Below are 57671 nucleotides of genomic sequence, written 5' to 3'. Positions count from 1 at the left end.
GGCCGTTGACGGCGATGACGAGGCCGTCGACGCTGTGGTCGATCATCGACAGCGCTTCCTGCCAGCCGGCCGGGTTCTTCGCGAGCAGCATGTGCACGGAGTGCGCGCCCACCTGGACGGTGCTGTACCGGCCGGCGACCTCGTCGACGATCGATGCGGCGGCGACCGCGTCCTCGGCTCTCGCCCCCATCGCGACCGCTGCCGCGACGGCCTGTGCCGCGTTGCCGCGGTTCGCCTTGCCGGGCAGTGTCAGCTTCATCGGGATCACGAGCCCGTCCGGGCCGTACAGATTGTCGTCGTCGAGCCACCAGTCCGGCGTGGGGCGCGCGAAGTCGGACCCGGTACTGCGCCAGTGCGGCCCGTCCCACACGATCGGTTCGCCGGTGCGTGGGCAGCTCACCGAGTCGTTGGCCCACCCCCCGCCGGCGGCGACCCACACGACGTTCTTGCAGTCGTACGCGACGGAGGTGACGAGAACGTCGTCGCAGTTCGCGACCACGACGGCGTCGGGGTGCCTCTGGAGTCCGGCGCGCAGCGCGCGCTCGATCATGTTTATCTCACCGACCCTGTCGAGCTGGTCGCGGCTGAGGTTCAGCAGGACCACGACCTCGGGGTTCACGGCGTCGGACACGTGCGGTACGTGCAGCTCGTCGACCTCGAGCGCCGCCAGCGGCGCGTCCGGGCGGGCGGTGAGCGCAGCGACGATGCCCGCGTCCATGTTGGCGCCGTCCGCCTGGGTGGCGACCTCGTCGAGCGTCGCCAGCGCGGCGGCCGTCATCCGGGTCGTGGTGGACTTGCCGTTGGTGCCGGTGATGACCACGCTGCGCCGTCCGCGACCGAGCTGCTGCATGAGCGTCGGATCGATCTTCAGCGCGATGAGGCCACCGATCATCGACCCCTTGCCGCGTCCGGCCTTCTGTGACGCCCAGGCCGCAGCGGCGGCGGCGCGCATGGCGAGGCGTCCACGCAGGTTGATTCGAGTGCTGGTTCCCACGTGACGAGTTTTCCACAGGCCCGAGCGGGCCGTCGCCCGGCGCTGCGGTGCCGCTCTGTGAATGACGACGCCGCGCCCCCGATCGGGAGCGCGGCGTCGTGAAGAGCGGAGCGTGTGACCGGGTCAGCCCGCCAGCGCTTTGGCCTTGAGCGACTCGAACTCCTGTTGCGTGATGGTGCCCGCGTCGAGGAGCGCCTTCGCGTCGGCGATCTGTTCGGGGCCCGACTTGCCCGCGACCTGGCGGATGTAGGCGTCCTGCGCGCTCTGCATGTCGTGGGCGGCACGAATCGAGCGCTTCGTCATGTTGTCGCCGTTGACGATGAGATAGATCAGCGCGGTGATGAACGGCAGGATGATCAGGAAGACCACCCAGATCGCCTTGACCCAGCCGGACGTCTTGTGGTCTCGGAACAGGTCCGTGATGATCGAGAACAGCAGCATCAGGTACGCGACGAACGCGAAGCTGACGAGAATCACCCAGAGAAAATCCCAGAAAGAGTCCATCGGTAGAGCTCCATTCACGTGTCCTGACGAAAGTGCACCTGACTTTGACACATCGGACGCCACAATTGGCTCATTCGCCGCGGATGAAATTCACGTCACTCTCTCCCGCGTTTTGCGCACTTATCGCGCGTTCCCGCCTCCGCGCACCGCGTTTTGCGCACTTATCGCGCTCCGGGAGGGCTCAGGCCCGCGTTTTGCGCACTTGGCGCGGGGTGCGGGGCGGGCGTGTGGCGCCGACGTCCCATCCTCTTCCGGGCGTTTCGGTACGAGGAGCCCCGCCGACGTCGCGGCTGCGATAGACGATGTAGGGCCGGAAGAGGTATTTCACCGGCGCGCTGAAGGCATGGACGAGTCGGGTGAAAGGCCACAGGATGAACAGCACGATGCCGATCAAAGCGTGCACCTGGTACGTGAGTGGCGCCGATGCGATCAGGTGAATCTCCGGCTGCAGGATGAACAGGCTGCGGAACCAGGGCCCGATGGTCTCGCGGTAGTTGTAGCCCTGGTGCAACGAATTGGCGGCGACCGTGGTCCACAGCCCCGCGCAGATTGTGGCGACGAGGACGAGATACATCATCTTGTCGTTGCGGGTGGTGGCCATGAACACCGGGCCCTTGGTGCGTCTGCGGTACAGCAGGATCGCGATCCCCACGAGGGTGCAGAAGCCGGCGAGGCCGCCGAGGACGTAGGCCACGTAGTGGTACCGCGTCTCGGTCACCCCGAGCGCGGCGGTCCACTCGTCGGGGATGATCAGGCCGAGGACGTGGCCGGCGACGACGAACACCAGACCGAAGTGGAACAGCGGGCTGCCGATCCGCAGCAGCCGGGACTCGTACAGTTCCGACGACCTCGTGGTCCAACCGAACTGGTCGTACCGATACCGCCACGCGACTCCGGTCACGAAGATCCCGACCATCACGTAGGGGAGCACCGCCCACAGCAGGATGTCGGTGAGGCTGCTGTCGGTCATCGGGCACCTCCGGTCGGGAACGGTTCCAGTCCCACGTCTTCCTGCGGGGGACCGCTGCGCGCCAGCGCGAGTACCGCGTCCCGGTCCTCGGCGGTGGGCCCCGGCAGTGTCGACAGCAGCGCATCGAGCACCGCGAGATACGGGCTGTCCACCTCGATGAGACCGAGCCTGATCAACTGCAGTCCCAGCACGTGCCTGACGAGCAGCGAACGGTCACCGGTGGCAGCCGCGAACTCGAGGACGACGGGCAGGAAGTCGGGCAGGTCGGCGGCGGCGAACTCCACACCGGCCCGCCGGTAGTACTGCTTGAGCCGGACCAGGGTCACCCCGCGTCTGCGCGTGTCGCCGTCGGCGTAGTAGGTCAGGTACAGGCAACTCTTGCGCCGCAGGTCGAAGGTTTCGACGTAGTGCCGGGTGAGATCCGGGAGCGGCTGTGTCCGCAGGTGGCCGACGAATCCGGTGAGCGATCGCGTTGCGGCGGTGCGCGGCAACTCCGACAGTGCCTGCTCGACGGCGGGCAGCCGTCCCGACAGGGCAGGGGTGGGGTAGTCGAGGAGCAGGGACGACGCCTGGTCGAGGACGCGCAGGTCCGCGGCCCTCATCGCCGGCCGCCTTTCCGGTCGTCTCCGTCGCGCTTCGGGAACATGCCGTCCACGACACCCTTCCCGTCCCAGTTGAGGAGGTTGACGCGCGCCGACCGGTCCTGCGCGTCCGCGACGTCGTCGGCGGTCTGCCGGTGTTTGAGGGCGTGGAACGTCTCGACCGCGACGGGGACGGGGCGGCCCGACGCCTCCCCGAACGGTCCGCTGTCCAGCATGCCGGGGCCGCCTTCGAAGTCGAGACTGCAGCCGAGTTCCTCGAGTTGATGGGCCTGTTCGGCGTGGGCGGTGGGGATGACGTACCGCTCCTCGTGCTTCGCGATCGCGAGTAGGCGGTACATCTCGTAGACCTGTTCGCCGGTCATCCCGACCGCGGTCGCTGTCGACTCGTCCGGTTCGTCGGCCAGGTTGAGGTCGCGCATGTACGAGCGCATCGCCGCCAGCCGGTGCAGCACCGCGGTGACGGGCTCGGGGTCGCCCGCACTGAACAACCTCGCGAGATAGTCGACCGGGATACGCAGGGTATCGATCGCCCCGAAGAGATTGTCGAGATCCTCTCCGTCGTGGCCCGTTTCGCTCAGGACGTCGACGACGGGGGACAGCGGCGGGACATACCAGACCATCGGCAGCGTGCGGAATTCCGGATGCAGCGGCAGCGCCACCCGGTACTTCTCGATGAGTGCGTATACCGGCGATCGGCGGGCGGCGTCCATCCAGTCCTCGGGGATTCCCGCGGCGCGGGCGCCCTCGATCACTGCCGGGTCCTCCGGATCGAGCAGCAGGCCGCGTTGGGCGTCGTAGAGATCGCGTTCGTCGGGTGTGGACGCCACCTCGCCCACGCGGTCGAGGTCGTACAGCACGATCCCGATGTACCGCAGACGCCCGACGCACGTCTCCGAGCAGACCGTGGGCAGCCCCACCTCGACGCGCGGATAGCAGAACGTGCACTTCTCCGCCTTGCCGGTGCGGTGATTGAAATACACCTTCTTGTAGGGACATCCGGTGACGCACATGCGCCAACCGCGACACTGGTCCTGGTCGACCAGCACGATGCCGTCCTCGGCGCGCTTGTACATCGCGCCGGACGGGCACGATGCCACACACGACGGGTTGAGGCAGTGCTCGCAGATCCGGGGGAGGAAGAACATGAAGGTCTTCTCGTACTCGAGCCGGACCTTCTCGGTGGCCTCCTCCCGCATCTGTTCGAGGATCGGATCGTGTGCCTCGGTGGCGGCGGTGCCGCCCAGGTCGTCGTCCCAGTTGGCGCTCCACTCGATCGGCATGGGTTTGCCGGACAGGAGCGAGATGGGTTGCGCCACCGGGAAGTCGGCGCCGAGCGGGGCTTTGGTGAGGGTGTCGTAGTCGTAGGTCCACGGCTCGTAGTAGTCGCGGATGTTGGGTAGCAACGGGTTCGCGAAGATCGACAGCAGCTTCTTGACCCGTCCGCCGGCGCGCAGCGTCAAGCGTCCGCGCCGGTTCAGTGTCCAGCCGCCCTTCCACAGGTCCTGGTTCTCGTACTTGCGTGGGTATCCCTGCCCCGGGCGGGTTTCCACGTTGTTGAACCACACATACTCGGTGCCCCCGCGGTTGGTCCACGTCTGTTTGCACGTCACCGAACACGTGTGGCAACCGATGCACTTGTCGAGGTTCATCACCATCGCCATCTGCGCTGCGACCTGCATCAGTACTGCACCTCCTGGCTGCGGCGGCGGATCACCGTGACCTCGTCGCGTTGGTTGCCGGTGGGGCCGAGATAGTTCCACGCGAACGACAGCTGCGCGTACCCGCCGATCAGGTGGGTCGGCTTCACCAGCACGCGGGTGAGCGAGTTGTGGATGCCGCCGCGCCGGCCGTCGGTCTCCGACTTGGGCACGTTGATCAGCCGTTCCTGGGCGTGGTGGACGAACACCGTGCCCGGTGGCATCCGGTGCGTGACGACCGCCCGGGCCACCAGGATCCCGTTGCGGTTGACGGCCTCCACCCAGTCGTTGTCCGCCACCCCGATCGCGGCGGCGTCGTCGACGTTCATCCACACGTTCGGCCCGCCCCGCGACAGTGACAGCATCAGCAGGTTGTCCTGGTACTCGGAGTGGATGGACCACTTGGAGTGCGGGGTCAGATAGCGCACCGACAGGGCCTTGCCGTCGGACTCGCCGAGACGCGTCTCCCCGAACAACCGTGTGATGTCGAGCGGGGGCCGGTAGATCGGCAGCACCTCGCCGAACTCGCGCATCCATTCGTGGTCGAGCACGAAATGCATTCGGCCCGTGAGGGTGTGCCAGGGCTTGAGTTCCTCGACGTTGATGCTGAACGGCGCGTACCGCCGGCCCCCCGCTTCGCTGCCGGACCACTCGGGACTGGCCAGTGTGGGCACCGGCCGAGCCTGTGTGTCGGCGAACCGGATCCTGCTTTCCTCGTTTCCTGCCGCCAGATGGGTCAGCGGCCGGCCGACCCGCCGGGACAGTTCCTCGAAGCCGGCGAGCGCCAGCCGGCCGTTCGTGGTCCCGGACAGCGCCAGGATGGCCTCGGCCATCTTCGCGTCGGTGTCCAGCGCGGGGCGTCCGGCGCCCGCACCGGACGACATCACGCCGCACGTTCGTGCCAGTTCCGCGACCTCCTCGTCCGGGTGGAACGTGACGCCCTTGGTGTTCAGCCCCGCCTTCTCCGCCAGTGGACCGAGGGTGGACATCTTCTCGGCGATCGCGGTGTAGTCCCGTTCGACCACCTGCAGTCCCGGCATCGTCCTGCCCGGGAGCGGATCGACCTCGCCGGCTCGCCAGTCGCGTACCTCGCCGAACGGCTGCGCGGTCTCGCCGGGTGTGTCGTGCCCGAGAGCGGTCGCCACCAGATCGTGGCGGGTGCCGAGATGAGTCTTCGCGAGTTCGCTGAAGCGGCGCGCGATCTCGGTGAACGCATCGAAGTCGCTGCGGGCCTCCCAGGGCGGATCGACGGCCGGCGTGAACGCATGCACGAAGGGGTGCATGTCGGTGCTCGACAGGTCGTACTTCTCGTACCACGTCGCGGCCGGCAACACGATGTCCGACAACAGCGTCGAGCTGGTCATCCGGAAGTCCAGCGACACCATCAGATCCAGCTTGCCGCGGGGTGCCTCGTCCCGCCACCGCACCGACGTCGGGCGGGTCTCGGCCGGCGTCTCGTCGGCGCGCAGACTCGAGCCCGCACCGAGGAGATGTTCGAGGAAGTACTCGTTGCCTTTCGCCGACGCGCCGAGCAGGTTCGCCCGCCACAGCGTCAGTACGCGCGGCCAGTTCTCCTCGGCGTCGACATCTTCGACCGCGAAGTGCAGTTTCCCACTGCGGAGTTGGTCCACCACGTAGTCGCCCACGTCGACGCCCGACGCCGCCGCGTCGTCGGCGAGGTCGAGGGGGTTGCGGTCGAATTGCGGATACGACGGCATCCAGCCCATCCGTGCGGACTGCGCGATGGTGTCCGCCGTGTGCTGCCCGGCGAGACGTCCCTCCGCGAGCGGGGAGGCGAGCGCGTCGGCTCGGTAGCCGTCGTAGCGCCACTGGTCGGCGTGCATGTACCAGAAGGCGGTGCCGATGGCCTGTCGCGGCGGCCGGGACCAATCGGTGGCCATCGCCATCGTCGCCCACCCGGTGATCGGCCGCACCTTCTCCTGTCCCACGTAGTGCGCCCAGCCGCCGCCGTTCCTGCCCATGCTGCCGGTCAGCATCAGCAGGGCCAGCACCGCGCGGTAGGTGGCGTCGCCGTGGAACCACTGGCAGATGCCGGCACCCATGATGATCATCGAACGTCCACCGGATCTCTCGGCGGAGCGGGCGAATTCGCGCGCGATCCGCAACACCGATCCGGCCGGCACCGACGTCACCGATTCCTGCCACGCCGGGGTGTAGGGCTCGTCTGGATCGTCGAACCCGGCGGGCCACGTTCCCGGTAGGCCGTCGCGCCGCACCCCGTACTGCGCGAGCATCAGGTCCAACGCGGTCGTTACCAGGTGGCCGCCCACTTCGCGGACCGGTACGCCTCGGCGCATCGTCGTGCCCTCGCCGACATCGAAGCGCGGCAGCAGGACCTCGGCACTCTCGGCGTCGCCCGGTGCATCCCGCACACTCAGCGCCGGGACGGTGTCGCCGAGGTCCAGGTTCCACTGCCCCACACCGGACTCGGTGTGCCGAAATCCCATGCTGCCCCGAGGGACGACGGCCGACCCGTCCCCGGAGTCCAGGAGCACGGTCTTCCACTCGGCGCCCTCACCGTCGTCACCGAGATCCGACGCGCGCAGGAACCGTCCCGGTACATACGCGCCGTCGCGTTCGGTGAGTGTGACGAGGAACGGCAGATCCGTGTAGCGCGAAGCGAAGTCGGCGAACATCGGGACTCGTCGGTCGGCGTAGTTCTCCTGCAGGATCACGTGGCCCATCGCCATCGCGAGGGCGCCGTCGGTGCCGGGCTGTGCGGGCAGCCACGCGTCGGCGAACTTGGTGGCGTCCGCATAGTCGGGGGAGACCACCACCACCTTCTGGCCGCGATAACGTGCCTCCGCCATCCAGTGGGCGTCCGGGGTGCGGGTGACCGGGACGTTGGAGCCCCACATGATCAGATAGGCGGCATCCCACCAGTCGCCCGACTCGGGCACGTCGGTCTGGTCGCCGAACACCTGCGGTGACGCCACCGGAAGGTCTGCGTACCAGTCGTAGAACGACGTCATCACCCCGCCGAGCAACTCGATGAAGCGGGACCCCGCCGAGAACGACACCATCGAGAACGCAGGGATCGGCGAGAATCCCGCCACCCGGTCGGGGCCGTACTTCGCGATCGTGTGTACGTGTGCGGCGGCGATCATCTCCACCGCGTCCTCCCACGACGCCCGGACCAGCCCGCCCTTGCCGCGGGCGCGCTGGTAGCGGGCCCGCCGGCCGGGATCGCCGACGACGTCGGACCACGCCAGCACGGGGTCGCCCAACCGCTCACGGGCCTCCTGGAACATCTCCAGCAGCAGTCCGCGCACGTACGGGTAGCGAACCCTGGTGGGGGAGTAGGTGTACCAGGAGAAGGCGGCACCACGGGGGCAGCCACGAGGTTCGTATTCGGGACGGTCCGGACCCACCGAGGGATAGTCTGTCGCCTGCGTCTCCCAGGTGATGACGCCGTCCTTGACGTACACCTTCCACGAGCAGGATCCGGTGCAGTTCACGCCGTGCGTCGACCGGACCACTTTGTCGTGACTCCACCGGTCCCGGTAGAAGGCGTCCCCGTCCCGCCCGCCCGTCCGGTACACCGCGCGCAGGTCTGCGGACACGGTGGAGCGGGTGAAGAAACGCCCCGTCTCGAGCAGGGCCGCGCCGAACGGACTTTCGATCGGTGCGGGTGGTGGCGGGGCGGAGCGATCGGGTTCGTCGGTTGCACGCGACATGGCTGCCTCCCTCTGTCGAGGATGGCGCATACGGCCGAGGCGCGCAGCGAAACCCGAGCGGAACCGTCGAATCGGGACCGGCCGCCGCCCGACACGCGCATCATGGGGAGGTGTCCGACGGCCCGGGTGTGAGGACGAGAACCGGCCGCGCGCTGACCGCCATCCCGGCCGGGGCAGGCGCTGCGGCGATGTCGACGGGCATCGTGTCGGTGGCCCTGCATCTCGTTGGATTCGAGTGGTTTTCCCGGTTCTGGTTGATTGTCGGAGCGCTGATCTGGGCACTGCTCGTGGTGGTCTTCGTCGGTCGGTTGTTCGACGACCGCGCGCGCTGGGTGAACGAAGCCGACACCCCGCCGGCGCTCACCGGAGTAGCGGCGACGTGCGTGCTCGGCGCCCGATGCGTGCTGCTCGGCTGGAACCATATGGGCGCCGTGGCGCTCGGCATCGCGTTCGTCGCGTGGCTGGTGCTGATCCCGGCCGTGGTGCGGCACTGGACCTCGCCCACCGTCGGTGTGCACTTCCTGCTCTGTGTCTCGACCCAGGGGCTGGCGGTGCTGGGCGCCTCGCTGGCGGTATCGGCGCCGGCGCACTGGATCGTCGGACCCGCGTTCGTCGCGTTCCTGCTGGGGCTGTTCTTCTACCTGATGGTCCTCATCCGGTTCTCGTTCGACCAGTTCCGGGTCGGCGCCGGCGACCAGTGGGTGTTCGCGGGTGGCCTCGCGATCAGTGCTCTGGCCGCGGGGAAGCTGGCGCCCGCGGCAGTCGCGGCAGGGTGGCCCGAGGGTCTCCACGACGCGATCCGCGTGGCCGGGGTGGTGATCGTGTGCATCGTACTGATCGACTACGTGGTGCTGGTGGTCTCCGAGATCAGATGGCCGCGACTGCAATACGACGTGCGCCGCTGGTCCACCGCCTTCCCGATGGGCATGACGTCGGCGGCGTCGCTCACGGTCGCGGTGTCGTCCGACGCCGACTGGTTGCGTCCGATCGGTGAAATCCTGGTGTGGCCGGCCGTCGTGGTGTGTCTGATCCTGCTCGTCGGGTCCGGGCGGCACCTGACGGCCGAGGCGCGTCCGGCGTCGACCTGAGCGAGCGCCGCGTCCGAAACCCGCCAGCGTCACGCCCGGGCACCGAGAAGTGTGGAGCACGGCCCGGCCGGCTCCTTCCTGCACCTCTCGAAAAGGACTCACGCATGTCTGCACGTCTGGAAAACAAGGCCTTCATCGTCACCGGCGGATCGTCCGGCATCGGGTTCGCGGTGGCTCGCCGTCTCACCGCCGAGGGCGCCGCGGTGGTCATCGGCAGCCGCCGCAAGGATGTGGGCGGTGCGGCGGCCGAGAGCCTCCGCACCGCCGGTGGCACAGCGATCTTCGTACCGGCCGACGTCACGATCGAGGACGACGCCGCCCGACTGGTCACCGCTGCAGTCGCAGAGTTCGGGCGTCTGGACGGTGCGTTCAACAATGCGGGCGGAGTCAACGCGTCCGGCCCGATCTCGACCGTCGACGCGGACACGTGGAATGCGGAGCTGACGCAGAACGTCACCAGCGTCTTCCACTGCCTCAAGTACCAGATCCCGGCCGTCCTGGAGACAGGCGGCGCGATCGTGAACAACGCGTCGAACATGGGTGTCGTCGCTCTGCCCGAGGCGGCCCCGTACGTCGCGGCCAAGCACGCGGTCGTGGGCCTGACGCGGTCGGTGGCGCTCGAGGTGGCCGACCGCGGCGTGCGGGTGAACGCGATCACCACCGGCGGCGTCGACACGCCCTTGGCGCGGGGGTCGATGGCCACCACACCGGAGGCGCTGGCCTACATCGAGTCGTTGCACCCGGTGAAGCGCATCGCACAGCCCGACGAGATCGCCCCGTTCGTGGCGTTCCTGCTGAGCGACGAAGCTTCGTTCATCACCGGCGCCGCCCTCGCGATCGACGGTGGGTTCACCACGCGCTGAGCAGTATTCGACAAAGACGACGGCCGGCCCCGAGTGAACTGCGGGGCCGGCCGTCGACTGCGAGATCAGATCTCGGTGGCAACCTTCCACGCCGAGTGCATCGCGCCCTCGATGTAGTCGACCTCGCCGGCGTCACCGACGACGCGGACGTCGACACCGGCGCGGGCCAGCTCGTCGGCGAGCGGCGCCGCCGCCGAGACGCCCGAGGCGACCACGACCATGCTCGCCGGCGCGGACAGCGACTTGCCGCCGGAGGCGAACTCGACGGTCTTCTTGGTGATGCGCTCGACGGTCGCGTTGCGGTGGATGTCGATGCCCAGCTCCTTGGCGTGCTTGACGGCGGTCCAGCGACGCGGCATCGCCATCGGGACACCGAGCTGCTGGCCCTCCTCGATCAGCGTGACCCGGCTGCCGCGTTCGGCGAGGAATTCCGCGAGCTCGAGACCGACCAGCGACCCGCCGATCACGACCACGTTCTTGCTCATCGGCAGGAACTTGAGGAACTTGCGGCTGAGCGTGCGGATCTTCTCGGGACTCTTGGTGATGCCGACGAGGCCGCCCAGCTTGCCGGCGATCCGCAGGAACAGCGCCTGATCGGAGACGTCACCGGTGCCGGTCATCAGGCCACGCAGGCTGTCACCGGTGTGCACGTGCGGCAGGTTGCCGCCCGGCACGCTCGGTCGCGCCCGCACCGCGCCCGTGGCGACGACGACGGTGTCGGGCGCGAGGGCCTTGATCGTCGCAGCGGTGGCGTCGGTCTTCAGCCGGACGTCGACCCCGGCGCGCCGGATCTCGTTGCTCAGCCAGTTCAGCAGCCGCTCGTTGTCCGGGGTGGTGAGCGTGGAGAACCACAGCGTGCCGCCGAGCCGGTCGGTCTTGTCCAGCAGCGTGACGCGGTGACCGCGTTCGGTGGCGACGCGCGCCGCCTCCATGCCGCCGGGGCCGGCGCCGACCACGACGACGTGCTTGCGCTTGGTGGCGGTTGGGAACGGCAGCAGCTTCTCGTTGCCCAGTGCCGGGTTGACCGCGCACAGCGGGGTGTCGTCCCAGAAGTTCTCCTGCACGCACACGTAGCAGTTGATGCAGGGGCGGACCTGCTCGCTGTGGCCGGCCTTCAGCTTGTCGACCAGCGCGGGATCGGCGAGAAGCTGGCGGCCCATCGCGACGAAGTCGGTGTGGCCCTCGGTGATCATCTGCTCACCGACCTCGGGCAGCATGCGGCCGACGGTGATGACCGGAATCGACACAGCCCGCTTCACGACGGCGGCGTTCTCGGTGTAGTAGCCGACCTTGTTGGGCAGCGGGCCGTCGGTGAAGTTCGCGAACGCGTTGAGCGCGGTGCCGGTGACGTGGATGGCGTCGGCACCGGCCTCCTCGAACATCGCGGCGGCGCGGGCGGCCTCGTCGGGGGTCAGGCCTTCGGACTCGCCGTACTCCTGGCCGGCCAAACGCACGATGACGGCGAGGCTGTCACCGACCTCGGCCTTGACCGCGCGGATCACCTCGCACGACAGCCGCGCCCGGTTCTCGAGCGATCCGCCGTACTCGTCGGTGCGCTGGTTCGAGTAGCGGCTCAGGAAGCCGCCGAGCACGTAGTTGTGGGCGGCATGGATCTCGACGGCGTCGCCACCGGCGGCCTTGACCCGGCCCGCCGCCTCGGCGAACATCCGCACGAGCCACTCGAGGTCCTCGTGGGTGGCCTCGTGGTAGGTGGCCTTCTTACCCTCCTGGATGGCGGCCATCTTCCCGAGCTCCTCGGGAGTGCAGTCGATCATCGCGCTCATGTCGCCGGGGGGCTTCGGGATGGACGGCACCAGCTGCGGGCGGCCGTCGAGGGTGTCGATCCGGGCGACCTTGCCGTGGTGCGTCATCTGCACGCACAGCTTGCTGCCGGCGGCGTGGACGGCGTCGGCGAGTGCCTTCAGGCCGGGGATGAAGCGGTCCTCGGACAGGCCGGGTTCCTTGCGGCTGGTGCAGCCGGCCGGGTACGCGACCGCGCAGCAACCGGTGATGATCATGCCGGTCCCGCCCTCGGCGCGGCTGGCGAAGTGGTCGATGTCGCCCTGGTGGATCTCGCCGTCCTCGCAGAGGTTCATGTCCATCGCCGGGAGCACGACCCGGTTGTCCAGCGTGATCGGCCCGATCTTTCCGGGCGAAAGGAGTCGGGGGAACGTCGTCTGCTGTCGGATCGTCACGAGCCGAAGCTATTTCGCAACGCTCGTCGCTTGGGACGCCTTCCCGCTGAGCGGGACTTCCGGCCGGGGTCGGACACGCGCGACCGTGCGCCGCGCGGAAGGCGGCGCACGCGGGAAACGTCCAGGTCAGCGCGTGGAGCGGCCGCGGTTGATCCACCAGATGCTGCCCGACAACACGGTCGCGAAGGCGCACCACACCGCGTACGGGGCGAGCGCAGCGCCGGCGGCCGGGCTGGTGCGTGCGGTGCGCCGGACGAGGTCGGTGCTGCTCGCGGTCAGCACCCCCGCGACCACGGGCGCGGCCCACAGTCGGTGTGCCCGGAAGAACACCCAACTCCAGCTCGCATTGATGGCGAGATTCGCCGCGAGCGCACGCTGGTAGGCCGCCGCGGACCGGGGGTCCTCCTCCCGCAGCCGGGCCAGGGCGGTTGCCGACGTGACGGCGATGTCGGCGTACAGCGCGGTCCACACCAGTGGGAACGCGACCGGTGGAGGCTGGAACGACGGCTTGCGCAGGTCCGTGAACCAGTCGTCCTCCGCAGGGCGACGGGTGGCGGCCGAGCCCACCAGCGCGGTCCCCGCCGTGAACGCGCCGGTGCGGCCCAGCGATCTGCGCAGGCGTCCGCGGATCGGGTGTGAGGTGTGGCTGCCTGTCATCGTCGCTCCCGTCCGTCGGTGGTGGCAGTCAGGCTGCGCCGGCCCTCAGCCCGGCCAGACGGGCGGCGCTCTCGACCCACTGATCGGTGCGGTCGAGTTCGGTGATGACCGCGTCGAACGCGTCGATCAGCCAGAACCGCTGGGCGCGGGCGAGGACGCACTCGGGGTCGTGTCGATGGTCACGAAACTGGACCTGCCAGGAATCCTCGCCGGCGGCGTCGAAGCTGTGCGTGGCAAGTACGTGTCGCCGGAAGGCGAAGTCCACGCGCACTGCCGATTCCGACTGGAAGCAAACGATTTTCGTCGGGCGGTGCGTGAGGATGGACAGGGCGTGGACCGCGTCGTCGAATCGGCGGTCGTGGACAGGGTCGGTGCTCTTCGATGCGCTCATCGCGCTCTCTTTCTGCTCCGGGAACGAAAACTTCCGCTGTTCCCGGTGTCGTCGCGCTCGAACCCACAGGACGAAAAACCTGCTGGAACCCGAGGGAACGGGGCCCGGCGCCGTGCAGACGGATCTCTGATCCGCGTCGTTCATCGCGGCTTCGTCGGCCGCTTCGATCCAGCCTAACCGACCGGGTGCCCGGCGCAACGTGAGTCGGGTGCGACATGCACCGAGCAGAAGGGCCCGCATCCGTACGGATGCGGGCCCTGGGGCGTCGGAACTCGGTGCGCCCGAACCAGGGGCGCCCGAAACTCAGTGCGCCCGATTCACCGCCGAGACGACGGCGCGCAGCGACGCGGTGGTGATGGAGGTGGCGATGCCCACACCCCACACGACCTTGCTGGTGCCGTCCGGCAGCGTGACAGCACACTCGACGTACGCGGCGGCCTGCGCGTCGTCACCGGCGGACATCGCGTGCTCGGAGTAGTCCAGGACCCGGACGTCGAAGCCGACGGTGCCCAGCGCGTCGACGAACGCCGCCAGCGGACCGTTGCCGGCACCCGAGATCTCCTGCTCGACGCCGTTGACCTTGACGACCGCGGTGATCGCGTCGGTGCCGCCGTCCTCCTCCGCCGCCGTGACCTTCTGACGCATGCGCTCGAGCGGGCTGACCGGGGACAGGTACTCCTCGGCGAAGACGTCCCAGATCTCCTTGGGGGAGACCTCGCCGCCCTCACCGTCGGTGATCTTCTGGACGGCCTGCGAGAACTCGATCTGCAGGCGGCGCGGCAGCACCAGCCCGTGGTCGGCCTTCATGATGTAGGCGACGCCGCCCTTGCCGGACTGCGAGTTGACCCGGATGACGGCCTCGTACGTGCGGCCCACGTCCTTGGGGTCGATCGGCAGGTAGGGGACTTCCCACACGATGTCGTCGACGTCGGCGTCCTGCTGGTCCGCCGCGACCTTCATCGCGTCCAGGCCCTTGTTGATCGCGTCCTGGTGGCTGCCCGAGAACGCCGTGTAGACCAGGTCGCCGCCGTACGGGTGGCGCTCGTGTACCGGCAGCTGGTTGCAGTACTCGACGGTGCGACGGATCTCGTCGATGTTCGAGAAGTCGATCTGCGGGTCGACGCCGCGAGTGAACATGTTCAGACCCAGCGTCACCAGGCACACGTTGCCGGTGCGCTCACCGTTGCCGAACAGGCAGCCCTCGATGCGGTCGGCACCGGCCTGGTAGCCCAGCTCGGCGGCCGCGACGCCGGTGCCGCGGTCGTTGTGCGGGTGCAGCGACAGGATGATGCTCTCGCGTTGGGCCAGGTTGCGGTGCATCCACTCGATCGAGTCGGCGTACACGTTGGGCGTGGCCATCTCGACGGTGGCGGGCAGGTTGATGATGACCCGGTTGTCGGGGGTGGCGCCCAGGGTCTCGACGACCGCGTCGCACACCTCCTTGGCGTACGACAGCTCGGTGCCGGTGTACGACTCGGGCGAGTACTCCCAGCGCCAGTTGGTGTCGGGGTGGTTCTTCGCCTCCTCGAGCACCAGCGCGGCGGCGTCGGTGGCGATCTTCTTGATGGCGTCCTTGTCGGCGCGGAAGACGACACGACGCTGCAGGATGGACGTCGAGTTGTAGAAGTGCACGATCACGTTCTTCGCGCCGTCGCAGGCCTCGAACGTGCGCTTGATCAGCTCGGGGCGGGACTGCGTCAGCACCTGGATCGTGACGTCGTCCGGGATCGCGTTGTCCTCGATGATCTCGCGGACGAAGTCGAAGTCCGTCTGGCTCGCCGACGGGAAGCCGACCTCGATCTCCTTGTAACCCATCCGCACCAGCAGCTCGAACATGCGGCGCTTGCGCGCGGGGCTCATCGGGTCGATCAGGGCCTGGTTGCCGTCGCGCAGATCCACGGCACACCACTGGGGGGCGCGGTCGATGACCTTGTCGGGCCACGTGCGGTCCGGCAGCGACACCGTCTCGACCTCTTCACCGAACGGGCGGTAGCGGAAGGTCGGCATGGAGGAGTTCTTCTGGGTGTTCCAGGACGGCTGGTCGGCAGGCGCCGGCTTGGACGGCGGCGTGATGGTGCGCGAACCGGAAGTGAAGGCGTCAGCGGGGGACATGGGAATCGATCTCCAGGTTGGTTGTGGACTGTAGAGAGCCCGACAGCTGAGGCGACCGGCGCACGGAGAGGACCCGCGACGGGTGGCCAGTCTGGATCAGACCCCGCCGCGGCACCCAAGAAGGAGCGCGCGCTGCATAGAAAGCACTGTACCCCTGCCCCCTCTCGGCCGGTGAGAAGTGGGGAGCAAATTCACACTCGGGGTGGGCGTGGCGTGGTCGACTGTGCGCATGACAGCACAGCTCGACGCGGCCCGTACCTACGTGGCCGCCCTGCTCAGCCACGACGGCGACTCCGTGCCCTACGCCCCCGGCGCAGTGCGCTACGAGGTGGGCCTGAAGACCGGGTTCTCGGGAAATCACTTGCGCCGCAGCCTTTCGCGGGGACCCCAGTTCCGGATGATCCGGGCGATCCGCGACGAGAGTTACCGGGTCGAGGGCGACCGGGTGATTGCCGACTACCTCATCGACGCCGGCCTGTTCGGCCGGACGCTGGTCACTGCGCGTGTTCACGAGACGTTCCTCATTCCTGCCGACGACCCCCGCATCCACCGGATCGAGGCGAAGATCGGACTGGTCGGAAGGTAGCGGCGCCGCACCGGAGGCGAGTCAGTCCGGGAGCCGCCGCATCTCGACCAGGGTGAGGCCGAGGGCGTCGAAGCGCGCGAGCATGCCGCGCAGTTCGGTGGGGCTGCGGACCGGACCGTACAGAGTTGTGTGGGCGTGCGCCGTCTCCGAGACCTGAAGCTCGGGGAAGGCTGCGAGGACCCGATCGGACAGTTCGCCGCCGACGAGGAACGCGTATCGCACGGTGGCGGGCCAGGCCGGGTCGGATGTGGCCATGACGTCTCCCCTCAGTCGATCGCGTGCCCACGTGATCTGTCGAGGATGCCGCCCGTGGGTGGAACGTGCCTCACCCGTCGATGGTGAATCAGGATTTCACAGCAACCCGTGGGTGTGCGCGGCCGTGACGGCGTCCCGCCGGGTGGTGACCCCCAGCTTGCGGTAGATGCCGCGCAGATGGGTCTTGACGGTGTTCACCGACACGCACAGGTCCGCCGCGATCTCCTCGGCAGTACGCCACGTGGGCAGCTCCGCGAGTAGTTGCAGCTCGCGCCTGGTGAGCTTCTCTGCGGTAGCCACCACGGTCCGCGGCAGCGACGCCCAGACTTCGTCCGCGAACCGGTCCCGGGATCCGAAGCGTCCGCGACTGGCGGTGAGTAGCTCCAGACTCGCTGGAGCCATGTCGTGGAACGGCCGCAGCACACGCTCGGGCTCGGCGAGGCGCAGCGCCTCGCCCAGCGCGTCGTGCGCCCGGGCCTCGTGCGCGCGACGGCGAGCGATTTCGGCCTCGACGAGCCACGCCGTGACAGTGTTCGTCGCTGCGACGCAGGTTGTTTCGCCGTCGAGTACCGGTTGCAGGATGGTCCGCGCCCGCTCCAGTTGATTACTGCACAGGTGCAGGACGGCCTCGAGAATGCACACGTCGCCGACCGGCCCCAGTGCCGACGACGCATTGGTGACCAGTTCGCGAGCCCAGGTCGTCTCCCCGATGTGCAGGTACGCGAACTGGATCGACGGCAGGCACACCGCGACCAGCCCCGGAGGATGCGGAGCGGGACGTCCCGCCGTCGTAGCGGCGTGCAGCGTCGCCACCGCGGCGCGGTGGTCCGGCGCAGTGTCGATGCCGAACAGGGCTGCGGCAACGGCGCTGGCCGTGGGCAACGGAGAGTCGGCGTCGACAGTCGTCGTCGCCAGTTCGACGGCCCGAGAGGTGTCGTTGCGGAGATAGTGGCACAGCGCCTCGAGCATGGTCGCGGATCGGTTGCCCGCGGAGGGGGAGGCGTCGGCAGCGGTCGACGCCGCACGGCTCTCGACGGCCAGGCTGTGCGCGTCGCCGAGTAGACCCCTCGCGACCGCGACCACGCCCAGACCCGCGGACGCCTGGGCTGCAAGTCTCGCGGTGTCGAGTTCGCGGGCGTGCGCCCGAGCACGGCCCAGATTCTCGACGGCGCGGTCGAGGTATCCGAGATGCAGGTCGCGGAACCCACTGTGCAGGGCAGCGAATGCATCGAGGAGAAGATCACCCGAAGGCGTCGCGGGCTCGGTCCGATATGTGAGCAGTGTGTCGGAATCGCCGGTGCGTACCGCGAGTTGGAGGCGCAATGCCCGCTCGAGAAGTGCAGTGCGCGTGTTGTTTCCGTCGTCGCGCAAGTGTAGTTCGGTCCCTCCCAGGAGTCCGTCGGCGAGTGTCGGATGGCCGGCGTGCAGGTACGCCGCCGCGCGCACCAGGCCGGCGATGGGGCTGCTCCGGATCGGAGGAGGACTTGCCGCGAGCAGGCGCTCGATGGTCTCCCCGTGGCCGTCCAGGACCAGCGCGAGGCCGGATTCGGACAGTACGTCCTCGACGTCGGACGGATCGCCCGCGGTCACGCTGTGTTCGAGGGAGAGCAGCGCGTCGCCGAACCGGGCGTACCAGCGCGCGGTCACGTGCTCGAGTTCGGCCACGGCGCGGCGGCCGAGCAGGCTGATCTCCGCACGAAGATAGCTGCGCAGCAGCGGGTGGTAGCGGAAGTGGGTGGGGACGCCCTCGATCCGGCTGATCAGGAAGTTCCGGTGCTCGAGCAGGTCTATTACGGCATGGGCGTCGGCGCATCCGGTGAGTTCCTCGGCCAGGGCGGCGGAGAACGTCTCGGGAACCGACGTCTTGACGAGGAATTGTCGGATCTCGTCGCTCTGTCCTGCCAGGACCTGCTCGATCAGGTAGTCGGCCACCGCCCGGCGGCACCCACTGAAGTTCTCGATGAGGGTGCTCGGGGCGGGGTGGCCCGCCAGCGACATGCCGGCCAGTCGGATTCCGGCCGCCCAACCCTCGGTGCGCTCCATCAGGGCTGCGAGGTCGTGGTCGTCGAGTTCCACGTCGTGCTCGGCGAGTATGGCCGTGGCCTCGTCGGGAGTGAAGGCGAGGTCGCCGAACGTCACGTCGAGAACCCGGCCGTCGAGCCGCAGCTTCTGGAAGGCGAGCGGTGGTTCGAACCTGCAGCACACCACGACCCGCAGCCGTTCGGGTGGCGCCCGAAGCAGCATTTCCAGCTGGGTCAGCGCGTTCCGCTCGTGGAGCAGGTGTGCGTCGTCGACGACGAGCCAGACCGGCTCGTCCACGCCGTCGAGTGCGGATTCGAGCGTGAAGTCCTGTGCACGAGCATGATCCACCGCGTTCTCACAGTTTTCACGCAGGCGGGGGTGACCCGCGCCGGCCAAAGCGCGAGCCAGTTCCGTGCGGAGGGCATGCGGTGCGTTGTGTTCCTCGTCGACCGAGGCCCACGCGACGACAGGGGCGCCGGCTTCTTCGCGGGTCCGATGCGCCCAGTCCGCGAGAAACGTCGTCTTTCCCGAACCCGCTGGCGCACAGACCAGTACGACGGACATGGTGTCGTTCGGATCGGCGAAGGCCGAACGGAGCGCCTCGAACAGGCGGGGACGGGACACGACACGGTCACTGCGTAACACCGGAATCTCGGTGCTCGCAGCGAAACTCCCGCCCTGCGCGATAGACACCCGACATGCCTCCCACATAAACGAGTAATCATCCGGGACAAATGGACGAACCGCCTGCAGCGGGGAAAGTCTAACCCGCGCAGGCGGTTCGTGTCGGCTGTATCGCGTCAGTCGCGCGCCATGGCCGCTTGCATGTGCTTCTCGACATCGATGTACGCGTCGTCGGCGATATCGAATACCACCTTTGCTATTTCGCCTCCCCGGAACTCGAAACGCGGCTCCGGGTAAGCGCTCGAGACCGGGTCCGCACTGTCGTATCCGATGCACAGGCCCTCACCGCACAGCGAGAAGTGTCCCAGCACCGTGCGGATCTTCTGCTCGCCCACCTGCTTGTCGTCGATGTACAACCGCAGCGGGCCGATGCCCTCACGGTTGGGGCCCATGCCCTCCTTCGTGAACTCCACCCCGATGACGTGCTTGCCCGACGTGGGGACGGGCGCCGAGATGCGGTCCTCCGGCGGGATGCCGAGGAAGTTGTACGCGTACGTGACGGTCCCGTCCTTGACGAACAGGCAGTGCCCACCGAATCGTGAGCCGTGCGCGAAGATCACGCCCTGGGTGTCGGGAGTGAGGTCGACCTCGGCCAGAATCTTGTACGACACGCCGTGTACGTTGGCCGCGGACCGTTCCGGCACTTCACTGGTTCCCGGGTAGTAGACGTACTGACCGCTCGGTGGCACCGGCTGATGGAACTCCATCCCGATGAACGTTTCGAAGTCCTTCGGATTGCCGATGACCTGCAGGTCGTTGAGCGGCAGGACCTTGTTGGCCTTCGCCTCCTCCATCCACAGCGCCTTCAACTCCTCGAGCTTCTCGGGATGCTGTGCCGCCAGGTCGTGCGCTTCGGCGCGGTCGACGTCCGCGTGGTACAGCTCCCAGACGTCGTCGTCGAAGTTGCCGATTCCCGAAACCGGGCCGTGCACCGAGACGGCCTTCCAGCCCCGATGCCACAGACCTCGCTGGCCGAACATCTCGTAGTACTGCGTCTGCTTCGCCGTCGGCCCGTCCGCGGGCGCGTCGAACGAGTACCTCATCGACACGCCGGACAGCGGGGTCTGTTCCACGCCGTTGTACGTCTCCGGCACAGTGACGCCACAGGCCTCGAGGATCGTCGGCACGATGTCCGTCGAGTGGTGGTACTGGTGCCGTATCTCACCCCGAGCCTTCATCCCCGCCGGCCAGTGGATGACCAGGGGGTCGCAGACACCACCCTGGTAGGTGTACCGCTTGAACATCTTGTACGGCGTCGAGAAGGCCGCCGCCCACCCGGTGGGGTAGTGGTTGTAGGTGTCCGGGCTCCCGAGCTTGTCGACCATCGTGAGGTTCTGGGCCTCGTCGTCGGGGTAGCCGCCGAAGATCTTGCCCTCGTTCACCGAACCGTTGGGGCTGCCCTCACCGGACGCCCCGTTGTCGGCGCAGTAGATGATGAGGGTGTTGTCGAGCTGACCGGACTCCTCGAGGTAGTCGACGATGCGGCCGACCTGCGCGTCGGTGTACTCGGAGAAGCCGGCGAAAACCTCCGCCATGCGGCTGAACATGTGCTTCTCGTCGTCGTTCAGGTCGTCCCACGGGCGTACCTCGTCCGTGGGGGAGAACGTGCCGTCCGGCATCGGGTTCAGTGCCGTCAGGTCGGTGTCCGCGGGGAGGACGCCGCGCTCGATCATGGGGGCGAGGACCCACTCGCGGTAGGCCTCGTAGCCGTCGTCGAACATGCCCTCGCACCTGGCGATGTACTCCTGCGGAGCGTGGTGCGGGGCGTGATTCGCGCCGGGGCAGAACCACAGGTACCAGGGCTTCTCCGGCTCGGTCTGCTTGACGTCGCGAATCATCTTCAGTGCCTGGTCTGCCAGGTCCTTCGACAGGTGGTAGCCCTCCTCGGGGGTGTAGGGCTGCTCGATGTAGCGGTTGTCCTCGGCGAGGGACGGGTACCAGTTGTTGGTCTCACCGCCTATGAATCCGTAGAAGCGGTCGTAGCCCTGCGCGAGCGGCCAGTTCTTCTTGGACGCGCCCGCGGTCCACTCGTCGATCGGGACGTTGTGGTTCTTGCCGACCCAGAACGTCGCCCATCCGGCGTCGCGCAACAGATTCGCCATCGTGACGTTCGACGGTGGGATGTGCGAGTTGTATCCGGGGAAGCCGGTGGACGATTCGGAAATCGACGCGAAACCGTTGAGATGGTGATTTCGTCCGGTCAGGAACGTCGAGCGCGTCGGCGAACACAACGCGGTGGTGTGCCACTGGGTGTACGTCAGGCCGTTCTCGGCGAGGCGGTCCATCGTCGGCATCGAGATGCGTCCCCCGTACGGGGTTCACGCTGCCATCCCGGTGTCGTCGTACAGCACGACGCGAACGTTGGGGGCGCCCTGCGGCGCCTTGTCCGGGAGAAAGGCGTCCCAGTCCGAGACCGAATCCCGTACGTCCAGGTTGATGGTGCCGTCGAATTCCTTGGCCATTCCCCATCCTCCGTTCCCTGCGCGAAGCGTGACGACCTCATCGTCGGAATCTGCGACCGTCCGCGCTTCACCCACCGCGTGTGAAGAACGGCGGGCCGGAACCGGACACGATGGCGACGTGACGCCCCCGACCCGGAACTGGCCTGTGTTCACCTCGCTGCAGCACTATCGGCGAGGCTGGATCAGGCCGGACGTGGTGGCGGGACTGACGGTGTGGGCCGTGCTCGTCCCCGAGGCGCTCGCCTACGCGTCGATCGCCGGTGTACCACCCTTCGTCGGTCTCTACGCTGCCGTTCCTTCCTTGATTCTCTATGCGGCCGTGGGTAGTTCACGATATCTCGTCGTGGGGCCGATGTCGGCGACCGCGGCGCTGTCGGCGGCGATCGTTACGCCGCTGGCCGGCGCGGACGGCGGCAGGTACATCGCGCTGTCGGCCGTCCTGGCGATTGCGACCGGCCTGGTCGGCCTGCTCGCCGGCTTGATCCGGCTGGGCTTCGTCGCCTCCTTCATCTCCGAACCGGTGCTCAAGGGATTCATCGTCGGCCTGGCGCTCACGATCGTGATCGGCCAGGTGCCCAAGCTCTTCGGGGTCGAGAAGTCCGGCGGCAACTTCTTCGAACAGGCGGGGGGCGTCATCACCCGACTCGGGGACACCCAGTGGCGCACCCTCCTCATCGGTGTCCTCAGCCTGGCGGTGGTGCTCGGTTTCAAGCGCTGGCTACCTCTCGTGCCCGGCTCCCTGCTCGCCGTACTGGTGGGAATCGGGGCCGTGTCCCTGCTCGGCCTCGACGACCAGGACGTCGACATCGTCGGTCACATCGACGCCGGCCTGCCGGCCGTGGGCCTGCCGGACGGTATCGGGTTCGACGACTACGTCGACCTGCTCGGTCCGGCGGTGGGCGTGCTGCTGATCGGGTTCGCGGAAGGCCTCGGGGCCGCCAAGACGTACGCGGCGAAGGCCGGCTACGAGGTGGACGCCAACCGTGAACTCCTCGGTCTGGGCGCATCCAACGTGGGCGCCGGGCTGGCGTCGGGCATGGTGGTCAACGGCAGCCTCTCCAAGACTGCCGTCAACGGTGGTGCCGGAGCGAAGTCGCAGGTGAGCGGCCTCGTGGTGTCGGTGCTGACGATCCTGACCTTGCTGTTCCTCACCGGACTGTTCGAGAAGCTACCCGAGGCGACTCTCGCGGCCGTCGTGATCGCGGCCGTGATCGAACTCGTCGACATTGCCGCACTGCGCCGGCTGTACGGGGTGTGGACGGCGCGCCTGGGCCGGATCTACGGCCACGCGGCCAGGGCGGACTTCGCGGCGGCGATCGCGGCGATGGCCGGAGTGCTGTTCTTCGACACCCTGCCCGGACTGGTGATCGGCATCGGGGTGTCGATGCTGCTCCTGCTGTACCGCGCCTCCCGGCCGCACGTCGCGCGCCTCGCCAAGCTGGGCACCCTGTGGGTCGACACGGAGAGGCACCCGGAGTTGCCGACCCGCCCCGACGTGCTCGTCGTGCGTGTGGAGGCCGGACTGTTCTTCGCGAACTGCGATCACGTCAAGGACCGGATCGAGGACCTGTGCACCGAGCGGACGCGTTTGGTGGTGCTGGACGCCGAGACATCGCCCTACGTGGACGTCACCGCCGCCGAGATGCTGGTGCAGCTGCGTAACACCCTGTCGCAGAGGGGGATCGACCTCCGGGTCGCCAGGGACATCGGCCAGTTCCGTGACACGCTCCGGCGAAGTGGCTCGGTCGGCGTCTACGCGACCGTCGCCGACGCGCTGGCCGACAGCGCAGTGGGCGAGAGCCCGTGACGGCAACTCGGGAGACGGTGCTCGCGCCCACGCTCGTCGGTTATCGGAGGACGTGGCTCCGCGCGGACCTCGTCGCGGGCCTCAGCGCCGGCGCGGTGGTGATCCCGCAGGCCATGGCGTACGCGACGATCGCCGACATGCCGGTGCAGATCGGCCTCTACACCTGCTTGGTGCCGCCCTGATGACGCTGACGCTGATGGTCGGTCTGATCCTCAGTCGCAGCTCGCGTGCTGCGACTGGGCGCGATCATCGAGAACATCAGCGAGGCAACGATGTCCGGAATCAAGGCCGGAGTCGGGTCGACCGTCGCGGCGAGTCAGCTGCCGAAACTGCTCGGGGTACCCGGTGATCCGGATGCCACCGGCTTCTTCCACGTGCTGAACGGGGTGCTGCGGCAGGTCGGCGACGCCAACGGTGCGACGGTGGTGCTGTCGATCGTGTCCGTCGCGGCGCTGCTCGCGATGGGGCGGCTGGTGCCGCGCGTTCCGGGTCCGCTCATCGTGGTGGCGGCCGGTATCGCGCTGATCGCTTTCACTGGCCTCCGTGATCGAGGTGTCGCGCTCATTGCCGAAGTTCCACAAGGGATCCCGCTTCCTGGGGTACCCTCACTGCACGATGTCGTGGATCTCCTGCCGGGGGCGCTGGCGATCTCGGTGATGGCGTTCCTGGAAACCGTCGCGGTGGCACGAGGGGTGCGACGGCCCACGGAACCTCAGAACGACAGTGGTCGCGTACACCGCGATCGGCGGCGCGGCATTGCTCGGGGGCGCGACCCACGACACGTCGCGCTCCGGAGACGTCAGTCACTGGGCGGGTCTGGCGTCGGTCTGATCTTCGTCGCCTTCGTTGTGGGACAACTGGTCCGGCGACGGTCGCCGTCGGACATCGGGCCGGAATGGATGCAGCAACTCTCCAACGCGAAGCCGCGCGGAGCGTTCATCATGGGCGCCGCCCTGTCGATCGTGAACCCGAATCTGGCCATCATGATCTCCGGAACTACCGTGATCGCCGCCGCCGACACCACGCCCGGGACGGCGGTTTTCGGGACGGTGCTTCTACTCCTCGCGGCGGGCCTCGACTTCCTCGTCCCGATCGGCGTCTACCTGGCGTTCGGAGACCGTGCGAAGAGCGCGCTCTCCGCGGTCAAGGAGTGGATGATCGCGCACGAGCGGCCGCTCACGCTCACTGTCTTCTTCGGTTTCGGCGCGTTGTTCGTGGTGCGGAACGTGGTGGCGCTGATCTGACGCTCAGGCTCGGATGGTGCGTCGACTCTCCGCGAACGCGCGCGTCTCGTAGGCGATGAGGAGTAGCAGCACCGCGGTGAGGATGCCGAGCGTGACGAGGGCCGGTAGGTGCCACACCACCGGGATCAGCGCCACCAGGACGACGACGGTGACGGTCCGCGGAACGCTGAACGCGCCCACCCCGTACAGCTTGAAGACGACCAGCGCCGCGAGGTACAGCGCTGCACCGCCGAACAGGGCCACGAGCGGCCAGCCCTGCAGCGGGTCGGTGAGCCGGTGGTGGTTGCCGTCGCCGACGTAGTAGAGGATCTTCTTGAGCCCGAGGGAGAGCATCACGACGCCGATCACCATCGGCAGGTGGGCGTAGCTGTAGCAACGCTGCGCGATCTGGATGCGGCGTCGGCCTCGAGCCTCCTCGAACGCGTGCTCGACCATCAGCGACATCACGTCGAAGTACGCCCACCACAGCAGTGACGACACCGCGAGCCCGAGCAGTGACGCGACGATGATCGCCCAGGTGATCGGCAGGGTCGCCACGCCGATGCCGATCGAGACGATCGACTCGCCCAGCGCGATGATGACGAACAGGCCGTGGCGTTCCGCGAAGTGGCTCACCGAACGCAGCCGCCAGTCGAGCCCGCCGACGAGCGTGCCCAAATAGTCGCCGGCCAGCGCGAGGAACCACAACACCGTCTGCCACGGTCCCGTGACCTGCGACGCGATCAGCAGGAACGTCGTGCCGGTCAGCATCGACGGCACGAACCGTTTGACCTGCCCGCGCAGCTGCGCATCGTCCTTGCTGATCACCAGGAACACCAGGATGTGCAGCAGGCGGACCGCGAAGTAGCCGAGCGCGAAGACCATCGGGCCGTCGAGTCCGCCGGGCAGGTCGTCGAAGGCCTCCGGAATGGTGAGCGCGACGACGAACACCGCCGACATCGCCGCGAGCATGACCAGGCGGACGACGCCCTCGTCGGCACGCACGAGATTGGCCACCCAGGAGTAGCCGACCCAGCTCCACCACAGGACCGCCATCACGAGGATGCCGTGCAGGAAATTGATGCCTGTGGGATCGTCGGCCATGAGATCGGTGACTCTGGTGATCGCGAAGACGAACACCAGGTCGAAGAAGAGCTCGAGAGGTGAGACGGATGCGCGCTCCTCGGTGGGGCGCGTGGTCAAGCGGCGGGTGATGTCCACGGCGGCGATGCTGCCACCTGTCCGCGGCAGTCGTCGTGCGAACGCTTGGTGAGGACGCCCTGCACTGACGCGGACACCCCTCGGTAAGCTCGACAACTGGACTGCATCAATCCATCTAACCGGAGGTACACACGCGTGGCTCTCGTCGTCCAGAAGTACGGGGGATCCTCGGTCGCGAGCGCCGAGCGCATCCGACGCGTCGCTGAACGGATCGTCGAGACCAAGAAGGCGGGCAACGACGTCGTCGTGGTCGTCTCGGCGATGGGCGACACCACCGACGAGCTGCTCGATCTGGCGCAGCAGGTGTGCCCGGTGCCGCCGGCCCGCGAGATGGACATGCTACTCACCTCGGGTGAGCGCATCTCGAACGCACTCGTCGCGATGGCGATCCACTCGCTCGGCGCGCAGGCCCGGTCCTTCACCGGTTCGCAGGCCGGCGTCATCACGACCGGCAGCCACGGCAACGCCAAGATCATCGACGTCACGCCGGGCCGTGTCCGTGCCGCGCTCGACGAGGGTTCGATCGTGCTGGTCGCCGGATTCCAGGGCGTCAGCCAGGACAGCAAGGACGTCACCACCCTCGGCCGTGGTGGTTCGGACACCACCGCCGTCGCGTTGGCCGCGGCGCTGAAGGCCGACGTCTGCGAGATCTACACCGACGTCGACGGTGTCTTCACCGCCGACCCGCGCATCGTCCCCGACGCCCAGCGCCTCGACACCGTCTCCTTCGAGGAGATGCTCGAGATGGCCGCCTGCGGTGCCAAGGTGCTCATGCTGCGCTGCGTCGAGTACGCCCGCCGCTACAACGTGCCCGTGCACGTCCGCTCGTCATACACGACCAAGCCCGGAACGATCGTGTCCGGATCGATGGAGGACATCCCCGTGGAAGAAGCCCTGATCACCGGTGTCGCACACGACCGCGGCGAGGCCAAGGTCACCGTCGTCGGCCTGCCCGATACGCCGGGTCACGCCGCCAAGGTCTTCCGCGCCATCGCCGAGGCCGAGATCAACATCGACATGGTTCTGCAGAACATCTCCAAGGTCGAGACCGGCAAGACCGACATCACCTTCACGCTGCCCAAGGCGGACGGCCCGCGCGCCGTGGAGAAGCTGACGGCCCTGCAGTCGGAGATCGATTTCACGCAGATCCTGTTCGACGACCTCATCGGCAAGGTGTCGCTCGTCGGCGCCGGGATGAAGAGCCACCCGGGCGTCACCGCCAAGTTCTGCGAGGCCCTCGCCGAGGCGGACGTCAACATCGACCTCATCTCGACGTCGGAGATCCGCATCTCGGTGCTGGTCAAGGACACCGATCTGGACGACGCCGTGCGCGCCATCCACGCAGCTTTCGACCTCGGCGGCGAGGAAGCGGCCGTCGTACACGCAGGAACGGGACGGTAATTCGAATGACCACCATTGCTGTCGTCGGTGCCACCGGGCAGGTCGGCATCGTCATGCGCACCCTACTCGAGGAGCGGAACTTCCCGGCCGACAAGGTCCGGTTCTTCGCCTCCGCTCGTTCGGCCGGTAAGAAGCTGCCGTTCCGCGGCGAGGAGATCGTGGTCGAGGACGTCGCCGCGACGTCCGACGAGGATCTGAAGGGCATCGACATCGCGCTGTTCTCGGCCGGTGCGACGCTGTCCCGGGCACAGGCCCCGCGCTTCGCCGCGGCCGGTGCGATCGTCGTCGACAACTCGTCGGCGTGGCGCAAGGACCCCGAGGTCCCCCTCGTCGTCAGCGAGGTGAACCCGGAAGCGCTGCAGAACCCGCCGAAGGGCATCATCGCCAACCCGAACTGCACCACGATGGCCGCGATGCCGGTCCTCAAGGTGCTGCACGACGAGGCCGGCCTGCAGCGCCTGATCGTCAGCAGCTACCAGGCGGTCTCGGGCAGTGGCATCGCCGGTGTCGAGGAGCTCGTCGGCCAGGTGCGCGCCGTCGCCGACGACGCCGAGAAGCTGGTGCACTCCGGTGCGGCCGCCGACTTCCCCGCGCCGGACAAGTACGTCGCCCCCATCGCGTTCAACGTGGTGCCGCTCGCCGGTGCGCTCGTCGACGACGGTAGCGGCGAGACCGACGAGGACCAGAAGCTCCGCAACGAGAGCCGCAAGATCCTCGGCCTGCCGGACCTGCTGGTGTCGGGTACGTGCGTGCGCGTCCCGGTCGTCACCGGTCACTCGCTGGCGATCAACGCCGAGTTCGAGCGTCCGCTGTCGGTGGAGCGCGCCGAGGAACTGCTCGCCGGCGCCCCCGGTGTCGAGCTGGTGGACGTGCCGACCCCGCTCGCGGCCGCCGGCGGCGACGTGTCCCTCGTCGGCCGGATCCGTCAGGACCCGGGTGCACCCGAGGGCCGCGGCCTGGCGCTGTTCGTCTCGGGTGACAACCTGCGAAAGGGCGCTGCGCTCAACACTATTCAGATCGCCGAGCTGCTCGTCTAGCTCGCCCGGTCCCTTCCTGCGTGCGCGCTCGCACCGGCCTTCCGGCCGGGACGGGCGCGCACGCGGCGTCTCGGCACCCGGACGGGCGGGGACGCGATCCGGCTCTCGGTTTGCCGACGATTGTTCGAATCGTCACTGACGTGGAACGAAATCGCAGGTCGGAACGATCGCGTGGGACCGGTGCCCAGCACCTTGCCGTCATCTGTGTTTGCCTCGGTGACAAAGTTCGCCGAGGCCGCCGACTCGTGTGCAGGCCCGGCTCGACGCACACGCTGAAGGGACCGACGTGGCAGCGATACGAGAAGCCTGGCGAGGGTTGAAGAAGCCGGTGTTCGTGCCGGCCTCCCTGGTGATTTTCGCGATGATCGCCTTCGCGGTCGTCTACTCGGGCACCGCGAGCGACGCGTTCGGCAGCCTGAACACCGCCATCACCGACGGCGTCGGATGGTGGTACGTGCTGGCGGCGACCGGATTCGTGCTGTTCGCCCTCTACTGCGGGCTCTCCCGGATCGGCAACATCCGGCTCGGTGACGACGACGAGAAGCCCGAGTTCGGCATGCTGTCGTGGTTCGCGATGCTGTTCAGCGCCGGCATGGGAATCGGTCTCGTCTTCTACGGGGTCGCCGAACCGCTCTCGCACTATGTCGATCCGCCCGAGGCGGGGCGTGTTCCCGGCTCCACCGATGCGGCCGCCAACCAAGCGATGGAACTGACGCTGTTCCATTGGGGTCTGCACGCGTGGGCGATCTACGTGGTGGTCGGCCTCGGCCTGGCCTACATGACCTACCGCAAGGGGCGGCCGCTGTCGATCCGCTGGCTGCTCGAGCCGCTGCTGGGACGCAAGCGCGTCGAGGGGCCGATCGGGCACGCCATCGACGCGATCGCGATCGTGGGCACCCTGTTCGGTGTCGCGACGTCGCTGGGCTTCGGGGTGCAGCAGATCTCGGCAGGCCTCGAGTATCTGGGCTGGGTCGATCCCGACAACTGGTTCGTCGTCGGGCTCATCGTGATCGTCACCGGACTTGCCACCTTCTCGGTCGTCACCGGCGTGACCAAGGGGCTGCGGTGGCTCTCGAACATCAACATGGTCCTCGCCGCCGGCCTGGCGTTGTTCGTCCTGCTGCTCGGTCCGACGCTGTTCCTGCTGCAGTCGTGGGTGCAGAACCTCGGCGGCTACACCCAGGCCTTCCCGAAGATGATGCTTCGCACGTCACCGTTCGCGGACGACGGGTGGGCCGGAACCTGGACGATCTTCTACTGGGGCTGGTGGATGAGCTGGGCGCCGTTCGTCGGCATGTTCATCGCCCGCATCTCGCGGGGCCGCACCGTCCGCGAATTCGTCTTCGGCGTCCTGCTGGCGCCGACACTGATCGGGTCCCTGTGGTTCACGGTGTTCGGCGACTCGGGGATCCTCCGCCAGCGCAACGACGGCGACATGCTCGCGGCCGACGGCTCGGTCGACACCAACACCACGCTGTTCCATCTCCTCGACGGCCTGCCGTTGGGGACGATCACCAGTGTGCTGGCGATCGCCGTGGTCGTGTTCTTCTTCGTCACGTCCGCCGACTCGGGCTCGCTGGTCATCGACATCCTCGCCACCGGTGGGGATCTCGAGACCCCGAAGGTGACCCGCGTGTACTGGTCGGTGCTGGAAGGCGTCGCGGCCGCGGTGCTGCTGCTGGTCGGGGGCGCCGGATCGTTGACCGCCCTGCAGACCGCCTCGATCGCCACCGCGGTGCCGTTCTCGATCGTCATGGTGCTCGCGTGTGTGTCGATGCTCAAGGCGTTCCGCTACGAATTGGCCACCACTCCAAGGTATCTGCGGGTGTCGACTCGCGCCGGTGCGGACGGTGAGCACGTGCTCGCGGCGCCGAACGCGGACGGTGCGTCCCGTCGTCGGCCCGCCGGGGTGTCCGCGACGCTCGCCGGGTTGCCGCGGTCGTCCCGGGCCGGCGCGGGACCGGCGCCCGAACAGCATTTCGTCGTCGCGGTCCACGAACTGCCGTCGCACGCCGTCGAAGTGGACCCCGACACCGGTCGCCTGCACCACGCGGAGGCCGACGCCGTGCGGGACCCGCTGCCGCAGTGAGTGCCGCCGCGTGCGCTCGCGCGGCGGCGCCCGGCGTAGCCCCTCGGGGGTTGGTCGTCCGCCGTTTCCGGTGAGTGGGGGCGTCTGTTGCAGGCCCCCGCGTTCCTTCGTACATTCACCTCGCCGGTCGTCGACGTGACCCGGCTCACTCGGTGTCGAGGAGGGTCGAGGGTGAATGCGGGAAACGGCGCCGACTGGGCGCCGCTGCTCGAGCAACTGGCCGAGCGGAGGGCGGCGGCCCGGGCGATGGGCGGCGCCGACAAACTCGCGCGGTACCGGGCGACGGGGCGCCTCGACGCCCGCAGCCGTGTCGCCGGTCTGGTGGATCCGGAATCCTTCGTCGAGTTGGGGCCGCTCACTGGTGATCCCGCGATTCCCGCGGACGCATTCGTCGCCGGGTCCGGGACGATCGACGGGCGTCCGGTGATGGTGGGCGCCGAGGACTTCACCGTCGCCGGCGGGTCGATCGGCACCGCGGCCGCATCCAAGCGCACTCGAGCCGCGCAGCTCGCGCTGCGCAACCGGACGCCGCTCGTGATGATGCTCGAGGGTGCCGGCCATCGCGCCACCAACGCGCTCGAGCGGAACCGTCCCGCGCCCAACGACCTTCAGGCGATGGCCGATCTGTCGGGGCTGGTGCCCACCGTGGCGATCGTGACGGGTCCGTCGGCCGGACACGGCGCGCTCGCTGCGCCGCTCTCGGATTTCGTGATCATGGTCGGTGGGCACGGCGCGCTGTTCACCGCGGGCCCGCCACTGGTCGCCGCTTCCACCGGCGAGCAGATCGACAAACAGACGCTCGGCGGTCCGCAGGTCGCGATCGACACGTCGGGTGTGGCGCACAACCTCGCGGAGTCCGACGACGCCGCGCTGGCGCTGGCCCGCCGGTACCTGTCGTATTTCCCGAGCAGCGCGTGGCAGCGGCCACCGTGGGTGGGGCCGGACGGCGGCAACCACGACGTGGGGGAGCGGGCTCTACCGGAACTGCTCGACCTGGTCCCGGTCAACCAGAAGCGACCCTACGACATGCGGGTGATGCTCACGGCCGTCGCGGACGCGGGCACCGTCACCGAGATCCAGCCGACGTACGGGACGTCGATCATCACCGCGCTGGTGCGCATCGGTGGGCATGCCGTCGCGGTCGTCGCGAACCAGCCGACGGTGACGGCGGGCGCGGTGACGGTGGCGGCCGCGGACAAGGCGGCGGCCTTCCTTCAACTCGTGGGCGCCTTCCACCTGCCGGTGCTGTTCCTCGCCGACAACCCGGGTGTGATGGCGGGCAGCGCATCCGAGAAGGCCGGGATCCTCAAGGCGAGTGCTCGCATGTTCGCCGCGCAGCACCGGTTGCGGACACCGAAGTTCCACGTGACGGTACGCAAAGCGTTCGGGTTCGGCAGTTCGGTGATGGGCGCCAATCCCTACGACAACCAGACGATGACGCTCGCCTTCCCCGCGGTCACGCTCGGTGGCATCCCCGCCGACGTCGGTGGACGCACCGCGAAGGAGGACGACGACACCCGCCGGGCTCTCGTCGAGAACGAGGCGTCAGGGCCGTGGGCGTTGGCGCAAACGCTGTTCTACGACGACGTGATCGACCCGAGGGAGTTGCGGAACATCCTGCTCCGCGGCCTGGACGGGGCCGTCCGGGGCGGCGCGGCCGAACCGGTGGCACACCACGGCTACCTGCGCTGACCTCGAATCCTGCGCTGACCTCGAAACGAAAGGAACACGACATGTCGACGAATTGGGAAGAAGAGTACGGCTATTCGAATGCCGTGCGCAGCGGAGACCTGCTGTTCTGCTCCGGCCAGGTCGGGCTCGAGGCGGACGGCAGTGCGCCGGCCGATCCGGAGCGGCAGTACGACCTCGCGTTCGCGACGCTCGCGAAGCTGCTCGCCGAACACGGCGCCCGGCCGTCGGATCTGGTGGAACTCACGAGTTTCCACGTGGACTTCCCCCAACACATGACGGAGTTCATGGCGGCGAAGGCACGCTTCCAGAACGGTGCCCGACCCGCCTGGACCGCGGTGGGCGTCACGGCCCTCGGGATGCCGGGCATCTTGGTGGAGATCAAGGCGACGGCCCGGATCGGGACTTAGCTCGACGATCAGTCGATCCCCCGCCCGCCGCGGGGCGCAGGTTGCCGTCCCGGTCAGGGACGCGCGGTGAACGTGCTCTGCGCGGACGCCGCGACCCCCGACAGTAGCGACACGATCGCGATGCCGACTACGAGGTAGATGGCACCGCTCGCGATCTGCGACTTGGCGGTGGCGTCGACGCTGAACGGCCACAACGCGAAGGCGGCTGTCGCCAGGATGCCGATCCACGTGAAGAAGGTGGAGGCGCGTGGCGTCGAGATCAGCAGCAGGTGCAGCAGTCCGGTGGCGATCAGGGCCGCGATCGCGGCGTAGACCGCCACCGTGGTGACCTGTGAGTCCCACGGCGTGTGCGGCGGCGAGATCACAGGGGTATCGATGGGGCCGCGTACGGCCAGCACCCCCACCACTCCGGCCAGCGCCGCGACGATCGCAGTCGCGACCCCGCCCGCCCAGAGTCGTTTCCAGTTGACTGCCGTGCGGGTGACGCGAACCGTCGATTCCGTGCTCGTCGAGTGGCTCATCGAGTGCTCCTTACGGATCTCGAACCGGATGTGCCGTGCTGTTCAGGCTATGCCGGGAGCCGCGGTTCGCGGGCGGGCTCGGGGAGAATCGTGGCCGGACCGAACCGAACGTTGCCGACGGGTGAAATCGGAGGGTGAAATCTGTCCGGTTCGAGAGTTTGGGTGGGATCGAAAATCATTGCCTCTCTTGGCCGGATCCCGTTGACCCGACAGTCGTGACCCGTGCAAACTTTCGCAGCGGCGCGAACGACGGGGACGCGCTTGTCACCGTGGGTGGCATCGTTTCGATCGAATCGAGAACAGTGAACATGAAGCGCATCGCTCTGGCCTCCCTCGCGCTCGGCGTGGGCCTGGTTGCGGCTCTTCCGGGAATCGCGTCGGCGCGGTCGGACGACTCGGTCGCGGGAACGTTGGTCAACACCTGTGACCCGATGGGGAACGCCGGAGGCATCTGGGTCGAGCTGTGGGACGACTCGGGCCGAATCGATTCGGTGACCACCGACGCCGAAGGGGACTATGCCTTCGTCGACCGGGCGCCCGGCAACTATGTCGTCAAGCCGTACATCGGTGCGGGCTGCGGTGCCTTCCCGGGAACCCGGGCGGTGGACACCACCAACGGACCGGTCTACGACGTCGATTTCCGTGTCACCACGGTTCACGACATCACCGGAGCCGTGACAGGGTGCCCGCAGCCCGAGGGAGTGGGCGCGCCCGGAGTGACGGTGAACGTGAGCGACGACAGCGGCCTTCTCGCGACGACCGAGACCGACGACTTCGGCTTCTACTTCTTCCAGTGGCTCGAGGCGAAGACGGATTACACCGTCGAGGTGGTCGCGCCGGCCGGCTGCGGGGCCGACGACCCGACCCGCTCGGTCGATCTGGATCTGGGCGATGCGAATCGTGTCGACTTCCAGCTCGTGCCGCAGTACACGGGCTCCTTCCAGAGCGTCTTCTCCGGATTCGCATTCGGCAGCTGACCACCGGACTCCCTGGGGAGGGAAACGGCGCCGACACCCGATCGGGTGTCGGCGCCGCCCAGGGAAGCGCGAAAGGCTGCGTTACTGAGCCGGGGCCGTGGAGCCGAGGGGCAGACCCGCGAGCAGATCGCCGAGATCGGCGGGGAGCAGATCCTGGAGGCTACCCAGGTCGAGGTCGGCCGGCAGCAGGCCCTGCAGGCTGCCGAGGTCGACGCTGCCGAGCAGGCCGCCGACGGGCACGATCTGCGGGTCGCCCACGGCGGGCAGTTCCGGGTTGGTCAGCGAGATGCACTCGCCCACAACCGCGTACACGCCGTCCTGGAGATCGGTCGTGAACGTGTCCTCGGCGCCCGCGCCGACCCGCTCGGCCACATCCGTCTGCCACGCCAGGAAGCCCGGTTCCGTGATCTTGCTCGGATCCGCTTGCAGCGCAGGAAGCTTGGTGGCGTCGAGGGCGAAGGCGCCGCAGCTGGTGGTGGGATCTTCGTTGGTGTTCGCCACGGTGACCGAAAGCGTGTTGCCGTCGACGCCGGTCGTCACCGTCGGGCTGGCCAGCTCGACCGGTTCGGCCGAGGCCAGGGCGGGTGCCGCGAGCGCTGCCGCGGCGACGATCGCAGCCCCGCCGAACGCGTGACCGAGAGTCTTCCGATTACGCAACTGCATGTTCATCCCCTTCCAAATGTGAACCATCGGAACGTGATCGAGGCTGTCGCAGTCCGAAGACCAAGATCACCCCTCCACCATTGACGCAGTGGGACGGGGCTGCAACAGCAAAGTCGGTCGAACGGGGCGAATCGGTCGAGGGATCGAGGCGCGGCCGGAGGTCGGAGGCGCGCGGACAGCGCTGCGAACAGGGCAAACCGAGCGGTCAGTCGCCGCGGTAACGATGCTGTAACGGTATGAGCTGGACGGGTGATCGCTCTTTGCCACGCTTCGGGTTTCGCGCCTCACCGCGAGGCGAGCTGGGCGCGTAGCCGGTTCAGCGCCCGGTGCTGCGCCACTCGGACGGCGCCCGCCGTCGTGTTCAGCACGCGCGCGGTCTCGGCCGCGCTCTGATGCTCGACGATGCGCAGGCGGAGGATGGTGCGTTCGCGCGCGGTGAGGACACCGATCAGCGACCACGCATGTTGCGTGTCGTGGGCCCGCATTGCGTGCTCCTCGGGCGTATCGAACTCCACGGGGACCTCCGGAACGATGTCGACCGGAACCGATTTGTCGCGACCGAACGCGCGTAACGCATCGACGATCTTGTGCGAGGCGATCCCGAACACGAACGCCGTGAATCTGCCGCGGTCCTCGTAGCCCGGGAGTGCACGCATCACGGCGATGCACACCTCCTGGGTGACGTCCTCGGCCGACAGGCAGCGCGACCCGCGCAGCCTCGACCTGCAGAAGCGCAACACCATCGGCCGCACACGAGCCATCAGCTCCGCCATCGCGTCGTCGTGCCCGGCGCAGGCGGCGGCCGCGACGGCGTCGAGGTCGACGGCACGGACCGGAGGAGGAGTGAAGGTGGAACTCACATCCGACAGGTAACCCGCGGAAGCTGGCGTCTTCCTTCAGCGAATCATGGAAGTCTCTGTGAGTGGCTCCCCCGGACCGCGCAGGTAATGCCCGACCGGTCCCTCGTCGAGGGCGAGTGCCTTCGTGATCACCGAGGCGCCGACCACGATGCCGCACGCGACGAACATCCACCCGATCGCGGTGAAGACCAGGCCGAGATCCCCGAACTTGGCTTCGGCGGTCGCGACCGTCCGTGGCAGGACGACGTTGCCGCCGATCCGCAGCACAGTCAGACCCGCCGCGGTGATCACTCCGGTCGACCACAGGACGCGCGCCGACAGGCGACGCTCGGTGAGCAGATACGGCACCAGGGTCCACAGCCCCGCCCAGACCGCGAACTGGGCGACCAGGACCAGGGAACTGCCCAGGTACGGAACTCCGAGGAGCACCCGTGTGGCACCGATCAGCGCGGCGCACGACGCCACAGACAGCAGCACCGCGATCCACCGCCACCAGCTCGCGAACTTCAGCGTCGGCACGTGCCACACCCGCCCGTACATCCGGCCGAGGGCGCGGGCGAAGGACGTCCCGCCGAGCAGCACCATCAACAGACCGACGATCCCGAAAGCCGCGAACGAGGGTTCGTCGACGCCGAGGCCGTCGGTGCTCACGTCGACGCTGTCCATGGCGATGCCGAACTGGTCGAAGAAGCCCTTCGTGAACGTGTCGTGGCTGCCGATCGTCGAGGCCACGATCACCACCGGCAGCACCGACGTGAACGATTGGGCCGCGAGCGTCATGGACCGGTCCGCCCATTCGATGTCGACGAAGCCCGACAGCATGCGCTGAACCGTCCGTCCCGGAGCGGTGCCGCGCAACCAGCCCTGTGCGGATTCGGACCGGGCGGCGAGCGCCTCCCGAGCCAGCGCGACATTGAACCTCGACGACCGCACGGCATCCCCTTCGGAACGAGCAGCGCCGGGGAGGCGGTCGCCACCCGACGGATTCCGACAGCGTAGGCGAACCGGGCGTGGCTGGTGGGCAGGCGAATCGGATGACGCACCGGGTGCCACGTCGGCGCAGTACGGTGACGAGGCGCCCGATCCCGAGTCGTCGGAGGCGCCGTTGCAGGACGAGGAGCGCGACCAGGAACGCCCGGACGCCCGCGTGATCGCGCGCGAGGCGATGCTCGCCCTGTTCGTCGGAGTCGGGGCGACCGCGATGCCTGTCGCCGTCCTCGCCGTCGCGCGCGCGGTCGCGGACTTCCTCTACGAGACACTCCCGAGCGCGCTGGGGTTCGCCGGCGATGCCCGCTGGTGGATCGCGATCGTGCTGACGGTCGCCGGCATCACCGTCGGCCTGGTCGTGTGGCTGGTGCCCGGGCACGCCGGCCGAGACTCGGCGACCGCGGGTCTGATCGGACCGCCGATCCCGCTGCGGGTGCTGCCGAGCCTGCTGCTCGCGCTGGTCGTCGCGCTCGGTGCCGGCGTCGGTCTCAGCCCCGAGAACGTCCTCATCTCGGTCAACGCCGCCCTCTCCGTGTGGGTGGTGGCTCGGGTGGGGCCCGCGATCGCGTCGGACCGGGTCGCGGCGCTGGCGACCGCCGCGACGATCGGCGTGCAGTTCGGTACCCCCGTCGCGGCCCCCCTGGCGTACCTGGAACTCACCGGGCGGCGCGTACAGGGCAACCTGTGGGACGCGATCCTCGCACCGCTGGTCGCAGCCGGGGCGGGGGCCGTGACGATGGCGGTCCTCGACCGGCCCGTCCTCGCGCTCGACCTGCCGGGCTACGCGACGGTGACGGTGTGGGCCGTGCTCGGCGGGGTCGCGATAGCGACGGTCACCGCCGTGACAGTGCTCGGAGCGGTGTACGCCTACCGCATTCTGCACGCGTCGTTCCACCGCCTTCGGAACCCGGTCCTGATGACGGGGCTGGGCGGCGTCGTGCTCGGTCTGCTCGGGGCGCTCGGAGGCCGGGAGTCGATGTTCCGGGACATCGGGACGATGCGCGACGTCGTGGCGTCGGCGCCGGAGACGTCCGTTCCCCGGCTACTCGTGCTCGGCGGGTGCAGTCTCGCGGCCTTCGCGGTAGCTGCCTCCAGCGGGTTCCGCGGAGGACGCGTCATCGCGTCGGCAGCCGTCGGCGTGACCGCGGGAATGATCGGGCACGCGCTCGTTCCGGGGGTGCCGGTGCCGCCCGCGATCGCGTGCGGGGTACTCGGCGCGATCGTGGTCGCGGTGCGTAGTTGCTGGCTCGGGATCTTCGTCCCGGTGGCGATGGTCGGCTCGGTGACGGTCCTGCCGATCCTGTGCCTCGCCGTGCTGCCGGTGTGGCTGCTGGTGAAGAATCGCCCGACCATGACCGTTCGCCTTCCCCGCGGGTCACCCGACGATCGGTGACCCGCGGAGACGGCTGTCGATTACGTGCGGTCGCGCAACAGGAAGGAGAGCACCGACGCCAGCCAGGCGTCGCGGGCCTCGATCATGGTCCAGTGCCCGCAGTTCGGGAAGACGTGGAACTCGGCGTTGGGGATGTCGCGCATCGGCAGCAGACCCATGTCGACGGGGCTGACGCGGTCGTCGCGTCCCCACGTGATGAGGGTCGGGGCCTTGATCTTGCCGAGCTTCGCCCAGTACGGGGTGATGTCGGCCTGCGCGGCCGCGGCGGCCATCGCCTTCATCGCGGTGCTGCTGTACATGCGGCGGGCGATCTCTAGGGTCTTGGGCTCGGTCGCGAGCGCCCAGCGTTCCTCGATGAGCTGCTCGGTCACCACGGCCGGGTTGTAGACCATCGAGTGCAGCCAGCGGATCAGACTCTCGCGGGAGGGATTGTCCGTGAACTCGGTGAGCAGCTTGATGCCCTCGCCGGGGAAGGGGGACACGACGTTCTTGCCGATGCCGCCGATCGAGACGAGCTTGTTCACCCGCTCGGGGTGGGAGATCGCGATGTTCGCGCCGACACCGCCGCCCATCGAGTTGCCGATGATGTCGACGGTGTCGAGGCCGAGCCCGTCGAGGAAGACCGGCACGGCGCCGACTGCCTCGACCATCGGGTGGCCGTCGCACGGGTCGGAGACGCCGAAGCCGGGGAACTCGAGCACGTAGCAGGTGAAGTGCTCCGCGAAGTCGGCGAGGACGCCGCGGTAGTTGCGCCAACCGGTGACGCCGGGACCGGAACCGTGCAGCAGCAGCAGCGGCGGACCGTCGCCGGCCTGGTGGTACCGGAGCACACCCTGATCGGTGTGCAGTTCCCGCTTGGAGTCCTCGTAACTGATCTCAGTAGTCATCGTCCGCCTCTGTTGGTCGCGAATGTCATCCGGGTCACCAGCCTGTCGTGAATCTCCACCGAGCACCACATCACCTCCCGCGCAGTGAAAACCTTTCGCGGGGCGATTCGCCCGGGTCGCCGGAAATCCGCCGGTCGATCCCGGTTGATCCACGCAAAGCGCCAGGGCGGCAGTCGGTTCCGGCGTACCGTCGGGCGGGCGTGCTCCGGCAGGGCGACCATGGGGGAGTGTGACGTGACATGAGCGGACGCATCTCGCGACGCGCGTTCAATCGAGGACTGGTGTGGACGGCCGGGGCGATCGGGGCCGGTGCTGCGGGAATGGCCGCGGTGCGCGCCCAGGATCTCGGCGATCTCGGCAACATCGATCCCGCGCGTCCGCTGCTGTTCGCATCGCCCGAGCTCGAACCGTTCGTCGATCCGCTACCCCGGCTCCCGGTGCTCACCGGCTCGCAACTCGAGCTGCGGGCCGCGAGTACCAGCCACCGGTTCCACCGCGACCTCGCACCGTCCCCGGCTCTCGCGTACGGGGGAATGGACTACCTCGGCCCCACCGTCGAGGCACATGCCGGAGACGCGATGACCGTCGCCTACCGCAACGAGATCGGCGTGCACCCGCTGGCGGCGGACTTCGACACGACACTGCACGGCGTCACCGAGCAGGACCGGACGTCGGTACCGACGTCGATGCACCTCCACGGGGCCGTCACGCCGCCCGAACACGACGGTCATCCAGCGTTCCTGCAGCGTCCCGGGCAAGGGCACGTGCACCACTATCCGAACGGGCACGAGGCCACCCAGCTCTGGTATCACGACCACGCGATGGGTATCACCCGACTCAACGTGTACGCGGGGCTGGCCGGCATGTTTCTGCTGCGCGACGAATTCGACACGGGCACAACCTCCAACGCGTGGGGATTGCCGTGCGGCGAGTTCGAGCTGCCGCTGGTTCTGCAGGAGAAGATCTTCACCGCCGACGGACGGCAGAGCATCCGAGCGACGCCGGTGGTGCCGCAGGGACGCTGGGACGGCGGCACCCCGGGCGACGTCGGCGTCGTGAACGGCAAGATCTGGCCCGAACTCGAGGTGGCGCGCGGGATGTACCGGCTGCGCCTGGTCAACGCGGCGTCGTTCAGCGTGTGGAACCTCTTCTTCGGCAACCGGATGCGGTTCTGGGTCCTGGGCATGGAGAGCGGCATGCTCGCCGCTCCGGTACCGACGACCCGGATACGCCTCGCGCCCGGTGAGCGCGCCGACCTGCTCGTCGATTTCGGCGCGGTGGAGCCCGGCGGCACCGTGGAGTTGTGCAACGACGAACCGCCGCCGCTGGCGGCGTCGCAGCGCGGGGCGCGGGCCATGCCGTTGTTCTGCCGATTCCGCGTGGCCGACGGGCGCGGATTCACCGCGGCCGTCCCGGAAACCCTGCGCGGCGGGGCCGGACAGCCGTCGGACCTCGAGCCGGTCCCGGCGCCACAGGTGCAGCGGACCGTCACCGTCATGCAACTGCCCGATCCGTCGACCGGCAGTGTGCTGATGTCGCTCAACAACCTTCGCTTCGGTGACGCCGACATCGAGATGCCGCGGCAGGGTGCGGTCGAGCAATGGGACATCGTCAATGTCACACCCGAGCCGCATCCGATCCATCTGCACCTGGTCAACTTCCGGGTTCTCGGGCGGCAGGACTTCGACGTGGCGCGGTACACCCGGGAGAACCCGGCACCACCGGTCGGGACCAAGTGGGCCCCGCCCGTCGACGCGTTCGTCACCGGACCGCTGATTCCGCCGGAACCGTGGGAGGCCGGTCCCAAGGACACCGTCGTCGCGAATCCGGGAACCGTCACCCGGATCGTCGCGGTGTTCCCCACCGCCGGCCGGCTGGGATTCGACCCCGACGCGACCTTCGGTGTCGGCGAGCTCGCGGCTCCGGTGCCGCCGCAGCACGGCGGCCACGGCACGCCCGCCCACGCCGGGCACGATGCGGCCCCGGCCGCGTCCGGCCCGTTGCAGGGGTACGTCTGGCACTGCCACATGCTCGACCACGAGGACCACGACATGATGCTCGGTTTCCGCACCGTCGCCGAGTGACCCCGCGGACGGCACCCCGGTCGGGAGCGGTGATTCGATCGGTGTCAATATAGATACATGTCGAATCAAGAGCCCGCGGGGACGTGCTGCGCCCCGCTCGGGGTCCGGCCGCTGGCGGAGGACCGGGCGAACGATCTCGCTCGGATGTTCAAGGCGCTCGGCGATCCGGTACGTCTGCGGATGCTGAGTCTGATCGCCGCCCACGAGGGCGGCGAGAGCTGTGTCTGCGACATCTCGCCCGCGTTCGACCTGTCCCAGCCGACGATCTCTCACCACCTGAAGGTGCTCCGGGAGGCGGGTCTGCTCGACTCGGAGCGGCGCGGAACCTGGGTGTACTACCGCGTGATTCCGTCGGCCCTGGAGCAGCTTTCGACGGTGCTGTCCGCGGAATGGGGTGGCGTCGCCGGCTCGGCCTGCCCGCCGGTCGTGGAGATCGTCCGGTGACCGACACGAGCAACCGGACCGCGGTGGTCGGCAAGCTCTCGACGCTCGATCGGTTCCTGCCGGTGTGGATCGGCGTCGCGATGGTCGTAGGCCTGCTGCTGGGGCGGACGGTGCCCGGCCTGGGCGATGCGCTGTCGTCGGTGGAACTCGACGGCATCTCGCTGCCGATCGCCCTCGGCCTGCTGATCATGATGTACCCGGTACTGGCGAAGGTCCGCTACGACCGCCTCGACACCGTCACGGGTGACCGGCGGTTGCTGCTCGGATCGCTGCTGCTCAACTGGGTTCTCGGTCCGGCGCTGATGTTCGCGCTCGCATGGATCTTCCTGCCCGACCTGCCGGAATATCGGACCGGCCTCATCATCGTGGGCCTCGCCCGCTGTATCGCCATGGTGATCATCTGGAACGACCTTGCGTGTGGCGACCGGGAGGCAGCCGCGGTACTCGTGGCGCTCAACTCGGTGTTCCAGGTGATCATGTTCGCGGTGCTCGGCTGGTTCTACCTGTCGGTGCTGCCCGGCTGGCTCGGCTTGGAGCAGACCACGATCGACACCTCGCCGTGGCAGATCGCGAAATCCGTTCTGATCTTCCTCGGAATCCCACTTCTGGCCGGGTTCCTCACTCGATACTTCGGTGAGAAGTCCAGGGGCCGAGCGTGGTACGAGTCGGTCTTCCTGCCGCGAATCGGTCCGTGGGCGCTCTACGGGTTGCTGTTCACGATCGTGATCCTCTTCGCGCTGCAGGGCGAGCAGATCACCTCGCAGCCAATGGACGTGGTGCGGATCGCGATCCCGCTGCTGGCGTACTTCGCGATCATGTGGGGTGGCGGCTACCTGCTCGGCGCGGTCGCCGGACTGGGCTACGAACGCACCACCACGCTCGCGTTCACCGCGGCGGGCAACAACTTCGAACTCGCCATCGCCGTGGCCATCGCCACCTACGGCGCCACCTCCGGTCAGGCGCTCGCCGGCGTCGTGGGCCCGCTGATCGAGGTTCCAGTGCTCGTCGGACTCGTCTACGTCTCCCTGGCGTTGCGTAAGCGGTTCGCGCGCCCCGCGTTCGCGCAGGCGTCGTCGAAGGAGGCCTGAACAGATGACCGTGCCCAGCGTGCTGTTCGTCTGCGTGCACAACGCCGGCCGGTCCCAGATGGCCGCCGGATTCCTGGCTCACCTCGCGGGGAATCGGATCGAGGTCCGCTCCGCCGGCAGTGCACCGGCCGACCAGATCAACCCTGCAGCCGTCGAGGCGATGGCCGAGGTCGGCATCGGCATCTCGGCGCAGTCCCCGAAGATCCTCGACGTCGGCGCGGTGCAGGCATCGGACGTCGTGATCACGATGGGCTGCGGCGACACCTGCCCGGTCTTTCCTGGAAAGTCCTACCGCGACTGGGTGCTGGACGACCCGGCCGGGCAGGGGTTGGCCACCGTCCGACCCATCCGTGACGAAATCCTCGTCCGGGTGAAAGCGCTGATTGCCGAACTCCTGCCCTAGTCGGTGGGTGCCGTGCCGGAGGATGGGCAACTGAAGGTTATTACCGCTGGCGCGCTTTGCATCGGGGGTCTCTTTTATCGATTACGAAGACCTTTCCTCTGCGCCGCACCAGGTGGGAATTTCGAATCTTCATTCGGTACTCGCATTCGATCGGTGCGGTCGCAGGTCGAACGCGGCCGGGCCGGGGTGGCACTGCGGGCTCGATGAAGTCGCAGTGGCACCCCGGCCCGGTTGAGTAATCGCCTAGCCGAGCAGTTGGCCGGCAGATTCCGCGGATCCGGAGAAGAAGCTCAACGCGCCGAACAGGTCGGCAGCAGCGCCGGCGAAGTCGGCGATGAAGTCGAGGTAGGGAATGAACTCGGCGGAACCCATCAGTGATCTCCTATGTATCGGTGGTGAATGGGGAAATCCCTCGAACAGCTTCCGGAATTCGGCGATCGATGGCAAGAGAATGTGTCCCGCACCACTCGATATAGGAATGTATTCACATTTGGCGATATCTCTATATCGAACGGTGCGGGTGAGAATGGGCGGAGGAGAGTGCTCAGCAGCAGAAGGATTCGTTCTCTGTATCCGTTCCGCAGCACACGTCGCCCTGGGCTTCCCGTGGGCCGCCCAGATGTTGCGGGCTGGAACCGAAGGTCTCCGAGTCGGCGAGCACGGTGTAGACCTCCCACTTCTCGCCGGCCGGCCCGGTGACCCACACCTTGTCCTGCGTGGCGAAGCAGCAGGTGGTGCCTATCTCCTCGTCGGTGAACAGGCCCTCGTCGGTGAGCCGCGCGATCTCCGCGTGGACCTTCTCCGACGATTCGACCTCCACGCCGAGGTGGTTGATCGTGCCGCCCTTGCCCGGGTTTTCGAGCAGGACCAGCTTGAGCGGCGGTTCCGCGATCGCGAAGTTCGCGTATCCGGGCTTCAGCTTGGCGGGCCGGGTGCCGAACAGTTTCGAGTAGAACGTGACCGCCTCTTCGAGGTCGTCGACGTTGAGGGCGAGTTGAGCGCGTGACATGACGGTTCCCACCTATGCGATATATGTCGAATTGCCTACCTCTACAGGTTGCCCACCTCTTCGACATAAGTCAAGGGGCTGCGTAGGATCGTCGTCATGCCGAAAGCCCTGCCGGTCCTCGACGTCAGTGCGCCGATCTGCTGCGCGCCGGTGTCCGCCGCTCCCATGGGCGACGACGAGGCGCTGCAGGTCGCGCTCCGATTGAAGGCGCTCGCGGATCCGGTCCGGATCAAGCTCGTGTCGCTCCTGCTCACCGCGGATGCCGGTGAGGTCTGCACGTGCGATCTCGCCGTCGGCGTCGGGCTCGCGGAGTCCACCGTCAGCCATCATCTGGGCCAGCTCCGGAAAGCCGGCATGGTCGAGTCCACTCGCCGGGGCATGAACGTCTACTACCGGGTGCGCGGTGAATCACTGGACGCCCTGCGGCTCGTGCTCGACCCCAACTGCTGCGCAGAGTCGCGGTAGCGCCGTTCGTCCCCACTTTGCAAGGTTGCGGGCGGATATCAACATGCCAACGAACGCCGCAAGGTGTGTCTCGGCGGGGCCGATGGTGCGAACACTGATTCGGGCGCCCGGTTGAAATCCTGGCGGCCGGGGTAAGCATCGACGAGTCGGTCGTATGCGGAGGTTGCGCATTCCCGGAGCACTGGCCGACGGACAGGGAGGACCCTGGATGAGCGGGCGCAAGCTCGGTGTCGAGGAGGAGTTCCACCTCATCGACGCCGAGACCAGGCGGCTCGTCACGCGTGCGCCGGAACTGCTCGAGCAACTGCCCGGCGACGTGTACGTCGAGGAACTGCAGCGCTGCGTCGTCGAGGTCAACAGCGGCGTCTTCCTGCATCTGGCCGATCTACGCGCCGACCTGACCCATCGGCGTCGGGTCCTCGTCGACACCGCCGCGGAACTCGGTGTCGGGGTGGTCGCCGCGGGGGCGGTGCCCCTCTCGGTGCCCGCCGAGATGGCCGTCACCGAGACACCGAGATACCGGCGGATGCTGGCCGACTATCAGCTCCTTGCCCGCGAGCAACTGATCTGCGGCACCCAGGTGCACGTCGACGTGGTGGACCGCGACGAGGCCGTGCGCATCGCGAACCGGGTGGTCCCGTACCTGCCGATCTTCCTGGCGCTGAGCGCGAGCTCGCCGTTCTGGGCCGACGGCACCGACACGGGGTACGCCAGCATGCGGTCACTGGTCTGGAGCCGCTGGCCCACCACCGGGCCCGCGGCGCCAGTGGAGTCCGCCGCGGAGTACGACCGACTGATCGCCGACCTCGTCGCGAGCGGGGTGATCAGCGGACCCGGGATGGTCTACTTCGACCTGCGGCCGTCCGACCGCTACTCGACGCTCGAGCTGCGGGTGTGCGACAGCTGCCCGTCGGTCGACACCATCGCGCTCGTTGCCGGCCTCTTCCGCGCGCTCGTCGAGCGCGAGGCCGAGGCTCTCGACGCCGGCAGGCCGGGGCTGCAGGTCTCGCCCACACTGGTGCGGGCGGCCATGTGGCGGGCGGCGCGCTCGGGCCTCGAGGGCGAGCTGGTCGACGTGGAGGCGATCGCGCCGCGCCCCGCGCCGCACGTGGTGGACGGCCTGATCGGTTCCCTGCGCCCCCAGCTCGAGTCCTCCGGCGACTGGGACGTCGTCTCCGGGCTGGCGGCGACCACCCTGCGGGTGGGAAGTTCGTCCGCGCGGCAGCGCCGGACCCTGCTACGGCGGGGTCGATTGACCGACGTCGTCGACCTGCTCGCCGCCGAGACGGCCGGTCGCTTCGACCTGGACGCGGGTCTTCCCGACCCGAACGCGTCGCGGCGAGGTGGCCGGGACACCTGGACCGTGACCGGGAACGACATCCCGGGAGGAGTAGCCGAACATGTGTGGCATATGCGGTGAGGTGCGATTCGACGGGAGGCGGCCCGACATCGGCGCCGTCGCCCGGATGTCCGACGCGATGGTGACGCGCGGACCGGACACGTCCGGCGCGTACGCGCAGCAGTCGGTGGCGTTCGGTCATCGCCGCCTGTGCATCATCGACCTCTCCGCCCGCGGCGGGCAGCCGATGGTCGACAGCGAGCTCCGCCTGTCGCTGGTCTTCAACGGCTGCATCTACAACTACAAGGAGTTGCGCGAGGAGCTCCGTCAGGCCGGGTACCGGTTCTTCTCGACCGCGGACAGCGAGGTGGTGCTCAAGAGCTTCCATCGTTGGGGCCCCGACTGCGTCCACCGCTTCAAGGGCATGTTCGCCTTCGCGGTGCACGAGATCGACTCCGGGGTGGTGACGTTCGCCCGCGACCGGCTCGGGATTAAACCTCTCTACTTCGCGCAGACGCCGGAGCGGTTGCGGTTCGCCTCGACGTTGCAGGCGCTGTTGCGCGGCGGCGGCGTGGACACGACGATCGATCGTGCGGCGTTGCACCACTACCTGAGCTTCGCGGCGGCCGTGCCCGCCCCGCTCACCATGTTCGAGGGCGTCCGCAAGCTGCCGCCGGCGACGATCCGGGTAGTGCAACCGGACGGTAGTTCCACCGAGAGGCGTTACTGGGAGCCGAGTTTCGAACCCGCCCCGGATCGGGCGTCGTGGACGCCGCAGCAGTGGCAGACGGCTTTGATGGACTCGCTGCGCACCGCCGTCTCCCGCCGGATGGTCGCCGATGTGCCGGTCGGGGTGTTGCTCTCGGGCGGTATCGATTCGAGTCTGCTCGTGGCACTGCTCGCCGAGCAGGGGCAGCGGGACCTCGCCACCTTCAGTATCGGATTCGACTCGGCCGGAGGCGAATCCGGAGACGAGTACTTCTACTCCGACCTGGTCGCCCGAACGTTCGCCACCGACCACCACCAGATCCACATCGACCCGGCCCGGCTGCCGGCGGCGGTTCCTCGCGCGATCGAGGCGATGAGCGAACCGATGCTCAGCCACGATTGCGTCGCCTTCTTCCTCCTGTCGGAAGAGGTTTCCAAGTCGGTCAAGGTGGTGCAGTCCGGCCAGGGCGCCGACGAGATCCTCGCCGGCTACCACTGGTATCCGCCGCTGGTCGGGGTCGCTCGGGAACAGTCCGCCGAGGCGTACGCCAAGGTGTACTTCGACCGGACCCACGACGACATCGCGATGATGCTCGGGCCCGACTACCTTGTCGATCACGACGTCAGTACGGAGTTCGTCGTCCGGCACCACGATGCTCCCGGCGCCGACACCGCCGTGGACGCGGCGCTGCGGCTCGACACGACAGTGATGCTCGTGGAGGACCCGGTCAAGCGGGTCGACACGATGACGATGGCGTGGGGGCTCGAGGCCCGCGTGCCGTTCCTCGACCACGAGTTCGTCGAGTTGGCCGCCACGTGTCCGCCGGACCTCAAGCTGGACGGGGGCGGCAAGGGCGTGCTCAAGGAGGCCAGCCGCGGTCTGCTCCCGGACGCCGTGATCGACCGGACCAAGGGGTATTTCCCGGTCCCGGGCATCCGGCACCTCGAGGGCGGGGTCCTCGATCTGGTGCGGGATGCTCTGCGAAGTCGCAGTGCCCGTGAACGAGGGTTGTTCCGGCCCGAGTTGATCGAGGCGTTGTTCGCTGCTCCCAACGACATCCGGACCGCCCGCGGTGCCAACACCATGTGGCAGGTGGGGCTGCTGGAGATGTGGTTGCAGGCCATGGAGCGGTTGTGACCGCTGACCGGCCGGCCGAACCGTCGCGCGGACAGCACATCCGCTTCACGTCGGGTGCGTCGGTGTCGCCGGACGCGACAGGTTTCGCGCACCTCGTGGACGATGGCGGCTATCCCTGGGCCGTTCAGCGGTTCCTGACGGGGCGGCACGGCAGCACGGACCGTCGGGTCGAGCTGCCGGTCCCTGGTCCCGTCACGAAGATCGTGCACTCCGCGGACAGCGGATGGCTCGCGTGCCAGGTGGCCCCGCACGCCGGCAACCGCACCCAGGTGTGGGTGGTGCGCACCGACCCGCTGGACCGCTCGGCCCGCCGCGTCGGGGCGCAGGACGCTGTCTCGGCCGAACTCATCGGGTGGGACGGGAACCGGGTCGCGCTCACCGCGACCGACGAGGAAGGCGTCGCGGAGGCGCGGTTGGTCGATCCGCAGACGCAGGAGGCCGTCACGCTCGACCGCCGCGTGGGCTCCTTCCTCGTCGACTCGTGGGCCGGAGCGGCACTGTTGCGGGTGGGCCCTCGCGGACACCGCGAACTACTGCTCCAACGGGACGACGGAACTCGTATCCCTCTGCTGCCGTCCGACTTCGGATCCACCACCGACATGGGCGTCCTGCTCGACGACCACCGACTGCTCGGCGTACTCGGCCGGTACCGGTCGCCGTGGGCGTCGAGCGAGGGGGAGCCGGACCAGTACATCCGGGCGCTGGTGCGCAGCGACAACGGCGCGGAGTTCGCGCGGCTGCTGGGGGTCGCGGTCTCCGCGGAGGGTGTCTCCTACCGAGTGCTGGCCGAACGGGACTACTGCGGCCTCGACGAGTTCGTCGTCAGTGACGACCACACCACCGTGGCGTTGCTGTGGAACTACAAGGGGCTGAGTGAGTTACAAATCCTGCACCTCGCCGACGGCACGCTCGACTCGCCGATCCAGCTGCCCGGACTGGTGGCGTCGGAGCTGAGCATCAGCGCCGACGGGTCGCTGCTGGCGGTCACGGTCGAAGGGCCCGGGATGCCGCCGTCGGTGGAGATCGTCGACCCGCGGACGGGCGAGTGGGGTCCAGTGGAGCCCGCGCGGACCCGGATCGCCCGGGCCGACGCCCCGATCCTCGCCGAGTTCACCGCGCGCGACGGGCTGCCCCTCAGTGGATGGCTGTACCGGGCGGCGGGGGAGGGCCCCGGGCCGGTGATGCTGTGGTTCCACGGCGGACCGGAACTGCAGGAGCGCCCCGGCTACAGCGACTACTTCCCGGCCCTCGTCCAGGCCGGCATCACGGTTTTCGCGCCCAACGTGCGTGGTTCGGGCGGATTCGGGCGCACCTTCGTCCACGCCGACGAGCGGTACGGCCGGTTCGCCGGTATCGACGACGTGGCGGACTGCGTGCGTTACGTCGTCGACAACGGTGTGGCCGACCCGGCGCGGATCGCGTGCGCCGGGCATTCGTACGGCGGCTATCTGACGCTGGCGGCCCTGACGTTCCACCCCGACCTGTTCGCGACGGGCATCGCGGTCTGCGGGATGAGCAATCTCGAGACGTTCTACGCCAACACCGAGCCGTGGATCGCGGCCGCGGCGTACCCCAAGTACGGGCATCCGGAACACGATCGGGAACTGCTTGCCGAGCTTTCACCGATCCACCGTGTCGACGCCCTGACCGCACCGGTGCTCGTGGTGCACGGCGCGCACGACACGAACGTTCCGGTCAGCGAGTCGGAGCAGGTGGTGGCATCGGTTCGGGCCCGCGGTGGTGTCGCCGAACTGCTGCTGTTCGACGACGAGGGCCACGACATCGTCAAGCGGGAGAATCGGGACGCGCTCGCCGAGAAGATGGTGACCTGGCTGACCAGCCGACTGGCCCGATCCGACGCCCCGGTGTCGGCGATGTGACGGGGTGGCGCATGGGTATCGATCACGAGCGGCTCGTCGCCTGGCGACGGGATCTGCACGCCCATCCCGAACTGTCCTTCGAGGAGTTCCGGACTACCGAGCTCGTCCGCGACCAGCTTCGCCGGGTGGGGCTCGATCCGGTGCTGCTGCCGAGCGGCACCGGGTTGTGGTGCGACGTCGGCCCGGACACCGCCACCTGCCTCGCGTTGCGGGCCGACCTCGACGCGCTCCCGTTGACGGAGGCCACCGGAGCGCCGTACGCGTCCACAGTCGACGGGGTGTGTCACGCCTGCGGGCACGATGCGCACACCGCGATGCTGCTCGAGGCCGCGACCGTTCTGGCGGCCGAGCCGCCCCCGCATCGGGTGCGCCTGATCTTCCAGCCGGGGGAGGAGACGACACCGGGGGGTTCCGTCGGAGTCGTCGCCGCCGGTGCGCTCGAGGGCGTCTCGCGGATCTTCGCCCTGCACTGCGCTCCACAGCTCGAGGCCGGCAAGATGGCCACACGGGCCGGCCCGATCACTTCGTCCGGTGCCATGCTCACGGTCCGGCTGTCCTCTCCCGGAGGCCATTCGGCGCGCCCACACCTGACGGGTGATCTGATCTTCGCTGCCGCCGTGTTGGTGACCGGGCTGGCGTCGGTGCTCGACCGCCGCCTCGACGCCCGCACCGCCACCGTGTTGACGTGGGGCCGGATCCGGGCCGGACGGGTCCACAACGCGATACCCGAGTCCGGGGAGCTGGTGGGCACCCTGCGCAGCGCGTCGCATCGGACGTGGGCCACGGTGGAGCCGCTGGTGCGGCGAGCCGTCACAGACCTTCTCGCGCCCTACGGCGTCGAGCACGAACTCGAGTACGTGCAGGGCGTGCCGCCGGTGGTCAACGACCCGGAGGCGACGGCCGAGATGATCTCCGCGATCCAGTCCGTCGTCGGGCTGGAAAATCTGGCCGAGGCCGGGCAGTCCAGCGGCGGCGAGGATTTCGCGTGGTACCTCGAGCACGTTCCCGGTGCCATGGCGCGGCTGGGCGTCTGGGACGGCATCGGTCCGCGGCGCGATCTCCACACACCCGACTTCGACCTGGACGAGCGTGCCCTCGTGGACGGGGTGCGGACTTTCCTCGCCCTCGCCTACGGTGGGGACGTCGATCGGTCGGGGGAGTGAGGAACGGGAGGCTGTGGTGGGGTTCTACGCGGATCGGATCGTCCCGCGCCTGGTGGACGTGTCGTGCGGGATGTCGCTGACGGAAGCGTCCCGGAGGCGGGCGTGCGCGGGCCTGCACGGTCGCGTGCTCGAGATCGGTTTCGGCTCGGGCCTCAACATCCCCTTCTACCCGGACGCGGTCGAATCCGTCAGCGCCGTCGAACCGGCCGACGAGGCATGGAAGCTCGCCGCGAAGCGCCTGGCCCGGTCCCGCGTCCCGGTCGAACGGTCCGGCCTCGACGGTCAGGCCCTGCCGTTCGCCGACAACACCTTCGACACCGCGCTGTCCACCTGGACGATGTGCACCATCCCGGACGTCGACGCGGCGTTGCGTGAGGTGCGACGTGTCCTGAAGCCCGGGGGGACACTGCACTTCGTCGAACACGGGCTCGCGCCGCACGACAAGGTCCGGCGTTGGCAGCGCCGCTTCGAACCGATCCAGAAGGCGGTCGCCGGTGGCTGCCATCTCACGCGCGACATCCCGGCGCTCCTGCGCGGTGCGGGCTTCGAGGTTCGTGATCTGGACACCTTCTACGAAAAGGGCGCGCCGAAGATCATGGGTGCGCTGTCGTTGGGCGTCACGGAGCCGGTCGCAGGTTGATCGGCGGCGCCGGGGTGTGGGTCGCACCGTCTCGACGCATCCGGAGCGACCGGGTGGCTCGGGACTTCATCCGAAAGGTGTGAGTTCTCGCGAGGGTTCAGCTTCTACGGTGCTGACAGGGCCGATCCGGCTCTCGATCCCGAGGAGATGATCATGGCAGGAACACTGACTGTCTGGAAGTTCGCGTCCCCCACCGGAGCCGATACCGCCGTCGCGACGTTGGAAGACCTGCGCAAGCAGGAACTGCTCACCGTTCACGATGCGGCAGTGGTGAGCTGGCCGGAGGGCCGCAAGAAGCCGAAGACCCGGCAGCTGCACAATCTGGCCGGCGCGGGCGCACTCGGTGGCGCCTTCTGGGGACTGCTCTTCGGCATTCTGTTCTTCGTCCCCCTGATCGGCGTCGCCGTCGGGGCGGCCGTCGGGGCGCTGACCGGGGCGCTGACCGACGTCGGAATCGACGACGACTTCATCAAGCGACTCAAGGACCAGATCACCCCGGGGACGTCGGCGCTCTTCGTGCTCACCTCGGATGCGACGCTCGACCGAGTGCACGACGAGTTCCACGGCCAGCACGCCGAACTGATCTCCACCAATCTGTCCCACGAGCAGGAGGCGCACCTCCGAGAGGTGTTCGCGGACTGACCGGTAACCCACTCTCGGTCCGGGAGGGACGATGACCCGCTCACCCAGAACTCGATCCGACCGGACCGCGCCCGCGGTGCCGGTGCCCGCCCTGACGCCGGCGCCGTGGGCGATCCCGCGCGGGCTGATCGTGCTCCTCGCCGGCGCGGGCGCCGTGGTGTCGATCGCCGGGATCAAGGTCTTCGCGGGGATCCTCGGCCCGGTGTTCCTGGCGCTCATGCTCACCGTCGCGGTGCAGCCGATCCAGTCCTGGATGCAGCGTCGCGGGCTTCCGGCGTGGATCGGAATGATCACCACGGTGCTCGTGGTGTACCTGATCCTCATCGGGCTGATCGCGGCCCTGGCGGTGTCCGCCGCCCAACTGGCCACCCAGCTGCCGCAGTATTCGGACACGGTGGACGACCTGCTGGAGGACGTCCGATCGTTCCTGGCCGGGGCGGGTGTGAACTCCGAGCAGATCCACCACATGCTCAGCAGCGTCGACGTCGGTAAGGTCGTCGGACTGATCGAATCGGCGCTGCAGGGTCTTCTCGGGGTGTTCTCCAACCTCTTCTTCATCCTGGCGCTGCTGTTGTTCATGGCGTTCGACGGGATGAGCATCGGCAGGAAGATGCAGATCGTCGCCCGAAGTCGGCCCGAGATCGCCTACGCACTATCGACTTTCGCTGCGGGAACCCGTAAGTACCTGATCGTGTCCACCGTGTTCGGCCTCATCGTGGCGGTGCTCGACGGCGGGGCGCTGTGGCTGATGGGAGTGCCACTTCCGGTGCTGTGGGCGCTGCTGTCTTTCATCACGAACTACATACCCAACATCGGATTCGTGATCGGCGTGATCCCGCCGGCATTGCTCGCACTGCTCGACGGCGGTCCCGGCCTGATGGTGTGGGTCATCGTGGTCTACTGCGTGATCAACTTCGTCATCCAGTCGATCATCCAGCCGAAGTTCGTCGGCGATGCCGTCGGGATGAGTGTGACGGTGACGTTCCTGGCGTTGGTGTTCTGGGCCTGGGTACTCGGCCCGCTCGGCGCGTTGCTCGCCATTCCGATGACCCTGCTGGTCAAGGCCATGCTTCTCGACATCGATCCGGCCAGCCGATGGGTGAACGTCCTGATCGGAGGGGACGTGCGGAGCGATGCGGTTGCGGCGGAGGTCGACCCGCCGCCTCCCGCACCGGACACCGACCGGCGAGAGCCGGACCCGCAGCCGGTCCTTCCGACCACCTGACGGGGTTCCACCGAGCCGTCTCGGGACTCGTCCCACGTCCGGTTCCATTGCGCCACGCGGTGAATGAGCTCGCGGCCGCGCGACGCTCACGCAGACCGCTGTGGCGTGCAAACCGCCCTATACTCGGCGGGGTGGACAGCGCAGCAGATGCCTCCGAGCCCACCGGCCGGCTGACGTTCCGGACCGTGTACGGCGGCCCGGACGTGCCCGGTGAGTGGATCGCTGCGGTCACCCGCATGAAGCGCCGGCTGGGTGGGCTCCACTTCTCCTACGACCTGGACGTGCTGCTGCACGTCGGGGGATCGATCTCGTCGACGGACGGGCCGACCGGGCTGCGGAACCCGCGGGTCTCGGTCGCGAAGCGCTCCGTGACTGCCCAGATCCACATCGGTCGCGCCGATGTCGAGACGGCGGAGGACCCCGATGCGTTCGTGCGCGAGACGGTCGCTCGTGCGGTCGGGGAACTGATCGAGCGCATCGCGGCCAAGGACAGCGGTGTGGATGCGGCGGCAGAGGAGTCCAAGCTGGGAATCCTGGCCGGGGCAGAGGGAGACTAGCCCCTCCGTAGCCCGGTTCCGGTCACGCGTCGACCAGGTCAGCGCGTCGGGACGTGCTCGTCGAGGAACCTCTGTGTCGACTCGGCAATCTCCGCCGCGTGGGCGTGGAAGAGATAGTGGTGACCGTCCATGACCGCGACCCGCTGGATCGACGGGTTGCTGATCGCGGCGCGGTGCGCGGACTCCCACTCCGGCTCCACTTCGAGTGAGGAGGAGGCGAGGAACGACAGGGCCGGCAGCGTCGGCGGGAACACCGCGCCCTCGGCCGCCTGCACGTTCTGTGCGCCACGAGCCATCTCGTCCAGTACGGTCGGATTCAACACCCACGAATACGCCCGCAGGTACAGGTCTTGTTGCTCGGAGGTGAATTCGGCGGCGCCGCCCAGACTCTCCCTGTAGTCGGCTACCAGTCCCAGGTAATCGGTGCTCTTGTCCAGCGCGATGAGATCCCGGGTCCCTCCTGCGGCGTTCACGATGGACATCCAACTCGGCCAGTCCGGCGAGCCGTGGGCGGCATCGGTGGTGTAACGCTCGTCGTCGAGCCCCACCACGGCGGCAACCTCGTCCGGGTAGTGGGTGGTCCACCACATCGCGTACAGCCCGGAAACGGAGTGCGGCATGAGAACGTACGGGCCGTCGAATCCCAATTCTGCTACCGCGGAACGAGTCTCGTCGACGATCACCTCGCTGGTGCGGGGAGCGTCGGTGCCGTCGCTGAGTCCCGTGCCGAAGGGTTCGACGGTGACTACTGTGTTCTGCTCTGCCAGACGCTGTGCGAGAGGGCCGAAACCGATGATCGGCTCCGGGGTGGCCAGGCCCGGCATCAGGACGATGGTCCGTGGTCCCGACCCCTGCACCGCGACGCTCATCCGGTGTCCGTCCACGTCGACGTACCGGTGTTGGGGGCCGATCAGCTGCTCGATGGCCTGCTTGTCGCGCGGCGTCTGCCACCAGTGGAAGGCGGTCGAAATCGCGACTGCCGCAACGATGAGCACGGCCAGCCCCGTGAAAGTCCATCCCGCCGCACGAATCAGCCGGCGTCGTCGTTTCGGGGGCGGTGATTCCTCTGTTTCCCAATATGTTTCGCTATCGACGCGCTCGTCCGAAAGCGCTTCGGCGACGGATGGATCAGGCCTCCCCGTAATCCCCATGGGGTCAACCTATCCGACGAGCGGTCTACCGCGGGCCGTTTTTACTACATTGCGTAGTAATGGGGTCGGGCCGGCCAGGTCAAGCGGAGAGCAACTGCACCGATGCGGCGAGAGCCGTGGCCACGACCCGTCCGGTCTCGAGAACGAGCGGCGCGCATCGCTCGAGCCGCGGGGCGTCCGTGGACCCGCCGCACAGGGACACCGCGGCGACAGTCCCGCCGTCCACCCGGATCGGTGCCCCCACGCACATCACGCCGGTCGTCGACTCGTCGCGGGCGAACGCCACACCGCGCCGGGTCCGCACGCGACCCAGATCGCGGTGCAGTGCGGGCAGATCCGCGATCGTCCGATCGGTGCAGCGCCGCATCGGCGTGCCGGCGTACTCCTGGTCGATCTGCTCGGGGACCAGGCTTGCGAGGATCGCCTTGCCCGCGGCGGTGGCGTGTGCCGGGACCCGGCCCCCGACACGAACATTCGACGGCGAGTCCGGCCGGGCACCGATCCGGTCGAGGTACAGCAGGTCGGTGCCGCCCAGTACTCCGAGGTGCACGACCAGGCCCGTGCGGTGGTGCAGGTCGTTGAGCGCCGACGCCGCGGCCGCGCGGATCTGGCCGTGGTGCCCCTCGCCGCCGCCGAGCCGGTGCAGGCGCGGCCCGAGGTGGTAACCGCCGGGGGAATGCTCCACCCAGCCCAGGCGCAGGAGTGAATCGAGAATGCGATGGACCGTCGACCGCGGCAGCCGGGTGCGCCGCGCGAGTTCCTCGAGCGGCACCCGTGAGGAGAAACCGCCGAAGGCGTCGAGGATGACCGTCATCCGATCGACCATCGACGGCGGCACCGCGCGGTCTGTGGGGGAGATGTCAGTCGGCCGACCGAACGTCGTCACGATCGCTCCTTTCCTGGCCGCGGCCGAATGATGTTGCGGACTACCAGCTCTGATCGCCGCGGAGGACCGCGTCGGCGCCGCCGTCCACGAACACCACCTGACCGGTGACGTGCGTGTTCGCGGGGGAGGTGAGCCACGCCAGCAGCGGCGCCACCTGCTCCGGGCGGGCGTGACCGTTCAGTGGCATCGGCACGGCACCGTCGATCGCCTGGCGTCCGGCTTCGGTGTCGAGCATCGCCTGGATCATCGGCGTGACGATCGTGCCCGGGGCGATCGCGTTGAGCGGGATGCCGGCCTTCGCCCACTCGGGCGTGATCGCGGTGCGGCGCACCCATCGCGCGATCGCGGCCTTCGACGACGCGTAGACCTGCGCCCCGTCGCCCTGCGCCACGGCCGCACTCGCAGCTGCGACGGCGGCCGCCTCGTCTCCGGCGAGAGCGGCGTCGACGATCGCCGGATCGGACGGATGCAGCGACGCGACCGACGAGATCACCACCGCGCGAGGATCGGTCCCGGCCGCCAGGAGCGGGCGCAGGCCCTCGAGCGTCGCGACCGCGCCGAAGTAGTTGACCTTGATGGTGAGCGGATCGAACAGCGCCACACCGGCGCACGCGACGACGCCGTCGAGACGTCCGCCGGTGAGCTCGCGGGCCTGCTCCACGAGGGCAGCGCGGCCCTCGTCGGTGGCGAGGTCGGCGGTGATGTCCGCGTCGCGCAGGTCTGCGCCGATCACGCGGTCGCCCTGTGCGCGCAGGTGCGAAGCGGTTGCGGCGCCGATTCCGGAGGCGCTGCCGGTGACGAGGAATGTGCGGGGCATGTCCTGCCCTTTCGAGTCGAGGGAGGCGGTGTCGGGTGATCGGCACCACTTTCCGAGTGCCAATCTGTGCCAGGATGCCAGTCTGTGCCACCCTGCTACTGTGTGTCAAGACACATTCGGAGGTGCTTGGTGAAACGCGACCAGCGTGGTTTGGCCGAACGGCGACGCGACGCCGTGCGCATGGACATTGCGGCGGCCGCCGCGAAACTGTTCATCGCCGACGGCTTCGACGCGACGTCGGTCGAGGACATCGCGCAGGGTGCCGGAATCTCCGTGCGGACGTTCTACCGGCACTGTGAGGCCAAGGAGGACACCCTGACGGCGGTGCTCACCTCCGGCATTCGAGACTTCGCGGAGAACCTCGCCGCCCGCCCGTCGACGGATTCCGTGGCGACCGCCGTGCACGAGGCGTTCGTCGAGTGTGTGCGTCAGGACCGGTACGCCTCCCTCGTCTCCACGCGCGACCTCTTCGTCATCATGACGTCGGTGCCCGGCATCCGCGCCCGGTGGATGGTGGCGGCGCACGACCTCGCCGACGACGTGCGGCCGCACCTCGCCGAGCGGGCGGGCCTGGACCCGGCGGGCATCGAGGCCCGCCTGCTGTCGCACATGCTGCTCGGCGCCCTCACCGTGGCAATCGAGTACTGGGTGACGTGCGATCCGAACGACCCCGGCGGGCCGGCCGACGTCGGTGAGCTGGCGGCGTCCGCGCTGTCGGTGCTCCGCCTGGACGTCGACCGGTCGCCCCGAAACGTTTGACCCCACCCCCATCGGAAGAAGCTCTACAGCGGAAACGGAGACACACATGGCTCGGTCACTCGTACGCAGCATCGCCGTCGCGGCCGACGCGGACAGCGTCTGGTCCCACATCGGCGCCTTCGACGGCCTGGGGACGTGGCACCCCAGCGTCCCGCCGGCCGAAATCGAGGGCGATCCGACGCAGGTCGGCTCGATCCGTACCTTCTCGGTCGACGGCCGCGTCGTCGCCCGCGAGGAACTCGTCGCCCGCGATCCCGAGGGGCACAGCTACAGCTACGAGGTGCTCGACCCGATGCTCCCGATCAGCGACTACGTCGCCACCCTCGCG

Annotated in this window: 52 protein-coding genes and 1 pseudogene (2 of these 53 cut by a window edge); 28 read left to right on the top strand and 25 right to left on the bottom strand. The window is 68.4% G+C overall.

Features of this window, described 5'->3' with window-relative positions; translation table 11 throughout:
* The 6 genes from PSS76_RS20020 to PSS76_RS19995 all read right to left on the bottom strand — a co-directional run.
* A protein-coding gene (locus tag PSS76_RS20020; RefSeq protein WP_005516030.1) for a Mur ligase family protein crosses the window boundary here: on the bottom strand, positions 1–994 show its 5' portion. The gene continues 263 nt to the left of window position 1, outside the view; 994 of the gene's 1257 nt are visible here — the first part of the coding sequence; the start codon lies at positions 992–994; its stop codon lies beyond the left edge, outside the window.
* A gap of 123 nt (positions 995–1117) precedes the next feature.
* Complete coding sequence (locus PSS76_RS20015) at positions 1118–1498, bottom strand: SHOCT domain-containing protein (RefSeq protein WP_005516029.1); 381 nt, start codon at positions 1496–1498, stop codon at positions 1118–1120.
* A gap of 181 nt (positions 1499–1679) precedes the next feature.
* On the bottom strand, positions 1680–2468 hold the full coding sequence (gene narI, locus PSS76_RS20010; protein WP_064058241.1) for a respiratory nitrate reductase subunit gamma: 789 nt from the start codon (positions 2466–2468) through the stop codon (positions 1680–1682).
* The gene (gene narJ / locus PSS76_RS20005; protein WP_064076907.1) at positions 2465–3070 is read right to left on the bottom strand and encodes a nitrate reductase molybdenum cofactor assembly chaperone; all 606 of its coding nucleotides are present in this window, start codon (positions 3068–3070) and stop codon (positions 2465–2467) included. Before narJ ends, narI begins: the two co-directional genes overlap by 4 nt.
* Entirely contained in the window at positions 3067–4749 is a 1683-nt protein-coding gene (narH, locus tag PSS76_RS20000; protein ID WP_337456572.1) for a nitrate reductase subunit beta, read from the bottom strand. Before narH ends, narJ begins: the two co-directional genes overlap by 4 nt.
* Positions 4749–8465: a nitrate reductase subunit alpha gene (locus tag PSS76_RS19995; RefSeq protein WP_337456571.1), complete on the bottom strand. Its 3717-nt coding sequence runs from the start codon at positions 8463–8465 to the stop codon at positions 4749–4751. The genes narH and PSS76_RS19995 overlap by 1 nt, the downstream gene beginning before the upstream one ends.
* A gap of 128 nt (positions 8466–8593) precedes the next feature.
* Here PSS76_RS19995 and PSS76_RS19990 point away from each other — a divergent pair, with 128 nt between their 5' ends.
* The gene (locus PSS76_RS19990; protein ID WP_337110246.1) at positions 8594–9553 is read left to right on the top strand and encodes a tellurite resistance/C4-dicarboxylate transporter family protein; all 960 of its coding nucleotides are present in this window, start codon (positions 8594–8596) and stop codon (positions 9551–9553) included.
* Between the two features lie 104 nt (positions 9554–9657).
* Positions 9658–10416 (top strand): SDR family NAD(P)-dependent oxidoreductase, encoded by a 759-nt coding sequence (locus tag PSS76_RS19985; protein ID WP_064076910.1) that lies wholly within the window; start codon positions 9658–9660, stop codon positions 10414–10416.
* A 65-nt stretch (positions 10417–10481) separates the two neighbouring features.
* Here the strand turns inward: PSS76_RS19985 and PSS76_RS19980 are convergent, their stop codons facing one another.
* The 4 genes from PSS76_RS19980 to leuA all read right to left on the bottom strand — a co-directional run bounded on the left by PSS76_RS19980 (position 10482) and on the right by leuA (position 15771).
* On the bottom strand, positions 10482–12611 hold the full coding sequence (locus PSS76_RS19980) for an oxidoreductase (RefSeq protein WP_005516022.1): 2130 nt from the start codon (positions 12609–12611) through the stop codon (positions 10482–10484).
* Positions 12612–12737: 126 nt separating this feature from the next.
* Complete coding sequence (locus PSS76_RS19975; RefSeq protein ID WP_005516021.1) at positions 12738–13268, bottom strand: TspO/MBR family protein; 531 nt, start codon at positions 13266–13268, stop codon at positions 12738–12740.
* A 28-nt stretch (positions 13269–13296) separates the two neighbouring features.
* Positions 13297–13659 (bottom strand): hypothetical protein, encoded by a 363-nt coding sequence (locus PSS76_RS19970; protein WP_022593726.1) that lies wholly within the window; start codon positions 13657–13659, stop codon positions 13297–13299.
* Positions 13660–13962: 303 nt separating this feature from the next.
* Positions 13963–15771, bottom strand: coding sequence for a 2-isopropylmalate synthase (leuA, locus tag PSS76_RS19965; protein WP_013414683.1), 1809 nt, complete (start codon positions 15769–15771; stop codon positions 13963–13965).
* A gap of 229 nt (positions 15772–16000) precedes the next feature.
* On the opposite strand from leuA, the gene PSS76_RS19960 reads away from it, so the two are divergent.
* Complete coding sequence (locus tag PSS76_RS19960) at positions 16001–16357, top strand: DUF8021 domain-containing protein (RefSeq protein ID WP_041673805.1); 357 nt, start codon at positions 16001–16003, stop codon at positions 16355–16357.
* Positions 16358–16378: 21 nt separating this feature from the next.
* Here the strand turns inward: PSS76_RS19960 and PSS76_RS19955 are convergent, their stop codons facing one another.
* The 3 genes and pseudogenes from PSS76_RS19955 to PSS76_RS19945 all read right to left on the bottom strand — a co-directional run bounded on the left by PSS76_RS19955 (position 16379) and on the right by PSS76_RS19945 (position 21780).
* Positions 16379–16612 (bottom strand): DUF8691 family protein, encoded by a 234-nt coding sequence (locus PSS76_RS19955; RefSeq protein ID WP_005516015.1) that lies wholly within the window; start codon positions 16610–16612, stop codon positions 16379–16381.
* A 96-nt stretch (positions 16613–16708) separates the two neighbouring features.
* Positions 16709–19258: a winged helix-turn-helix domain-containing protein gene (locus tag PSS76_RS19950; protein ID WP_231849553.1), complete on the bottom strand. Its 2550-nt coding sequence runs from the start codon at positions 19256–19258 to the stop codon at positions 16709–16711.
* A 176-nt stretch (positions 19259–19434) separates the two neighbouring features.
* A pseudogene (locus tag PSS76_RS19945) lies at positions 19435–21780 on the bottom strand (arylsulfatase).
* Positions 21781–21898: 118 nt separating this feature from the next.
* On the opposite strand from PSS76_RS19945, the gene PSS76_RS19940 reads away from it, so the two are divergent.
* Genes PSS76_RS19940 through PSS76_RS19930 form a run of 3 tightly spaced genes read left to right on the top strand, consistent with a single transcriptional unit; the run spans position 21899 to position 24831 of the window.
* Positions 21899–23587 (top strand): SulP family inorganic anion transporter, encoded by a 1689-nt coding sequence (locus PSS76_RS19940; protein ID WP_337456570.1) that lies wholly within the window; start codon positions 21899–21901, stop codon positions 23585–23587.
* Positions 23584–23769 (top strand): SulP family inorganic anion transporter, encoded by a 186-nt coding sequence (locus tag PSS76_RS19935; RefSeq protein WP_049909974.1) that lies wholly within the window; start codon positions 23584–23586, stop codon positions 23767–23769. The genes PSS76_RS19940 and PSS76_RS19935 overlap by 4 nt, the downstream gene beginning before the upstream one ends.
* 45 nt (positions 23770–23814) lie before the next feature.
* The gene (locus tag PSS76_RS19930) at positions 23815–24831 is read left to right on the top strand and encodes a GAP family protein (RefSeq protein ID WP_236733802.1); all 1017 of its coding nucleotides are present in this window, start codon (positions 23815–23817) and stop codon (positions 24829–24831) included.
* A 3-nt stretch (positions 24832–24834) separates the two neighbouring features.
* Here the strand turns inward: PSS76_RS19930 and PSS76_RS19925 are convergent, their stop codons facing one another.
* Positions 24835–26031: a low temperature requirement protein A gene (locus PSS76_RS19925; RefSeq protein WP_337456569.1), complete on the bottom strand. Its 1197-nt coding sequence runs from the start codon at positions 26029–26031 to the stop codon at positions 24835–24837.
* Between the two features lie 135 nt (positions 26032–26166).
* Between PSS76_RS19925 and PSS76_RS19920 the strand changes: the two genes are divergently transcribed.
* The 5 genes from PSS76_RS19920 to PSS76_RS19900 all read left to right on the top strand — a co-directional run bounded on the left by PSS76_RS19920 (position 26167) and on the right by PSS76_RS19900 (position 32657).
* Positions 26167–27432 carry an aspartate kinase gene (locus tag PSS76_RS19920; protein ID WP_005515988.1) on the top strand — a complete coding sequence of 422 codons (1266 nt, stop codon included), beginning with the start codon at positions 26167–26169 and terminating at the stop codon, positions 27430–27432.
* A gap of 5 nt (positions 27433–27437) precedes the next feature.
* Positions 27438–28469, top strand: a complete 1032-nt coding sequence (locus PSS76_RS19915) for an aspartate-semialdehyde dehydrogenase (RefSeq protein ID WP_022593735.1) — start codon at positions 27438–27440, stop codon at positions 28467–28469.
* A gap of 286 nt (positions 28470–28755) precedes the next feature.
* Positions 28756–30558, top strand: coding sequence for a BCCT family transporter (locus tag PSS76_RS19910; protein WP_175271454.1), 1803 nt, complete (start codon positions 28756–28758; stop codon positions 30556–30558).
* Positions 30559–30729: 171 nt separating this feature from the next.
* Complete coding sequence (locus PSS76_RS19905; RefSeq protein WP_084968824.1) at positions 30730–32250, top strand: acyl-CoA carboxylase subunit beta; 1521 nt, start codon at positions 30730–30732, stop codon at positions 32248–32250.
* A 41-nt stretch (positions 32251–32291) separates the two neighbouring features.
* On the top strand, positions 32292–32657 hold the full coding sequence (locus tag PSS76_RS19900; protein ID WP_064058255.1) for a RidA family protein: 366 nt from the start codon (positions 32292–32294) through the stop codon (positions 32655–32657).
* A gap of 53 nt (positions 32658–32710) precedes the next feature.
* Here the strand turns inward: PSS76_RS19900 and PSS76_RS19895 are convergent, their stop codons facing one another.
* Positions 32711–33178 (bottom strand): DUF6069 family protein, encoded by a 468-nt coding sequence (locus PSS76_RS19895; protein WP_064076916.1) that lies wholly within the window; start codon positions 33176–33178, stop codon positions 32711–32713.
* 308 nt (positions 33179–33486) lie between these two features.
* On the opposite strand from PSS76_RS19895, the gene PSS76_RS19890 reads away from it, so the two are divergent.
* Entirely contained in the window at positions 33487–34155 is a 669-nt protein-coding gene (locus PSS76_RS19890) for a collagen binding domain-containing protein (RefSeq protein ID WP_049799394.1), read from the top strand.
* Between the two features lie 81 nt (positions 34156–34236).
* Here the strand turns inward: PSS76_RS19890 and PSS76_RS19885 are convergent, their stop codons facing one another.
* From PSS76_RS19885 to PSS76_RS19875, 3 genes are all read right to left on the bottom strand, one after another.
* On the bottom strand, positions 34237–34818 hold the full coding sequence (locus PSS76_RS19885) for a hypothetical protein (protein ID WP_044990407.1): 582 nt from the start codon (positions 34816–34818) through the stop codon (positions 34237–34239).
* 284 nt (positions 34819–35102) lie between these two features.
* On the bottom strand, positions 35103–35678 hold the full coding sequence (gene shbA / locus PSS76_RS19880; protein ID WP_337456568.1) for an RNA polymerase sigma factor ShbA: 576 nt from the start codon (positions 35676–35678) through the stop codon (positions 35103–35105).
* A gap of 36 nt (positions 35679–35714) precedes the next feature.
* Entirely contained in the window at positions 35715–36611 is an 897-nt protein-coding gene (locus tag PSS76_RS19875; RefSeq protein ID WP_337456567.1) for a hypothetical protein, read from the bottom strand.
* Between the two features lie 172 nt (positions 36612–36783).
* On the opposite strand from PSS76_RS19875, the gene PSS76_RS19870 reads away from it, so the two are divergent.
* The gene (locus PSS76_RS19870) at positions 36784–38058 is read left to right on the top strand and encodes an ion channel protein (RefSeq protein WP_081206568.1); all 1275 of its coding nucleotides are present in this window, start codon (positions 36784–36786) and stop codon (positions 38056–38058) included.
* Positions 38059–38078: 20 nt separating this feature from the next.
* Here PSS76_RS19870 and PSS76_RS19865 read toward each other — a convergent pair whose 3' ends face one another.
* Positions 38079–38945 carry an alpha/beta fold hydrolase gene (locus PSS76_RS19865; protein WP_064058258.1) on the bottom strand — a complete coding sequence of 289 codons (867 nt, stop codon included), beginning with the start codon at positions 38943–38945 and terminating at the stop codon, positions 38079–38081.
* Between the two features lie 239 nt (positions 38946–39184).
* Here PSS76_RS19865 and PSS76_RS19860 point away from each other — a divergent pair, with 239 nt between their 5' ends.
* From PSS76_RS19860 to PSS76_RS19845, 4 genes are read left to right on the top strand one after another with little or no spacing between them, the layout of a single operon-like run.
* A complete protein-coding gene (locus tag PSS76_RS19860) occupies positions 39185–41029 on the top strand; it encodes a multicopper oxidase family protein (protein ID WP_205316815.1) in 1845 nt (614 codons plus the stop codon).
* Between the two features lie 57 nt (positions 41030–41086).
* On the top strand, positions 41087–41473 hold the full coding sequence (locus tag PSS76_RS19855; RefSeq protein ID WP_005515967.1) for an ArsR/SmtB family transcription factor: 387 nt from the start codon (positions 41087–41089) through the stop codon (positions 41471–41473).
* Positions 41470–42561 carry an ACR3 family arsenite efflux transporter gene (gene arsB, locus PSS76_RS19850; protein ID WP_064078731.1) on the top strand — a complete coding sequence of 364 codons (1092 nt, stop codon included), beginning with the start codon at positions 41470–41472 and terminating at the stop codon, positions 42559–42561. The genes PSS76_RS19855 and arsB overlap by 4 nt, the downstream gene beginning before the upstream one ends.
* A gap of 4 nt (positions 42562–42565) precedes the next feature.
* Positions 42566–42964: an arsenate reductase ArsC gene (locus tag PSS76_RS19845; protein ID WP_337456566.1), complete on the top strand. Its 399-nt coding sequence runs from the start codon at positions 42566–42568 to the stop codon at positions 42962–42964.
* A 40-nt stretch (positions 42965–43004) separates the two neighbouring features.
* On the opposite strand, the gene PSS76_RS19840 is transcribed toward PSS76_RS19845, so the two are convergent.
* From PSS76_RS19840 to PSS76_RS19830, 3 genes are all read right to left on the bottom strand, one after another.
* Positions 43005–43097, bottom strand: coding sequence for a 50S ribosomal protein L36 (locus tag PSS76_RS19840; RefSeq protein WP_115155928.1), 93 nt, complete (start codon positions 43095–43097; stop codon positions 43005–43007).
* Positions 43098–43207: 110 nt separating this feature from the next.
* On the bottom strand, positions 43208–43336 hold the full coding sequence (locus PSS76_RS19835) for a hypothetical protein (RefSeq protein WP_005515964.1): 129 nt from the start codon (positions 43334–43336) through the stop codon (positions 43208–43210).
* 172 nt (positions 43337–43508) lie between these two features.
* Positions 43509–43973 carry an ArsI/CadI family heavy metal resistance metalloenzyme gene (locus PSS76_RS19830; protein ID WP_084968845.1) on the bottom strand — a complete coding sequence of 155 codons (465 nt, stop codon included), beginning with the start codon at positions 43971–43973 and terminating at the stop codon, positions 43509–43511.
* Positions 43974–44069: 96 nt separating this feature from the next.
* Here PSS76_RS19830 and PSS76_RS19825 point away from each other — a divergent pair, with 96 nt between their 5' ends.
* The 9 genes from PSS76_RS19825 to PSS76_RS19785 all read left to right on the top strand — a co-directional run bounded on the left by PSS76_RS19825 (position 44070) and on the right by PSS76_RS19785 (position 53730).
* Entirely contained in the window at positions 44070–44438 is a 369-nt protein-coding gene (locus PSS76_RS19825; RefSeq protein ID WP_005515962.1) for an Rv2640c family ArsR-like transcriptional regulator, read from the top strand.
* A 208-nt stretch (positions 44439–44646) separates the two neighbouring features.
* The gene (locus PSS76_RS19820; protein WP_013414701.1) at positions 44647–45858 is read left to right on the top strand and encodes a carboxylate-amine ligase; all 1212 of its coding nucleotides are present in this window, start codon (positions 44647–44649) and stop codon (positions 45856–45858) included.
* A complete protein-coding gene (locus PSS76_RS19815; protein ID WP_084968827.1) occupies positions 45839–47623 on the top strand; it encodes an N-acetylglutaminylglutamine amidotransferase in 1785 nt (594 codons plus the stop codon). The genes PSS76_RS19820 and PSS76_RS19815 overlap by 20 nt, the downstream gene beginning before the upstream one ends.
* A complete protein-coding gene (locus PSS76_RS19810) occupies positions 47620–49503 on the top strand; it encodes an alpha/beta hydrolase family protein (RefSeq protein WP_081188173.1) in 1884 nt (627 codons plus the stop codon). Before PSS76_RS19815 ends, PSS76_RS19810 begins: the two co-directional genes overlap by 4 nt.
* A gap of 11 nt (positions 49504–49514) precedes the next feature.
* The gene (locus tag PSS76_RS19805) at positions 49515–50666 is read left to right on the top strand and encodes an amidohydrolase (RefSeq protein ID WP_337456565.1); all 1152 of its coding nucleotides are present in this window, start codon (positions 49515–49517) and stop codon (positions 50664–50666) included.
* A 16-nt stretch (positions 50667–50682) separates the two neighbouring features.
* Complete coding sequence (locus PSS76_RS19800; RefSeq protein ID WP_064058322.1) at positions 50683–51306, top strand: class I SAM-dependent methyltransferase; 624 nt, start codon at positions 50683–50685, stop codon at positions 51304–51306.
* A gap of 153 nt (positions 51307–51459) precedes the next feature.
* Entirely contained in the window at positions 51460–51948 is a 489-nt protein-coding gene (locus tag PSS76_RS19795) for a DUF1269 domain-containing protein (protein WP_022593766.1), read from the top strand.
* 31 nt (positions 51949–51979) lie between these two features.
* On the top strand, positions 51980–53173 hold the full coding sequence (locus tag PSS76_RS19790) for an AI-2E family transporter (RefSeq protein ID WP_337456564.1): 1194 nt from the start codon (positions 51980–51982) through the stop codon (positions 53171–53173).
* A 131-nt stretch (positions 53174–53304) separates the two neighbouring features.
* Complete coding sequence (locus PSS76_RS19785) at positions 53305–53730, top strand: hypothetical protein (RefSeq protein WP_236733788.1); 426 nt, start codon at positions 53305–53307, stop codon at positions 53728–53730.
* 38 nt (positions 53731–53768) lie between these two features.
* On the opposite strand, the gene PSS76_RS19780 is transcribed toward PSS76_RS19785, so the two are convergent.
* From PSS76_RS19780 to PSS76_RS19770, 3 genes are all read right to left on the bottom strand, one after another.
* Entirely contained in the window at positions 53769–54725 is a 957-nt protein-coding gene (locus PSS76_RS19780; RefSeq protein WP_064058263.1) for an alpha/beta fold hydrolase, read from the bottom strand.
* A 235-nt stretch (positions 54726–54960) separates the two neighbouring features.
* A complete protein-coding gene (locus tag PSS76_RS19775; RefSeq protein WP_231814231.1) occupies positions 54961–55767 on the bottom strand; it encodes an IclR family transcriptional regulator in 807 nt (268 codons plus the stop codon).
* Positions 55768–55807: 40 nt separating this feature from the next.
* Positions 55808–56584 (bottom strand): SDR family oxidoreductase, encoded by a 777-nt coding sequence (locus PSS76_RS19770; protein WP_005515950.1) that lies wholly within the window; start codon positions 56582–56584, stop codon positions 55808–55810.
* 129 nt (positions 56585–56713) lie between these two features.
* Here PSS76_RS19770 and PSS76_RS19765 point away from each other — a divergent pair, with 129 nt between their 5' ends.
* Both PSS76_RS19765 and PSS76_RS19760 read left to right on the top strand, forming a co-directional pair.
* Positions 56714–57343: a TetR family transcriptional regulator gene (locus PSS76_RS19765; protein ID WP_013414710.1), complete on the top strand. Its 630-nt coding sequence runs from the start codon at positions 56714–56716 to the stop codon at positions 57341–57343.
* A 46-nt stretch (positions 57344–57389) separates the two neighbouring features.
* Positions 57390–57671, top strand: partial view of an SRPBCC family protein gene (locus PSS76_RS19760; RefSeq protein ID WP_081185839.1) — the 5' portion only. It continues 144 nt past the right edge of the window; the window shows 282 of its 426 coding nt (coding positions 1–282); it begins with the start codon at positions 57390–57392; its stop codon lies beyond the right edge, outside the window.

Source organism: Prescottella sp. D32, from assembly GCF_037287305.1.
Classification (GTDB): domain Bacteria; phylum Actinomycetota; class Actinomycetes; order Mycobacteriales; family Mycobacteriaceae; genus Prescottella; species Prescottella equi.
Note: the sequence above shows the minus strand (reverse complement) of the source record. Positions and strands in the feature narration are given on the sequence as shown.

Excerpts from the sequence above, each read along its gene's own strand:
- PSS76_RS20015 (WP_005516029.1), bottom strand. The coding sequence starts at position 1,498 with ATGGACTCTTTCTGGGATTTTCTCTGGGTGATTCTCGTCAGCTTCGCG.
- narI (WP_064058241.1), bottom strand. The coding sequence starts at position 2,468 with ATGACCGACAGCAGCCTCACCGACATCCTGCTGTGGGCGGTGCTCCCC.
- narJ (WP_064076907.1), bottom strand. The coding sequence starts at position 3,070 with ATGAGGGCCGCGGACCTGCGCGTCCTCGACCAGGCGTCGTCCCTGCTC.
- narH (WP_337456572.1), bottom strand. The coding sequence starts at position 4,749 with ATGCAGGTCGCAGCGCAGATGGCGATGGTGATGAACCTCGACAAGTGC.
- PSS76_RS19995 (WP_337456571.1), bottom strand. The coding sequence starts at position 8,465 with ATGTCGCGTGCAACCGACGAACCCGATCGCTCCGCCCCGCCACCACCC.
- PSS76_RS19985 (WP_064076910.1), top strand. The coding sequence starts at position 9,658 with ATGTCTGCACGTCTGGAAAACAAGGCCTTCATCGTCACCGGCGGATCG.
- PSS76_RS19975 (WP_005516021.1), bottom strand. The coding sequence starts at position 13,268 with ATGACAGGCAGCCACACCTCACACCCGATCCGCGGACGCCTGCGCAGA.
- PSS76_RS19970 (WP_022593726.1), bottom strand. The coding sequence starts at position 13,659 with ATGAGCGCATCGAAGAGCACCGACCCTGTCCACGACCGCCGATTCGAC.
- leuA (WP_013414683.1), bottom strand. The coding sequence starts at position 15,771 with ATGTCCCCCGCTGACGCCTTCACTTCCGGTTCGCGCACCATCACGCCG.
- PSS76_RS19960 (WP_041673805.1), top strand. The coding sequence starts at position 16,001 with ATGACAGCACAGCTCGACGCGGCCCGTACCTACGTGGCCGCCCTGCTC.
- PSS76_RS19955 (WP_005516015.1), bottom strand. The coding sequence starts at position 16,612 with ATGGCCACATCCGACCCGGCCTGGCCCGCCACCGTGCGATACGCGTTC.
- PSS76_RS19915 (WP_022593735.1), top strand. The coding sequence starts at position 27,438 with ATGACCACCATTGCTGTCGTCGGTGCCACCGGGCAGGTCGGCATCGTC.
- PSS76_RS19900 (WP_064058255.1), top strand. The coding sequence starts at position 32,292 with ATGTCGACGAATTGGGAAGAAGAGTACGGCTATTCGAATGCCGTGCGC.
- PSS76_RS19895 (WP_064076916.1), bottom strand. The coding sequence starts at position 33,178 with ATGAGCCACTCGACGAGCACGGAATCGACGGTTCGCGTCACCCGCACG.
- PSS76_RS19890 (WP_049799394.1), top strand. The coding sequence starts at position 33,487 with ATGAAGCGCATCGCTCTGGCCTCCCTCGCGCTCGGCGTGGGCCTGGTT.
- PSS76_RS19885 (WP_044990407.1), bottom strand. The coding sequence starts at position 34,818 with ATGCAGTTGCGTAATCGGAAGACTCTCGGTCACGCGTTCGGCGGGGCT.
- PSS76_RS19865 (WP_064058258.1), bottom strand. The coding sequence starts at position 38,945 with ATGACTACTGAGATCAGTTACGAGGACTCCAAGCGGGAACTGCACACC.
- PSS76_RS19860 (WP_205316815.1), top strand. The coding sequence starts at position 39,185 with ATGAGCGGACGCATCTCGCGACGCGCGTTCAATCGAGGACTGGTGTGG.
- PSS76_RS19855 (WP_005515967.1), top strand. The coding sequence starts at position 41,087 with ATGTCGAATCAAGAGCCCGCGGGGACGTGCTGCGCCCCGCTCGGGGTC.
- PSS76_RS19845 (WP_337456566.1), top strand. The coding sequence starts at position 42,566 with ATGACCGTGCCCAGCGTGCTGTTCGTCTGCGTGCACAACGCCGGCCGG.
- PSS76_RS19840 (WP_115155928.1), bottom strand. The coding sequence starts at position 43,097 with ATGAAGATTCGAAATTCCCACCTGGTGCGGCGCAGAGGAAAGGTCTTC.
- PSS76_RS19835 (WP_005515964.1), bottom strand. The coding sequence starts at position 43,336 with ATGGGTTCCGCCGAGTTCATTCCCTACCTCGACTTCATCGCCGACTTC.
- PSS76_RS19830 (WP_084968845.1), bottom strand. The coding sequence starts at position 43,973 with ATGTCACGCGCTCAACTCGCCCTCAACGTCGACGACCTCGAAGAGGCG.
- PSS76_RS19825 (WP_005515962.1), top strand. The coding sequence starts at position 44,070 with ATGCCGAAAGCCCTGCCGGTCCTCGACGTCAGTGCGCCGATCTGCTGC.
- PSS76_RS19820 (WP_013414701.1), top strand. The coding sequence starts at position 44,647 with ATGAGCGGGCGCAAGCTCGGTGTCGAGGAGGAGTTCCACCTCATCGAC.
- PSS76_RS19815 (WP_084968827.1), top strand. The coding sequence starts at position 45,839 with ATGTGTGGCATATGCGGTGAGGTGCGATTCGACGGGAGGCGGCCCGAC.
- PSS76_RS19805 (WP_337456565.1), top strand. The coding sequence starts at position 49,515 with ATGGGTATCGATCACGAGCGGCTCGTCGCCTGGCGACGGGATCTGCAC.
- PSS76_RS19795 (WP_022593766.1), top strand. The coding sequence starts at position 51,460 with ATGGCAGGAACACTGACTGTCTGGAAGTTCGCGTCCCCCACCGGAGCC.
- PSS76_RS19790 (WP_337456564.1), top strand. The coding sequence starts at position 51,980 with ATGACCCGCTCACCCAGAACTCGATCCGACCGGACCGCGCCCGCGGTG.
- PSS76_RS19770 (WP_005515950.1), bottom strand. The coding sequence starts at position 56,584 with ATGCCCCGCACATTCCTCGTCACCGGCAGCGCCTCCGGAATCGGCGCC.